62 protein-coding genes (2 of these 62 only partly in view) are annotated in these 53098 nt (G+C 64.6%); 40 read left to right on the plus strand and 22 right to left on the minus strand.

Features of this window, described 5'->3' with window-relative positions:
- Nucleotides 1–647: the 3' portion of a DMT family transporter gene (locus KUW17_RS17555; protein ID WP_222481488.1), read on the plus strand. 250 nt of this gene lie to the left of the window's left edge; the window shows 647 of its 897 coding nt (coding positions 251–897); its start codon lies beyond the left edge, outside the window; it ends in the stop codon at nt 645–647.
- 95 nt (nt 648–742) lie between these two features.
- A complete protein-coding gene (locus KUW17_RS17560) occupies nt 743–1153 on the plus strand; it encodes a universal stress protein (protein WP_222481490.1) in 411 nt (136 codons plus the stop codon).
- Nucleotides 1154–1163: 10 nt separating this feature from the next.
- Here KUW17_RS17560 and KUW17_RS17565 read toward each other — a convergent pair whose 3' ends face one another.
- Nucleotides 1164–1508 (minus strand): ArsR/SmtB family transcription factor, encoded by a 345-nt coding sequence (locus KUW17_RS17565; protein ID WP_222481492.1) that lies wholly within the window; start codon nt 1506–1508, stop codon nt 1164–1166.
- Nucleotides 1509–1598: 90 nt separating this feature from the next.
- Between KUW17_RS17565 and KUW17_RS17570 the strand changes: the two genes are divergently transcribed.
- From KUW17_RS17570 to KUW17_RS17595, 6 genes are all read left to right on the plus strand, one after another.
- On the plus strand, nt 1599–2495 hold the full coding sequence (locus tag KUW17_RS17570) for a DMT family transporter (RefSeq protein WP_222481494.1): 897 nt from the start codon (nt 1599–1601) through the stop codon (nt 2493–2495).
- 194 nt (nt 2496–2689) lie between these two features.
- Entirely contained in the window at nt 2690–3034 is a 345-nt protein-coding gene (locus KUW17_RS17575) for an AtpZ/AtpI family protein (RefSeq protein WP_222481496.1), read from the plus strand.
- A gap of 40 nt (nt 3035–3074) precedes the next feature.
- Complete coding sequence (locus tag KUW17_RS17580; protein WP_019296636.1) at nt 3075–3875, plus strand: F0F1 ATP synthase subunit A; 801 nt, start codon at nt 3075–3077, stop codon at nt 3873–3875.
- Between the two features lie 89 nt (nt 3876–3964).
- Nucleotides 3965–4201 carry a F0F1 ATP synthase subunit C gene (locus KUW17_RS17585; RefSeq protein WP_008553903.1) on the plus strand — a complete coding sequence of 79 codons (237 nt, stop codon included), beginning with the start codon at nt 3965–3967 and terminating at the stop codon, nt 4199–4201.
- An 83-nt stretch (nt 4202–4284) separates the two neighbouring features.
- Complete coding sequence (locus KUW17_RS17590) at nt 4285–4812, plus strand: F0F1 ATP synthase subunit B' (RefSeq protein WP_222481499.1); 528 nt, start codon at nt 4285–4287, stop codon at nt 4810–4812.
- Between the two features lie 4 nt (nt 4813–4816).
- Nucleotides 4817–5374 (plus strand): F0F1 ATP synthase subunit B, encoded by a 558-nt coding sequence (locus tag KUW17_RS17595; RefSeq protein WP_019296634.1) that lies wholly within the window; start codon nt 4817–4819, stop codon nt 5372–5374.
- A 128-nt stretch (nt 5375–5502) separates the two neighbouring features.
- On the opposite strand, the gene KUW17_RS17600 is transcribed toward KUW17_RS17595, so the two are convergent.
- Nucleotides 5503–5985 carry a GFA family protein gene (locus tag KUW17_RS17600; RefSeq protein WP_222481501.1) on the minus strand — a complete coding sequence of 161 codons (483 nt, stop codon included), beginning with the start codon at nt 5983–5985 and terminating at the stop codon, nt 5503–5505.
- Nucleotides 5986–6139: 154 nt separating this feature from the next.
- Nucleotides 6140–6910, minus strand: coding sequence for a FadR/GntR family transcriptional regulator (locus KUW17_RS17605; RefSeq protein ID WP_222481504.1), 771 nt, complete (start codon nt 6908–6910; stop codon nt 6140–6142).
- Nucleotides 6911–7085: 175 nt separating this feature from the next.
- Here KUW17_RS17605 and KUW17_RS17610 point away from each other — a divergent pair, with 175 nt between their 5' ends.
- From KUW17_RS17610 to KUW17_RS17625, 4 genes are all read left to right on the plus strand, one after another.
- Nucleotides 7086–8294, plus strand: a complete 1209-nt coding sequence (locus tag KUW17_RS17610) for a PLP-dependent aminotransferase family protein (protein WP_222481506.1) — start codon at nt 7086–7088, stop codon at nt 8292–8294.
- A gap of 165 nt (nt 8295–8459) precedes the next feature.
- Entirely contained in the window at nt 8460–11915 is a 3456-nt protein-coding gene (locus KUW17_RS17615) for a chromosome segregation SMC family protein (protein ID WP_222481508.1), read from the plus strand.
- Nucleotides 11916–11980: 65 nt separating this feature from the next.
- Complete coding sequence (locus KUW17_RS17620; protein WP_222481509.1) at nt 11981–12448, plus strand: YbjN domain-containing protein; 468 nt, start codon at nt 11981–11983, stop codon at nt 12446–12448.
- Between the two features lie 70 nt (nt 12449–12518).
- Nucleotides 12519–12863 carry a hypothetical protein gene (locus KUW17_RS17625; protein ID WP_315899406.1) on the plus strand — a complete coding sequence of 115 codons (345 nt, stop codon included), beginning with the start codon at nt 12519–12521 and terminating at the stop codon, nt 12861–12863.
- Here the strand turns inward: KUW17_RS17625 and KUW17_RS17630 are convergent.
- The 4 genes from KUW17_RS17630 to KUW17_RS17645 all read right to left on the minus strand — a co-directional run bounded on the left by KUW17_RS17630 (nt 12860) and on the right by KUW17_RS17645 (nt 17049).
- On the minus strand, nt 12860–14029 hold the full coding sequence (locus KUW17_RS17630) for a lytic murein transglycosylase (RefSeq protein ID WP_222481514.1): 1170 nt from the start codon (nt 14027–14029) through the stop codon (nt 12860–12862). The two genes, KUW17_RS17625 and KUW17_RS17630, sit on opposite strands and share 4 nt — an antisense overlap.
- Before the next feature lie 46 nt (nt 14030–14075).
- Nucleotides 14076–14987: an adenosylcobinamide-phosphate synthase CbiB gene (gene cbiB / locus KUW17_RS17635; RefSeq protein ID WP_222481516.1), complete on the minus strand. Its 912-nt coding sequence runs from the start codon at nt 14985–14987 to the stop codon at nt 14076–14078.
- Nucleotides 14984–15946: a threonine-phosphate decarboxylase gene (locus KUW17_RS17640; protein WP_222481639.1), complete on the minus strand. Its 963-nt coding sequence runs from the start codon at nt 15944–15946 to the stop codon at nt 14984–14986. The genes cbiB and KUW17_RS17640 overlap by 4 nt, the downstream gene beginning before the upstream one ends.
- A gap of 128 nt (nt 15947–16074) precedes the next feature.
- The gene (locus KUW17_RS17645) at nt 16075–17049 is read right to left on the minus strand and encodes a glutathione S-transferase family protein (RefSeq protein ID WP_222481518.1); all 975 of its coding nucleotides are present in this window, start codon (nt 17047–17049) and stop codon (nt 16075–16077) included.
- Nucleotides 17050–17264: 215 nt separating this feature from the next.
- Between KUW17_RS17645 and KUW17_RS17650 the strand changes: the two genes are divergently transcribed.
- The gene (locus tag KUW17_RS17650) at nt 17265–17633 is read left to right on the plus strand and encodes a hypothetical protein (protein ID WP_222481520.1); all 369 of its coding nucleotides are present in this window, start codon (nt 17265–17267) and stop codon (nt 17631–17633) included.
- 16 nt (nt 17634–17649) lie between these two features.
- Here the strand turns inward: KUW17_RS17650 and KUW17_RS17655 are convergent, their stop codons facing one another.
- Nucleotides 17650–18180 (minus strand): murein L,D-transpeptidase family protein, encoded by a 531-nt coding sequence (locus KUW17_RS17655; protein ID WP_222481522.1) that lies wholly within the window; start codon nt 18178–18180, stop codon nt 17650–17652.
- A gap of 2 nt (nt 18181–18182) precedes the next feature.
- Nucleotides 18183–19355, minus strand: a complete 1173-nt coding sequence (locus KUW17_RS17660) for a MalY/PatB family protein (RefSeq protein WP_222481524.1) — start codon at nt 19353–19355, stop codon at nt 18183–18185.
- Nucleotides 19356–19454: 99 nt separating this feature from the next.
- On the opposite strand from KUW17_RS17660, the gene def (KUW17_RS17665) reads away from it, so the two are divergent.
- The 5 genes from def (KUW17_RS17665) (at nt 19455) to KUW17_RS17685 (ending at nt 22927) form a co-directional block, all read left to right on the plus strand.
- A complete protein-coding gene (gene def / locus KUW17_RS17665; RefSeq protein ID WP_222481526.1) occupies nt 19455–19973 on the plus strand; it encodes a peptide deformylase in 519 nt (172 codons plus the stop codon).
- 13 nt (nt 19974–19986) lie between these two features.
- Complete coding sequence (def, locus tag KUW17_RS17670; RefSeq protein ID WP_222481528.1) at nt 19987–20484, plus strand: peptide deformylase; 498 nt, start codon at nt 19987–19989, stop codon at nt 20482–20484.
- Between the two features lie 165 nt (nt 20485–20649).
- Nucleotides 20650–21555, plus strand: coding sequence for a methionyl-tRNA formyltransferase (fmt, locus tag KUW17_RS17675; protein ID WP_222481530.1), 906 nt, complete (start codon nt 20650–20652; stop codon nt 21553–21555).
- A 12-nt stretch (nt 21556–21567) separates the two neighbouring features.
- Nucleotides 21568–21804 carry a GlsB/YeaQ/YmgE family stress response membrane protein gene (locus KUW17_RS17680; RefSeq protein ID WP_222481532.1) on the plus strand — a complete coding sequence of 79 codons (237 nt, stop codon included), beginning with the start codon at nt 21568–21570 and terminating at the stop codon, nt 21802–21804.
- 130 nt (nt 21805–21934) lie between these two features.
- Nucleotides 21935–22927 carry a glycosyltransferase family 2 protein gene (locus KUW17_RS17685; RefSeq protein ID WP_222481534.1) on the plus strand — a complete coding sequence of 331 codons (993 nt, stop codon included), beginning with the start codon at nt 21935–21937 and terminating at the stop codon, nt 22925–22927.
- A 21-nt stretch (nt 22928–22948) separates the two neighbouring features.
- Here the strand turns inward: KUW17_RS17685 and KUW17_RS17690 are convergent, their stop codons facing one another.
- The 5 genes from KUW17_RS17690 to ispH form a co-directional block, all read right to left on the minus strand.
- Nucleotides 22949–23572: a trimeric intracellular cation channel family protein gene (locus tag KUW17_RS17690; RefSeq protein ID WP_222481536.1), complete on the minus strand. Its 624-nt coding sequence runs from the start codon at nt 23570–23572 to the stop codon at nt 22949–22951.
- 16 nt (nt 23573–23588) lie between these two features.
- Nucleotides 23589–24050, minus strand: coding sequence for a ribonuclease HI (gene rnhA / locus KUW17_RS17695; protein ID WP_222481538.1), 462 nt, complete (start codon nt 24048–24050; stop codon nt 23589–23591).
- Entirely contained in the window at nt 24043–24642 is a 600-nt protein-coding gene (locus tag KUW17_RS17700) for a class I SAM-dependent DNA methyltransferase (protein WP_222481541.1), read from the minus strand. Before KUW17_RS17700 ends, rnhA begins: the two co-directional genes overlap by 8 nt.
- A 23-nt stretch (nt 24643–24665) precedes the next feature.
- Nucleotides 24666–25280, minus strand: coding sequence for a LysE family translocator (locus KUW17_RS17705; RefSeq protein ID WP_222481543.1), 615 nt, complete (start codon nt 25278–25280; stop codon nt 24666–24668).
- Nucleotides 25281–25381: 101 nt separating this feature from the next.
- Nucleotides 25382–26332, minus strand: coding sequence for a 4-hydroxy-3-methylbut-2-enyl diphosphate reductase (ispH, locus tag KUW17_RS17710; RefSeq protein ID WP_222481544.1), 951 nt, complete (start codon nt 26330–26332; stop codon nt 25382–25384).
- A gap of 140 nt (nt 26333–26472) precedes the next feature.
- On the opposite strand from ispH, the gene KUW17_RS17715 reads away from it, so the two are divergent.
- Nucleotides 26473–26931: a c-type cytochrome gene (locus tag KUW17_RS17715; protein ID WP_222481546.1), complete on the plus strand. Its 459-nt coding sequence runs from the start codon at nt 26473–26475 to the stop codon at nt 26929–26931.
- Between the two features lie 66 nt (nt 26932–26997).
- On the opposite strand, the gene KUW17_RS17720 is transcribed toward KUW17_RS17715, so the two are convergent.
- Nucleotides 26998–27567: an NYN domain-containing protein gene (locus KUW17_RS17720; RefSeq protein WP_222481548.1), complete on the minus strand. Its 570-nt coding sequence runs from the start codon at nt 27565–27567 to the stop codon at nt 26998–27000.
- A 138-nt stretch (nt 27568–27705) separates the two neighbouring features.
- Between KUW17_RS17720 and folK the strand changes: the two genes are divergently transcribed.
- The 5 genes from folK to KUW17_RS17745 all read left to right on the plus strand — a co-directional run bounded on the left by folK (nt 27706) and on the right by KUW17_RS17745 (nt 32428).
- Nucleotides 27706–28275 (plus strand): 2-amino-4-hydroxy-6-hydroxymethyldihydropteridine diphosphokinase, encoded by a 570-nt coding sequence (gene folK / locus KUW17_RS17725; RefSeq protein WP_222481550.1) that lies wholly within the window; start codon nt 27706–27708, stop codon nt 28273–28275.
- A 93-nt stretch (nt 28276–28368) separates the two neighbouring features.
- Nucleotides 28369–28722 carry a DNA-directed RNA polymerase subunit omega gene (rpoZ, locus tag KUW17_RS17730; protein ID WP_222481552.1) on the plus strand — a complete coding sequence of 118 codons (354 nt, stop codon included), beginning with the start codon at nt 28369–28371 and terminating at the stop codon, nt 28720–28722.
- A 36-nt stretch (nt 28723–28758) separates the two neighbouring features.
- Nucleotides 28759–30891 (plus strand): RelA/SpoT family protein, encoded by a 2133-nt coding sequence (locus KUW17_RS17735; protein ID WP_222481554.1) that lies wholly within the window; start codon nt 28759–28761, stop codon nt 30889–30891.
- Between the two features lie 43 nt (nt 30892–30934).
- Nucleotides 30935–31576: a DUF2062 domain-containing protein gene (locus KUW17_RS17740; RefSeq protein WP_222481556.1), complete on the plus strand. Its 642-nt coding sequence runs from the start codon at nt 30935–30937 to the stop codon at nt 31574–31576.
- A gap of 105 nt (nt 31577–31681) precedes the next feature.
- Nucleotides 31682–32428, plus strand: coding sequence for a pyridoxine 5'-phosphate synthase (locus tag KUW17_RS17745; RefSeq protein ID WP_222481558.1), 747 nt, complete (start codon nt 31682–31684; stop codon nt 32426–32428).
- Nucleotides 32429–32505: 77 nt separating this feature from the next.
- Here the strand turns inward: KUW17_RS17745 and KUW17_RS17750 are convergent, their stop codons facing one another.
- Entirely contained in the window at nt 32506–33246 is a 741-nt protein-coding gene (locus tag KUW17_RS17750) for a hypothetical protein (RefSeq protein ID WP_222481560.1), read from the minus strand.
- A gap of 90 nt (nt 33247–33336) precedes the next feature.
- Between KUW17_RS17750 and KUW17_RS17755 the strand changes: the two genes are divergently transcribed.
- The 5 genes from KUW17_RS17755 to rnc are packed head-to-tail and all read left to right on the plus strand — an operon-like array spanning nt 33337 to nt 36337.
- Nucleotides 33337–33918 carry a MarR family winged helix-turn-helix transcriptional regulator gene (locus KUW17_RS17755; protein WP_222481562.1) on the plus strand — a complete coding sequence of 194 codons (582 nt, stop codon included), beginning with the start codon at nt 33337–33339 and terminating at the stop codon, nt 33916–33918.
- A gap of 2 nt (nt 33919–33920) precedes the next feature.
- On the plus strand, nt 33921–34340 hold the full coding sequence (locus tag KUW17_RS17760; RefSeq protein WP_222481564.1) for an ABZJ_00895 family protein: 420 nt from the start codon (nt 33921–33923) through the stop codon (nt 34338–34340).
- Nucleotides 34337–34768, plus strand: a complete 432-nt coding sequence (gene acpS / locus KUW17_RS17765) for a holo-ACP synthase (RefSeq protein WP_222481566.1) — start codon at nt 34337–34339, stop codon at nt 34766–34768. The genes KUW17_RS17760 and acpS overlap by 4 nt, the downstream gene beginning before the upstream one ends.
- Before the next feature lie 58 nt (nt 34769–34826).
- Entirely contained in the window at nt 34827–35663 is an 837-nt protein-coding gene (lepB, locus tag KUW17_RS17770) for a signal peptidase I (RefSeq protein WP_222481568.1), read from the plus strand.
- Nucleotides 35660–36337: a ribonuclease III gene (gene rnc, locus KUW17_RS17775; RefSeq protein ID WP_222481570.1), complete on the plus strand. Its 678-nt coding sequence runs from the start codon at nt 35660–35662 to the stop codon at nt 36335–36337. The genes lepB and rnc overlap by 4 nt, the downstream gene beginning before the upstream one ends.
- 3 nt (nt 36338–36340) lie before the next feature.
- Here the strand turns inward: rnc and KUW17_RS17780 are convergent, their stop codons facing one another.
- Nucleotides 36341–37723 carry a multicopper oxidase family protein gene (locus KUW17_RS17780; RefSeq protein ID WP_222481572.1) on the minus strand — a complete coding sequence of 461 codons (1383 nt, stop codon included), beginning with the start codon at nt 37721–37723 and terminating at the stop codon, nt 36341–36343.
- Between the two features lie 203 nt (nt 37724–37926).
- Here KUW17_RS17780 and era point away from each other — a divergent pair, with 203 nt between their 5' ends.
- The 3 genes from era to recO all read left to right on the plus strand — a co-directional run bounded on the left by era (nt 37927) and on the right by recO (nt 40045).
- Nucleotides 37927–38832: a GTPase Era gene (gene era / locus KUW17_RS17785; protein WP_222481574.1), complete on the plus strand. Its 906-nt coding sequence runs from the start codon at nt 37927–37929 to the stop codon at nt 38830–38832.
- A gap of 88 nt (nt 38833–38920) precedes the next feature.
- Complete coding sequence (locus tag KUW17_RS17790; RefSeq protein ID WP_222481576.1) at nt 38921–39250, plus strand: DUF1491 family protein; 330 nt, start codon at nt 38921–38923, stop codon at nt 39248–39250.
- Between the two features lie 69 nt (nt 39251–39319).
- On the plus strand, nt 39320–40045 hold the full coding sequence (recO, locus tag KUW17_RS17795) for a DNA repair protein RecO (protein WP_222481578.1): 726 nt from the start codon (nt 39320–39322) through the stop codon (nt 40043–40045).
- Here recO and KUW17_RS17800 read toward each other — a convergent pair.
- The 3 genes from KUW17_RS17800 to KUW17_RS17810 form a co-directional block, all read right to left on the minus strand.
- Nucleotides 40029–40421, minus strand: coding sequence for an META domain-containing protein (locus KUW17_RS17800; protein ID WP_222481580.1), 393 nt, complete (start codon nt 40419–40421; stop codon nt 40029–40031). The genes recO and KUW17_RS17800 overlap by 17 nt on opposite strands.
- 88 nt (nt 40422–40509) lie before the next feature.
- Nucleotides 40510–41193, minus strand: coding sequence for an SGNH/GDSL hydrolase family protein (locus KUW17_RS17805; protein WP_222481582.1), 684 nt, complete (start codon nt 41191–41193; stop codon nt 40510–40512).
- 177 nt (nt 41194–41370) lie between these two features.
- On the minus strand, nt 41371–43056 hold the full coding sequence (locus KUW17_RS17810; RefSeq protein WP_222481584.1) for an acyl-CoA dehydrogenase family protein: 1686 nt from the start codon (nt 43054–43056) through the stop codon (nt 41371–41373).
- A gap of 145 nt (nt 43057–43201) precedes the next feature.
- Here KUW17_RS17810 and KUW17_RS17815 point away from each other — a divergent pair, with 145 nt between their 5' ends.
- From KUW17_RS17815 to dgt, 3 genes are all read left to right on the plus strand, one after another.
- Complete coding sequence (locus tag KUW17_RS17815; RefSeq protein WP_222481586.1) at nt 43202–43969, plus strand: sulfite exporter TauE/SafE family protein; 768 nt, start codon at nt 43202–43204, stop codon at nt 43967–43969.
- Between the two features lie 19 nt (nt 43970–43988).
- Nucleotides 43989–44885 carry a cation diffusion facilitator family transporter gene (locus tag KUW17_RS17820; RefSeq protein WP_222481588.1) on the plus strand — a complete coding sequence of 299 codons (897 nt, stop codon included), beginning with the start codon at nt 43989–43991 and terminating at the stop codon, nt 44883–44885.
- Nucleotides 44886–44948: 63 nt separating this feature from the next.
- The gene (gene dgt / locus KUW17_RS17825) at nt 44949–46310 is read left to right on the plus strand and encodes a dGTP triphosphohydrolase (RefSeq protein ID WP_222481590.1); all 1362 of its coding nucleotides are present in this window, start codon (nt 44949–44951) and stop codon (nt 46308–46310) included.
- On the opposite strand, the gene KUW17_RS17830 is transcribed toward dgt, so the two are convergent.
- Together KUW17_RS17830 and KUW17_RS17835 are read right to left on the minus strand one after the other, a co-directional pair.
- Entirely contained in the window at nt 46301–46984 is a 684-nt protein-coding gene (locus KUW17_RS17830) for a PAS domain-containing protein (protein ID WP_222481592.1), read from the minus strand. The genes dgt and KUW17_RS17830 overlap by 10 nt on opposite strands.
- A gap of 176 nt (nt 46985–47160) precedes the next feature.
- Nucleotides 47161–48759 carry a phosphoenolpyruvate carboxykinase gene (locus tag KUW17_RS17835; protein ID WP_222481594.1) on the minus strand — a complete coding sequence of 533 codons (1599 nt, stop codon included), beginning with the start codon at nt 48757–48759 and terminating at the stop codon, nt 47161–47163.
- A gap of 350 nt (nt 48760–49109) precedes the next feature.
- Between KUW17_RS17835 and KUW17_RS17840 the strand changes: the two genes are divergently transcribed.
- The 5 genes in view from KUW17_RS17840 to KUW17_RS17860 are tightly spaced (at most 50 nt apart) and all read left to right on the plus strand, a layout consistent with a single transcriptional unit that may run on beyond the window.
- On the plus strand, nt 49110–49814 hold the full coding sequence (locus KUW17_RS17840) for a response regulator transcription factor (RefSeq protein WP_222481596.1): 705 nt from the start codon (nt 49110–49112) through the stop codon (nt 49812–49814).
- Between the two features lie 50 nt (nt 49815–49864).
- Entirely contained in the window at nt 49865–51577 is a 1713-nt protein-coding gene (locus tag KUW17_RS17845; protein WP_222481598.1) for a sensor histidine kinase, read from the plus strand.
- Nucleotides 51578–51591: 14 nt separating this feature from the next.
- Complete coding sequence (locus KUW17_RS17850; protein WP_222481600.1) at nt 51592–52029, plus strand: HPr kinase/phosphorylase; 438 nt, start codon at nt 51592–51594, stop codon at nt 52027–52029.
- Nucleotides 52022–52900 carry an RNase adapter RapZ gene (gene rapZ / locus KUW17_RS17855; protein WP_222481601.1) on the plus strand — a complete coding sequence of 293 codons (879 nt, stop codon included), beginning with the start codon at nt 52022–52024 and terminating at the stop codon, nt 52898–52900. Before KUW17_RS17850 ends, rapZ begins: the two co-directional genes overlap by 8 nt.
- Before the next feature lie 9 nt (nt 52901–52909).
- Nucleotides 52910–53098 carry the start of a PTS sugar transporter subunit IIA gene (locus KUW17_RS17860; RefSeq protein WP_222481604.1) on the plus strand. The gene runs 219 nt beyond the window's last position, so 189 of the gene's 408 nt are visible here — the first part of the coding sequence; the start codon lies at nt 52910–52912; the stop codon falls past the right edge of the window.

A 53098-nucleotide genomic window follows, 5' to 3' on the forward strand; every position in this document is an offset into this window, starting at 1 on the left:
TGTTCTACGGGCTGCAGACGGCGGCGCCGGTCAGCGCGGCGGCGGTGTTCACGCTGGTGCCGGTGATGAGCGCGGGCTTCGGCTGGCTGCTGCTGCGGCAGGTGACCACCCGCTGGATGGCGCTGGCCCTGTCGATTGGCGCCGCCGGTGCGGTCTGGGTGATCGTGCGCGGCGACCTGGGCGCCTTGGCGGCGTTCCAGATCGGCCAGGGCGAGATCATCTATTTCTGGGGCTGCGTGCTGCACGCCATCTACACCCCGATGGTGCGCAAGCTGAACCGGGGCGAGCCGGCGGTGGTGTTCACTTTCGGCATGCTGCTGGCGGGCGGTGCGCTGCTGGCCGCGTTCGGCTGGCAGGATATTCTGGCCACCGATTGGATGCAGCTGCCGGGCATTGTCTGGATCGGCCTGGTCTATCTGGCGGTTTTTGCCAGCTCTGCCACCTTTGTGCTGTTGCAGTACGCCACCCTGAGGCTGCCCTCGGCCAAGGTGATGGCCTATACCTATCTGACCCCAAGCTGGGTGATCCTGTGGGAGATCGCGCTGGGCCGCGGCGCGCCGCCGGGCATGGTTCTGATCGGGGTGGTGATGTCAGTGGCCGCGCTGGTGATGCTGCTGGAAGGAGATGCCAAGCCGGTGCGCGCCTGAGCGCCGCCCCGTGGCGCGCTTGCGGCAAGTCAACATAAGCCCCTTGTTTTCCGCTATACTGGCCCTGAGGGACGCGTCAGGAGAAGGAGGGAAGAATGTTCAAGCATATCATGGTGCCCGTCGACCTGCACATGCCCCCGGCTGTCAAGAAGGCCATAAACGTTGCGGCGGATTTCGCCAAGAACCACGGGTCGCGCGTGACGCTGGTTCATGTGACGGATCAGCAGGTCAAGGGCGCGCATACCGTGGGCTCATCCGGCGATGAACTGGCTGAGCTTGCCAGCAAGGTTGCCGAGAGCAGCGGCGCAAGGGTCGAGGGGCTGCCGATCTATTCCGTAGATGTCGGGTCGGAGATCGACTCCATTTTGACCCGGACCGCGAAAGAGCTTGAAGTGGACCTGATCGTGGTTGCGACGCATATGCCCGGCATCCTGGACTATGTATTTTCGTCCCATGCCAGCCACCTGGTGCTGCATTCCGAAATTTCGGTGTTTGTCGTCCGCTAAGTTTCTGCCCCTAGGTTTCGGTAGGGGCGTCCTCTGACAGGTGCTCTGCCGCCAGGAAACGTTCGAAAGCATCCAGGTTCACCGGCTCGAACTGGCCAAAGCCCTGCATCCACACGGAAGCAGCCCGCATCGCGTCGGGCTGCAGCTTGCACCATTTGACACGGCCGCGCTTCTCCTGCGCGATCAGCCCGGCGCGGGTCAGGATCGTCAGGTGCTTGGAAATCGCCGCCAGCGACATCTCAAACGGCTCCGCCACGTCGGTCACTGCCATGTCGTCTTCCAACAGCATGGTCAGGATCGCCCGGCGGGTGGGGTCGGCCAGCGCCGCAAAGACGGTGTCGAGGGTGTCGCTCATGCGTGATACTCCTAAAGGTCAAGAACCGGGTCGACAATCCTGCAAAAGCTGCGATGGATCGGTGCAGGGCATCTTGAGGGGGCGGCAGATATGGCGTTGCGCTATTGGGCGGTGATTTTCATTCTCGGCATCGGCTGGGGTATGTCGTTCATGTTCAACGCCATCCTGCTGCGCGAACTGGGGCCGCTGTCGGTGTCCATGGGGCGGGTCGGGTTCGGAGCGCTGGGCTGCTGGATCTACGTGCTGGCCGCCCGCAAGAAGGTGCCTGCCGGGGCGGGGCGCTGGCTGGCGCTGTTCGGCTTCGGCGCGCTCAGCTATGCAGCGCCCTTTGCCTTCTATGCGCTGGGCCAGCAGCATATCGCCAGCGGCGTGGCGGGGATCGTCAACGCGACCACGCCTGCGCTGGCGGTTGTGGTGTCGCATTTCTGGCCCGGCAGCGAACGGGCGACGGTGCAGAAGTCGCTGGGGGTGCTCTGCGGTTTCCTGGGCATTGTGCTGCTGTCGCTGCCAATTCTGAAGGGCGGGCAGTCCTCAGAAGCCTGGGCCGTGCTGATTACCCTGTGCGCACCGCTGTGCTACGCCTTTTCCGTCAATATCGCGCGCAGCTTCCGGGATATGGAGCCGGTGGTGCTGGTGGCGATTGCGCTGACCGGCTCCACCGCGGCAATTGCGCCGCTGGCGCTTTGGAGCGAGGGGCTGCCGGTGATCACCCGGATGGAAACCTGGGCGTCGCTCTTGATGATCGGCTTTGTGCTGACCTCGGCCGCCTTCATCGCCTTTTACTGGGTGCTGCCCAAAGTGGGGCCGACCAACATCACGATGCCGACGCTGATTGCGCCGGTCTCGGCGCTGTTTCTGGGCACCTATATCCTGGGCGAGACGCTGCTGGCAGAACACCTGTGGGGCATGGCGGCAATCCTCTTGGGGCTGCTGCTGATCGATGGGCGGCTCGTGCGCTGGCGGCTGGCAAAACCGCCCCTCCGGTAAAATCAACCTTTCGGTTGAATATGGAATCCGGGGCAGTTTGGCGCTAACGGCGGCTGCGGCAGAGCGGCGTGGTGAGTGGCGGTCTGAAAATTATCGTTTGAAAACAGACGCCTGTGCGTATTTTGAATCTTCAATCCTTGTAATTGACTCCTAAGCCCCGTGGCCTTAGCAACCTCTCAGAAATTCGCGTGAGGATGGCGCCCGTGACCGATGACGACCAAAAGCAGCGCATGGCGCAGCTTGAGGAGAAATTGGCGGCGGCGCGTAAGGCCCAGGAGCCCAAGCCGCGCGCGGATGAGCATTATTCCCTGGCCAATCAGGCCTGGCGGATGGTGATCGAATTGGTGGCCGGTCTCGGGATCGGCTTTGGCATCGGATATGGGCTGGACCACCTGTTTGGAACCCTGCCCATCTTCATGGTGCTGTTTATAATGCTGGGCCTGGCGGCTGGGGTGAAGACGATGCTTCGCACCGCGCAAGAGATCCAGGAACAGAAACTGGCCGATGAGGCCGACAAAAATGCGCAAGACCGGGACTGATCCGACGGGATCGGCGACCGGCGACAGGAGAAGCGGACCGATGGGCAAAATTTTCTTTTTCGCAGCTCTGGCACTGGTAGTTGTGTCGGGTCTGATTTTCGCTCCGGCGGAAGCAAAGCTGGCGATCCACCCGATGGATCAGTTCCAGGTGAGCGCGCTGTTCGGCGATCACATCTCCTGGTACACCCCGACCAACGTGACCCTGTGGATGGCACTGGCCGTTGCTGCCGTGTTCGCGCTGCTGGTTCTGGGCTCTTCGCGCCGCGCTATCGTGCCGGGCCGCGCCCAGTCGGTTGCGGAACTGGCCTATGGCTTTATCTACAAGATGGTTGAGGACGTTGCCGGCAAGGACGGCGTCAAGTTCTTCCCCTACATCATGACCCTGTTCATGTTCATCGTGATGGCCAACTTCCTGGGCCTGATCCCCGGCTCCTTCACCACCACCTCGCATATCGCGGTGACCGCGGTTCTGGCTGCGCTGGTGTTCGTGACCGTGACCGTCGTTGGCTTCGTCAAGAACGGTGTTGGCTTCCTGGGCCTGTTCTGGGTGTCGAGCGCGCCGCTGGCGCTCCGCCCGGTCCTGGCCATCATCGAGCTGATTTCCTACTTCGTGCGCCCCGTCAGCCACTCCATCCGTCTTGCCGGTAACGTGATGGCGGGCCACGCGGTTCTGAAAGTGTTCGCAGGCTTTGCCGCAGCACTGGGCATGTTCAGCTTCCTGCCGATTTTTGCCATCACCGCGGTTTACGCACTCGAAGTTCTGGTGGCCTTCATCCAGGCCTACGTCTTCACCATCCTGACCTGCGTGTACCTGAAGGATGCACTGCACCCGAGCCACTAAGGCCAGGATCTGAAAAGCTAATCGGGCGGCGCCCTGACCGGCCCCGCCCACTCTAGAAATCACCACATTCCATCGTAAGGAGAGAAATCATGGAAGGCGATATCGCACAACTCGGTCAGTTCGTCGGCGCAGGCCTGGCAGCAATCGGTTCCGGCGCAGCCGCAATCGGTGTGGGCCACGTGGCTGGCAACTTCCTGGCAGGCGCTCTGCGTAACCCGTCGGCAGCTGCCGGCCAGACCGCAACCCTGTTCATCGGCATCGCGTTTGCAGAAGCACTGGGCATCTTCTCGTTCCTGGTCGCTCTGCTGCTGATGTTCGCCGTCTAAGACCTTAGGAACCTATTTCCTTACGGCCGGGCAGTGCAGATCCTGTGCTGCCCGGTGTAACGGCAAGTTCCTGGGAGGACGACATGGCATCAAATACGCAAGAGGCAGCACACGGCGGCGGTTCCGCAATGCCGCAGCTGGACTTCTCGACCTTCGGGAACCAGATCTTCTGGCTCGTGGTCGCCCTGGTCGTGATCTACCTCATTCTGTCGCGCGTCGCGCTGCCCCGCATCGCAGCGGTGCTGGCCGAGCGTCAGGGGACCATCACCAACGACCTCGCCGCGGCTGAAGACCTGAAAGCCAAGGCTGTCGAGGCCGAAAACGCATATAACAAAGCTTTGGCGGATGCCCGTGCGGAAGCGCAGCGCATCGCTGCCGAGACCCGCGCCGAGATCCAGGCCGGGCTGGATGAGGCCATCGCCAAAGCAGACGAGCAGATCGCTGCCAAGGCCGCCGAATCCGAAAAGGCTATCGCCGAAATCAAGGCTGGCGCGCTGGAAAGCGTGAAGGCCGTGGCCACCGATACCGCAGAAGCGCTGGTTTCTGCTCTGGGCGGTTCGGCAGACAAAGACGCAATTGCCGCGGCAGTTGCCGAGCGGACGAAAGGATAAGGACATGCGCAATATTCTCGCTCTTGCCCTGACCCTTGGCGCGGCTTCGCCCGCGTTTGCTGCCGGCGGCGGCATGGACCTGTCCAACACCAACCTGGTTGTTGCGCTGGCGTTCATCCTGTTCATCGGCATCCTGCTGTTTGCCAAGGTGCCGTCGCTGCTGGCTGGCCAGCTCGACAACCGCGCCGAAGGCATCCAGAAGGAACTGGACGAAGCCCGCGCCCTGCGTGAAGAGGCCCAGACCGTTCTGGCGTCTTATGAGCGCAAGCAGCAGGAAGTTCAGGCCCAGGCCGACCAGATCGTTGCTGCCGCCCGTGACGAAGCTGCCCGTGCAGCTGAGCAGGCCAAGGCCGATCTGCAAACCTCCATCGCCCGCCGTCTGGCGGCGGCCGAGGAGCAGATCGCTTCGGCCGAAGCTTCGGCTGTGAAGGAAGTGCGCGACCAAGCGATCTCCATCGCTGTTGCCGCTGCGGACCAGGTGATCTCCAAGCAGATGACCGCCGCCGAGGCCAACAAGCTGATCGACGCCGCCATCGCGGATGTGGACGCCAAGTTGCACTAAGCCTGTGCTGATACAGACAAGTTAAAAGAACCCGGTCCGAGTGGCCGGGTTTTTTGTTTGGGGAAGGGGCGTTTTGAGCCCAATACGGCCACGCGGAGGCGGACTATTTTGCGCTTGGCAGTGCGAATTCACTGAGCGCCAAAACGCCTCAAAATCGCCTCGCGTTCCTCGTGGTTTTCGTCCGACAGTATCTCGATGAAGCCATCTTCGTATTGCTCGCGCGGGAGGTTATCCCTCACGTCGAACCACGGAATTCTGCTCTCCACGCCATAATGGCGCTCCGGTGGAAGGCTTTCTGGGTGGTCAAGGCTCGAAATCGTAATGATGGTCCAATCCGACCATTCCTTTATAAGTGGCTGGTACAGCAAATATGTGCCGCAGTCTGCGCAGAAGCCTCGCTCCACGATGGGCGAGGACCCGTAGAACTTTGGTTCGCCGTGTGTGAACCGAAGCGCATCTCGTGACAGAAATGCGCCCGCAATGACTGGCGCTCCACTTGCCTTTTGACATGTCCGGCAGTGGCAGTAATGCGCATCGAAAAGTGGTCCTCTCACCTCGTAGCGCACTGTGTCACACAGGCATCCGCCTGTGAAAATTTCAGACTTCATCATAGAGAACACCTCCCGTGAGAAGTTGTTTCTCAGATTATACTGCGTAGCATGTTTGTCGAAAATGGTTTGGAAACTGTGCTGACCCACGCTCCCCTGTCCATGATGTCAAATTGAACGGCAGCAACGTCCCGCATTTCGGCCATTGGCCTTTCCTTCACCCCTTGCCCGTCTCATGCTCCAGCCGCTGCCGGGCCACCTCGGCGTTACGCTCAGCCCTCTGATGGTCGGTGAGGGCCTGTTTCACATAGTCCAGATGCGCCTCGACCGCGGTGCGGGCGGCTTGCGGGTCGCGGGCCTGCAGGGCGGCGTTGATGGCGCGGTGCTGTTCCAAGAGCGCCTCATAGGTGGTGTGCTGCTGGAACATGATCCGGCGGTTATAGAAGACGCCCTCACGCAACAGATCGAACATCGAGCGCATCATGTGCAGCATGATCACGTTGTGGCTGGCGTCCATGATGGCGGAGTGGAACTGGGCGTCGAGCTGAGCTGCTTCCTCGGACACGGCGGGATTTCCGGCCGCTTCCATCTTGTCAAAGATCGCCTGGATCACTTGCAGGTCATAATCTGACCCGAACCGGGCGGCGCGTTCCGCGGCGAGCCCCTCCATGTCGCGGCGGAAGGAGAGATAGTCGAACACTGCCTCGTCATGGGTGGCGAACAGCTGGATCAGGGCGGGGGAGAAGGCGGAGCCGAGAACATCGGCGACAAACACACCGGAGCCGGCCTTGGAGGCCAGCAGGCCGCGCGCCTGCAACTCGCTGATGGCATCGCGCAAGGAAGGTCGGGAGACGCCGAGCCGTTCCGCCAGTTCCCGTTCGGCTGGCAGCCGTTCGCCGGGCGACAGGATGCCGCGCAGGATCAGCTGCTCGATCTGCTTGACGACGGAGGCGGAGAGTTTTTCGGGCTGGACTTTCTGGAATGGCATCTGGTCGCTCTGGCGGATTGGTCAATTTATATGACCACGCGGGAGGTTCCGCCGCAAGGGCTGGCGGCATCACGAAGGCTGTAACAATAGGTCAGTATTATTGACTTTAATTTGCGCCCGCCTACCGTGACCCTAGATCACAAGCCAGACGAGCCAATGAGCCAGGAGCGCCGCGATGCAGTTGGACCAGATCTTTGCCACCCGCAACAGCCGGATGAAGGCGTCGGAAATCCGCGAGCTGCTGAAACTGCTGGACCAGCCGGACATTATTTCTTTTGCCGGCGGCATCCCGGACCCGGCGCTGTTTCCGGCTGATGAGTTTGCCGAAGCCTACAAGGCGGCGCTGAGACCGGAGCGGCAGGCGCAGGCGCTGCAGTATTCGGTGAGCGAGGGCTATCTGCCGCTGCGCCAGTGGATCGTGGCGGAGATGGCGAAGATCGGCATCCAATGCGACGCGGAGAACGTGCTGATCACCTCCGGCTCCCAGCAGGCGCTGGATTACCTGGGCAAGCTGTTCCTGTCGCCGGGCGACACCGCACTGGTCGGCTGGCCGACGTACCTGGGGGCGCTGGCGGCTTTCAACGCCTATGAACCGCGTTTTGACCGGCTGTCGCTGAACGGGAACCGCACCGCGGAAAGCTATGCCGAAGGCGCGGCAGAGGCAGGCAGTGCGGTGAAATTCGCCTATCTCTCGCCGGATTTTGCCAATCCGACCGGTGAGACGCTGGACCGGGCAGGGCGGCTGCGGCTGCTGGACCTCGCGGACGCGCTGGACTGCGCCATCATCGAAGACGCGGCCTATCAGTCGCTGCGCTATGACGGGGAGCCGGTGCCGCCGGTGCTGGCGCTGGAGTTGGAACAGAAGGGCACGATCGAGGACTGCCGGACGATCTATTGCGGCACATTCAGCAAGACGCTGGCGCCCGGGGTGCGGATCGGCTGGGCAGTGGCGGCCAAGCAGGTTATTTCGCAAATGGTGCTGCTGAAGCAGGCGGCGGATCTGCACACCTCTTCGATCAACCAGATGGCGGTGCATGGCGTAGCGGAGGCTTGTTTCGATGAACATGCCGGGCAATTGCGCGCGGTCTACCAGCGCCGCCGCGATGTGATGCTGGCGGCCATGGAGGAACATATGCCGGAGGGTGTGGAATGGACCCGGCCGGAGGGCGGCATGTTCATCTGGGTGACCCTGCCGGAAGGCATGGACGGCGCACAGCTGCTGGCCCGCTCGCTGGAGACGGAACGGGTGGCCTTTGTCCCCGGCCAGGCGTTTTTTGCCGATGGCAGCGGTCAGAACACGATCCGGCTGAGCTTCTCCAACTCCAACCACACGGCCATTGAGGAAGGGATAGCCAGGTTGGGGCGGGTGTTGCGGTCCGCCTGACGCCTAATCTCCCCAGGCTTGGCAAAAGACCGCCGTATCCTGTGGGTTATCCACAAGATATGGTGTGGATTGGACAGAATTTGCCCCGATTTGGGGGTGCGGAGCGTTGACTCAACGGGTAGGAACCGCTGAACTTTCTCGATACGGAATCACGAAGGGGCAGCTTTGCGGTTTTCCAAGCTCAGGCTGAACGGCTTCAAAAGCTTTGTTGATCCTACCGAACTGGTCATTGCCGATGGGCTGACAGGGGTAGTGGGTCCAAACGGTTGCGGCAAATCCAATCTTCTCGAGGCATTGCGCTGGGTGATGGGGGAAACCCGTGCCAAGGCGATGCGCGGCGGCGGCATGGAGGATGTGATCTTTGCCGGCACCTCCTCGCGGCCTGCGCGCAACTTTGCCGAGGTGAGCCTCAACATCGACAACTCCGAACGGCTGGCGCCGTCGGGGTTCAATGATGCCGACGGGCTGGAGATCGTGCGCCGCATCACCCGTGATGTGGGCAGCGCCTATAAATCCAACGGCAAGGACGTGCGGGCGCGCGACGTGCAGATGTTGTTTGCCGATGCCTCCACCGGTGCGCATTCGCCGGCGCTGGTGCGGCAGGGGCAGATTGCCGAGCTGATCAACGCCAAGCCCAAGGCGCGGCGGCGCATTCTGGAAGAGGCGGCGGGTATCTCCGGCCTCTATCAGCGGCGTCACGAGGCGGAGCTGAAGCTGAAGAACACCGAGGCCAACCTGCTGCGCGTCGATGACGTGATCGAGCAGCTGGCGGCACAGCTGGCGCAGCTCGCCAAACAGGCGCGGCAGGCGCAGCGCTACCGCGAGATCGGCGAGAAACTGCGGCTGTCCGAAGGGATGCTGCTGTACCGCCGCTGGCGCGAGGCGGATGAGGCGCGGCTGGCCTCAGAGGATGAGCTGCGGGTGCGGGTCGAGCAGGCCGCCAAGGCGGAGGCGCTGGTGCGCGCCGCGGCTGCGCAGCGCGGCACGTTCGAGGAAAAACTGCCGCCGCTGCGCGAGGAAGAGGCCATCGCGGCTGCCGTCCTGCAGCGGCTGGTGGTGCAGCGCGACTCGCTGGGCGATCAGGAGGCGCAGGCGCGCCAGACCATCGAGCGGCTCAGCAGCCGGATCGTGCAGCTGGGCAACGATATCGAGCGCGAGGCGGGCCTGAACAAGGACGCAGGCGAAACCATCGAACGGCTGGAATGGGAGCAGCGCGAGCTGTCCAAGGCCGGCGACGGCCATGACGGCAAGCTGGCAGAGGCCGCGGAACTGGCGCGCGATGCGGGGTCGATCCTGCAGGCGCGCGAGGATCACCTGGCGCAGGTGACCGAGGATGTGGCCCGTCTGGCGGCCCGCCACCAGTCGGCGCGGCGGGCGGTCGAGGATTGCCAGCGTGCGCTTGGCCGCTCCGAGGGTGAAGCGGAGAAAGCCCGCGCCGCACAGGGCGAGGCGCAGGAGGCGCTGGAGCTGGCGGCAGAGAAGTTCGAGGCAGCGGTGGCTGCCGAGGAGGAGGCCCGCGAAGCTTCTGAAATGGCGGAAGAGGCGCTGGCGGCAGCTGACGAGGCGCGCACCGAAACCCAGAGCCGCGAGGCCGAAGCGCGCTCGCAGCGCTCCGAGGCCGAGGGTGAACTGGGGGCGCTGCGCGCCGAGGTGACCGCGCTGGCCAAGCTGGTGGAACGCGACACTGCCGAGGGCGGCCAGGTTCTGGACGAGCTGACCGTTTCGCCGGGCTATGAAAAGGCGCTGGGTGCAGCGCTGGCGGATGATCTGCGCGCGCCCTTGGCGGAAGCGGACGGGCCGACCGGCTGGGTTGCCCTGCCGGGTTATGATCACGATGCGGCGCTGCCGAACGGTGTTGAGCCGCTGGCATTGTTTGTCTCCGGCCCCGATGCGCTGTCGCGCCGGGTAGCGCAGATCGGCCTGGTGGACGGCGATGCGGCGGCCGGCCTTCAGGCGCAGCTGTTGCCGGGTCAGCGGCTGGTCACGGTAGAGGGCGATCTGTGGCGCTGGGACGGCTACCGCGCCTGGGCCGAGGATGCGCCAAGTGCTGCGGCGCTGCGGCTGGAGCAGCTGAACAAGCTGGAAGCGCTGAAGCAGGAGATGGAGCGCGTCAGTGCCACAGCCGACGGCGCCCGCGCCGCGCATGAGATGCTGTTGCGCAAGCTGGAAGAAGTGACGCTGGCCGACCAGAACGCCCGTCAGGAGCGGCGGGTGGCGGATCAGCGGGTGGCTGATGCGGCCCGCGCCCTCAGCCGGGCCGAGGCCGACCGCAACCTGGCCGAAGGCAAGCTGGAAACCTTAGGCATTGCGGTCTCCCGTCACGAAGAGGACGCGCTGAGCGCCGGCCTGCAGCTGAAAGAGGCGGAAAAGGCGCTGGGGGATCTGGGCGATCTGGATCAGGCCCGCAGCGCGGTCGAGGACATCAAGCAGTCGGTCGAGGCGGCGCGGATCACCATGCTGACCCACCGCTCCAGCCATGACGAGCTGCGCCGCGAGGGCGAGGCCCGCACCAAGCGCGCGCAGGAGGTGACCAAGGAGCTGTCCGGCTGGCGCCACCGCCTCGAAAGCGCCGAGGCGCGGATCGAGGAGCTGGCCGAGCGCCGCGAAGCCTCGCAGGAGGAGTTGGAAGAGGCCAATGCGGTTCCGGCAGAGATTGCCGAAAAGCGTGAAGAGCTGAACGAGGCAATCTCTGAGGCCGAAGCGCGTAAATCCGCAGCCACCGAAGCGCTGATCGCGGCGGAGGCCGAGCTGCGCGAGGCGGTGCACAAGGAACGCGAATGCGAGCGGCTGGCCTCGGAAGCGCGCGAAGCGCGGGCACGGTCCGAGGCGCGCAGCGATGCCGCCAAGGAGGCGGTCACGCAGGCCGCGGGCCGGATCATCGAGGCGCAGCAGATCACCCCGCAGGCCTTGCTGGAGAAGCTGGGCGTGTCGCCGGATGGAATGCCGCCGTCGGACCAGCTGGAAGCCGAGGTTGACCGCTGCAAGCGGCAGCGCGACGCCTTGGGTGCGGTGAACCTGCGCGCCGAGGAAGACGCCCGCGGGGTGCAGAACGAGCATGACACGCTGGTTGCCGAGAAGCTGGACCTGGAAGGCGCGGTGAAGACCCTGCGCGACGGCATTTCCAGCCTCAACCGCGAGGGCCGGGAGCGGCTGCTGACCGCGTTCGAGCAGGTGAACAACAGCTTTGCCATGCTGTTCACCCACCTGTTCGGCGGCGGCGAAGCCAATCTGGTGATGGTCGAAAGCGATGACCCGCTGGATGCCGGCCTTGAGATCATGTGCCAGCCGCCGGGCAAGAAGCTGTCGACCCTGTCGCTGCTGTCGGGCGGCGAGCAGACGCTGACCGCGATGGCGCTGATCTTTGCGGTGTTCCTGTCGAACCCGGCGCCGATCTGTGTGCTGGACGAGGTCGACGCGCCGCTGGATGACGCCAATGTCACCCGTTTCTGCGACCTGCTGGACGAGATGTGCCGCCAGACCGACACACGCTTCCTGATCATCACCCACCATGCGGTGACGATGGCGCGGATGGACCGGCTTTTTGGCGTCACCATGCAGGAAAAAGGTGTCAGCCAGCTGGTTTCGGTTGACCTCAAGAAGGCAGAGGCGATGGTGGCCTGAGGCCCGGTGCAGGGGGGATCTGCGCCGGCCTGCGTTTGCAACGGCGAAGTTTTGTGGAGTGATAGATGAACATGCTGAAAGCAATTGCCGCGTCCGCGGTGCTGATGGCGCCGGCCGCCGCGATGGCTGAAAATGTAGTGGCCAAGACCGGTGACAGCGTCGCCAATTTCTTCAAGGACGAAGGCGCCAAGGTTGAAGTGACCACCGACAGCGTCGGCGATCCGAACCTGAAGGTCGAGTATTACGGCAACGATTTCTCGGTCTACTATTACGGCTGCGACAACAACACGGACTGTGATGCGATCCAGTTTTTCTCTGGCTATCAGACCGACGGCAGCGTGCGCCTGTCCAAGGTCAACGCGTGGAACACTGAAAACCGTTTCGCCCGTGCCTATGTCTCCGAGGAGGGGTCTGCGCGGATCGAGATGGACGTTCTGCTGGGTGACAAGGGCATGAGCCCGGACGACTTTGCCAATGCCGTGGGAATTTGGAACCGCGCCATGCAGGATTTCGAGGAATTCATCGACTGGTAATTCTGCCTGTCACCGGATCGTGACAGCAGGCTGCAGGTTCAACCGCTAGGGTGGGGGCATGAGATGGATCATGCCCCTTTTCTTTTGCCTGATGGCAGGCGGAGCCCCGGCCGGCGAGTGGCGCCTGCACGCAGGCGACATACCTTTTGCGCAGGAGGAACTGGAGGCGTTGCCGGGCCAATCCTTCCGTTTCTTTGACGGCGGTGAATCGCAATACGGCAGTGGAGGCGCCTATGCCTACACCTACTCCGCGGAGAACGGCGGCGGTACCGCCTGGGGCACTTACCGGATCGCCGGGGACGGCAGCATCTGTGTGGACTTCACCAACGGCTTCGGGCGCTGCGATCTCTATGTCCACAACGGCAGCCGGGTCATCCTGATCACCGAAAAGGGTGAGCGGTTCCCGGTGCGTTAAAGCTTTTTCAGCAGCGACGGTGTCGGCCAGGCGTCGGCGGGCAGGCCAAGGCGGGCTTGCTCTTTCTGCACAGCCACACGGGTGCGGGCGCCGAGGATGCCGTCGATCTCACCCACATTATGGCCGCGCGCCTGCAGTTTCTGCTGCAGCTGTTTCATCTGGGCGCCAGTCAGCCCGTTGTCGGGCGATCCGGCATCATAGATTTCCGCCCCTTGCAGCCGGTTGGCGAAATAGGCGGCCGTCAGGACATAGGTGAAGCTCTGGTTCCATTCGAAAAAGACATCGAAATTCGGGTAGGCGAGGAAGGCCGGCCCCTTGTGGCCTTGCGGCAGCAGCAGCGAGGCGCGCATTGAAGGCTCAGGCAGGTTGCCGTCCCGCGCGGCGACGCCCAGCTTGCGCCATTGGGCCACGGATTTCTTATGCGCGGTGCCGCTGAGCGACAGATCGAGGTCTTCGGGGATGGTGACTTCCTGCAGCCATGGCTGGCCCGGCTGCCAGCCCATGTGCGACAGCATCCGCGCGCCGGACATCAGCGCATCGGGGGCGGAGGTCTTCAGGCTGACCTTGCCGTCGCCATCGGCATCAACGCCATGCTGCAGGATATCGCCCGGCAGCATCTGCACCATGCCGATCTCACCCGCCCAGGCGCCGGTGGTGCGTTTCGGGTCGAAGTTGCCCTGCTTGAACAGCTCCAGCGCCGCAAAGACCTGCGGGCGGAACAGCTCCGGGCGGCGGCAGTCATGCGCCAGGGTGACCAGCGCGTCGCGGGTGTTGAAGTCGCCCTGATAGCCGCCGTAGTCGGTCTCAAACGCCCAGAAAGCCAGCAGCACGCCGCGGTCGATGCCATAGGTGCTTTCGATCCGCTGGAAGGTGGCGTCGTGCTTCTGCGCCATCTGGCGTCCGCGCTGGAGCCTGTTTTGCGAAATCAGGCGGCGGGAGAAGTCGATGAAGGGTTTCTGGAACACGCCCTGGCCGCGGTCGGCCTTGAGCACGCGGGAATCCTTGCGGCTGCCGGCAAAGAAGGCATTGACTGTGGCGTTGTCATAGCCCGCCTGAACGGCCTCGTCCTTCATCAGCTTCACGAAGTTCTGAAAGCCGCCGCCGCACTGGGCTGATGCCGCAACTGGCAGCAGGGCCGCTGCGAGGACAAAGGGTATCAGGCGCATGATTCTGGCGCTCCTTGGTCTTACCGCTCCCACAGGGTCTTATGTGCTAGAAAACCGCGGCGATGGCAACCGTCAGGGCCAGCGCAAGCGCCCAGGCCTGCCAAAGGAGCGCAACGGAACGGGTGATGGTTTCGGCGCTGGCGCTTTTGGCGCCTGTTCCGTGAACCCAGGGAAAGTCGCGCATCTGCCCGTCATAGGAGCGCGGCCCGGCCAGCGAGGTGTTCAGGGCCCGCGCCATGGCCGCCTCGGGCCAGCCGGCGTTGGGGGAGCGGTGCTTGCGCGCATCCTCTGCGATGGCGCGCCAATGGCGCAACTGGCCGCCGGCCGCAGCGATCAGCAGCCCGGTCAGCCGCGCCGGGATCAGGTTCAGCAGGTCATCCAGCCGGGCAGAGGCCCAGCCGAAGTCCTGATAGCGTTCGTTGCGGTAGCCGATCATGCTGTCGGCGGTGTTGACCATCTTGTAGATGATCAGCCCCGGCAGCCCGGCGACCAGGAACCAGAAAGCCGGGGCAATGACGCCGTCCGACATGTTCTCGGCGCCGCTTTCGATGGCGGAGCGCGCAGCCTGCGGCGCGGTCATGCTGGCGGTGTCGCGGCTGACGATCATTGCCACCGCCGCGCGGCCCTCCTCCAGGCTGCTGCGCAGGCCGCTGGCAACCGCGGCGACATGCTCTGTCAGCGACCGCTGGGCGATCAGTACGGCGGCCACAAGGATTTCCACCAGCGTGCCGGGCAGGGCCAGCAGCTTGCCGGCGATGAAGCCTGCCAGAACCAGGGCCGCGGCTGCCAGAACGCCTTTGGCGCGGCGGTTGTGACCGCTGTTGAGCTTGCGGTCGAGGACACTGACCAGCTTGCCCATCAGCACCGCGGGGTGGGTCAGGCGCGACCACAGCCACTTCGGCTCGCCCAGGGCGGCATCCAGCAGCAGCGCAACAGCGAGCATCCCGGCGGTGGTCATAGCGCCGCCTCCAGCCGGGCCCAGCCGTCCGCGGGAGGCAGGCCAAGCCGCAGGAAAGTTTTCGAATAGGGGAAGATGCGGCTCCAGATATGGGCGCGGGCCAGTTTTTCCTGCCAGGCGGCGGCATCATCCACATTGTAGAGCCGGAACAGATCGGTGCCGCCCGCCAGGCTGGCGCCCTTGGCAAGCACCAGTTCGTCCAGCCGGGCGGCGTCCTGATGCAGCCGGGTGCGCGCGGCCTCCGCCCAGGCGTGATCCTGCAAGGCCAGTGCGCCGGTGCGCAGCGCGGGGCCGGACACCGCCCAGGGGCCTTGCCAGGTTGCCAGCTGCGCAATCAGCCGGGGATCGCCGATGGCAAAACCCAGCCGCAGGCCGGCCAGCCCCCAGAACTTGCCAAAGCTTTTCAGCACCACCACGCCGGGGCGGGCGGCCATTCGGATCAGGCTCTGGTCAGGGCAGACGTCGCAGAAGCTTTCGTCGATGACGGTCAGCGGCGCGGAAAGTTCATCCTCGCGCCACATGCGGCCATCCGGGTTGTTGGGATGCACAGCCACCTTGGCTTCGGCCGGTCCATGCACCCGGACAATCCAGCCGCGGGCCTCGAAGGCGGCGGCGTGTTCGTTGTAGGTCGGCTTGGTGATCTGCACCCAGCGCGGATCAGCCAGCGCCGGCAGGGCGGCAATCAGCGCAGACGCGCCGGGAGCGGCAAGAACAGCGGCCTCCTCCGGGATGTTCCAGAATGCGCGGGCAGCCTGTTCCAGATCCGCCAGCGCATCCGCATCCGGCAGCGCGCCCCAGTCAGCCGCAGTGAACTCCGGCAGCGGGTAGGGGTGCGGATTGATGCCGGTGGACAGATCCATCCAGCCGCCGCGGCTGCCGCCGAATTCGGCGATGGCAGCGCTCAGGTTGCCGCCGTGGTCGCGGGGCTGGGTTGCAGGGTCGTGAGAGAGGTCATGCATCGCGGTCGCCACCGGTGAGAGTTCGCTCCGGCCTGGGCCGGCTGCCATGTGCGGCTCTGCGCGTATTAACCTAAGCCGCGCAGTGCGTGAACTCCCTATTTACGGCGGGGCAGCGGAACAGCCCGGTGTCAGCCGCGCCCGTGCGGCTCTTGCCAGTTGATCTCTGGGTTGATCGGGATGATGCGGTGCGGATTGATGGTGTCGTGGCTGTAGTGGTAGTGGCGCACGATGTGCTCCATTCCCACCGTCCCGGCCACCCCCGGCCACTGGTACAGCTCGCGGGTGTAGGCCCAGAGGTTCGGGTAATCCATCAGCCGCTTGCGGTTGCATTTGAAATGGGTGTGATAGACCGGATCGAAGCGCAGCAGGGTGGTGAACAGCCGCCAGTCGGCTTCGGTGATGCGCTCGCCCAGCAGGTAGCGGTGCTGGGACAGCAGGTCTTCCAGCCAGTCAAGGCTTTCGAACAGCGGCACGACGGATTCGTCGTAGGCTTCCTGCGATGTGGCAAAGCCGCATTTGTAGACGCCGTTGTTGATGGTGCTGTAAACACGGGCGTTCACCGCCTCGATCGGCTCCCGCAGCTCCTCCGGCCAGTAGTCGTCGCTGTTGCCGGTGATGCCGTCAAAAGCCGAGTTGAACATGCGGATGATCTCGGAGCTTTCGTTGGAGACGATGGTGGAATTTGCCTTGTCCCACAGCACCGGCACCGTCACCCGGCCGGTGTATTCCGCGTCGGCGCGGGTGTAGACCTGATGCAGATGCGAGCTGCCGAACAAGCTGTCGCCGGTGGCGCCGTGCTGGTCCGTCTCGAAGGTCCAGCCTTCGCCCAGCATGTCAGGATGCACGGCAGAAACGGAGATGTGGTCCTCCAGCCCTTTCAGATTGCGGAAGATCAGCGTGCGGTGGGCCCAGGGGCAGGCCAGCGAGACATAGAGGTGGTAGCGGCCGCTTTCGGCCTTGAAGCCGCTTTCGCCCGAAGGGCCTGCGCTGCCGTCGGCGGTGATCCAGTTGCGGAACTGCGATTCGCTACGCTTGAAGGCGCCGCCGGTGGATTTGGTGTCATACCACTTGTCGTGCCATTTCCCGTCGATCAAAAGGCCCATCGCGTCTGCTCCTGCTGCTGTGCAGGATATACATAGGCCTGCCGCTGGCCTGCGCCTACGCAAGCCCGCGCGCAACCGCTCTGCGCCACTGCACAGGAGCAACAAAATTGCGCAGCCGTCAAATTTTCGAAAATGTTCACTTGATTTTATATATTTGTGACGCACCGTTGAAAGAAAGGACCGGTGTAAACCCAAGCATTTGGAAGGCTGCTGCTATGAATACCTACGTACCCAAAGCCGTGCAGGAAGCGCTGGACACCGCCCGCCTGCAGGGGATGCGGCGCAAGAGCCGTTTGCGGGTGATGGCTGACAATGAGCTGTATCCGGTGCTGCGGCTGTGGAAGACCGGATTCTCGGTCGAGGCGGAGACCGCGCCGATGCTGCGCGGGCTGGTCGATATCTACGACGGCGCCCGGCACGTGTCGCAGTGCCTGATCGTGGCCGGCGAGGAAGAGGGCGGCGAGATGCGCTATGAGTTCAAGCGCTCGACCCCTGCCGCGGACAAGGCGCCCCTGGATTTCTACAAGTCGCCGGACGGGCCTGCCGGGCTGATCCCCTTCGATCAGTCACAGGGCAAGATCTGAGGCATAGGTTCCTCGTTCAGGGGCGGATTTCCACTTCGGTCCCGATTTCTGCCAGGCGCCACAGCGTTTCCATCTGCTGATTGCTGACGGCAATGCAGCCGGCGGTCCAGTCGCCGGGCAGGGTGACCAGATTGCCCACCGCGTTCGGCTGCCCGTGGATGAAGATATCGCCGCCCGGGCTGACACCCGCGGCCTGCGCGCGGGCGCGGTCCTCGGGCTGCGGATAGTTGATTCCCAGCGACAGGTGATAGGCGCTGTTGGGATTGCGGCGGTCGATGAGGAAAACACCCTCGGGCGTCTTGCCGTCGCCTTCCTGCTGTTTGTCGCCTGCGGGCGCAAAGCCAAGCGCAATGGGAAACTCCAGCACCGTTTCGCCATCCCGGCTGGCGGTCAGGCGGCGGGCGGATTTCTCGATCAGGATACGGTCGACCCGGTCCACCGCCGCAGATTGCGGCGGCGGCGCGGGACGCGGGGCAAAGGCCTGCCAGGCCATCCAGGCGGCGCCGGTCAGGACAACCAGCGCCAGCAGGCGCAGCAGGCGCTTCATGATTACTGCAGGTCCGAGAAGGCTTTGGTCAGGCGGCGGCACGCCTCTTCCACCCGCGACCGCTGAGTGGCGAGGTTGAACCGCTCCATGAATTCGCCGCCGGTGCCGAAGCCGTCGCCGGGCGAGGTGGCGATCTTGGCGTCTTCGCGCAGCCGCTTGATGAATTCCTCGCGGCTCATGCCCGTCCCGGAGAAATCAACCCAGGCCAGATAGGTCGACTGCAGCGGCAGCGACTTCAGCCCCGGCAGCGCGTTCACAGTCTCGTCGAACAGTTTCCGGTTGCCTTCCAGATGCGCAATCTGGGCATCGACCCATTCGGCGCCTGCGGGCGAATAGGCGGCGGTGATCATCGCCACGCCAAGGGCGCTGGGGTCATAATCCAGCGTGTTCAGACGGTGCCGCATCGCGGCCCGCAGATCCGGGTCCGGGATGATCATGTTGCCGGTGCGCTGGCCTGCGATGTTGAAGGTCTTGGAAGCCGCGGTCAGGGTTACGGTCCAGGGACGCGCCTCGGGCGCGGCCACGTCCATCGGCACAAAAGTGCTGCCCGGGTAGACCAGATCGTGGTGGATCTCATCCGAGACCAGGATCAGCCCGTTCCGCTTGGCGAATTCGGCCACCGCGCGCAGCTCCTCCGGGGTCCACACCCGGCCCGAAGGGTTCTGCGGCGAGCACCACAGCAGCAGCTTTTCTGTCCCGTTCAGGCGCGCCTGCGCATCGTCGAGATCCAGATCGTAGGTGCCGCCGTCGCGCGCCAGCGGGCATTCGGTCACCTTGCGGCCCGCCTTGTTCACCTTGTGGGCAAATTCATGGTAAACGGGCGAGAAAATCACAACGCCGTCGCCCGGCTGGCTCCAGACATCGAGGCAAAGCGCAATGGCGTTGCCGAGGCCTTGGGATGTCAGGATCCAATCGGTTTCAATGTCCCAGCTGTGGCGGTTCTTCATCCACCACTGCACCGCCTGAAGATATTCCGGGTGCTGCCAGGAGTAGCCGAACACGCCGTGCTCCGCAGCCTGTCTGACCGCCTCTATCACGCAAGGCGCAGTTTCATAGTCGGAGTCTGCCGTCCACATCGCCAGACCATCCTCGGGGGAGACGCCGAACAGCTGCTCCATCTTGTCCCATTTCGAGCTGTGGGTGCCGCGGCGGTCGGCGATCTTGTCAAAATTCATGTGGTGAACTCCCGTGTCGTTGGCAGCGAAGCTAATCGCTGCAGCGGCGCGCGCAAGGGGGGCGTTGCGATGGGGCCGCTGATCGCATACATGAAGCACATGAAAAGACCGATCCTGATCCATCCCGATCCCCGCCTGAAAAAGGTCTGCGTGCCCGTGCCGGACCTGAGCGATGATTTGCGCGCGCTGGCGGACGACATGCTGGAAACCATGTATGCCGCACCCGGCATTGGCCTGGCAGCGCCGCAGATCGGCATCCTGCAGCGGCTGATCGTGCTGGACTGCGTCAAGGAAGAGGACGGCGAGCCGCGCCCGCTGGTGATGTTCAATCCTGAAATCATCTCCGCCTCGGACGAAACCAATGTCTATGAGGAAGGCTGCCTGTCGATCCCGGATCAATACGCCGAAGTGACCCGCCCCAAGGTGGTGGAAGTCGAATGGATGGACCGCGACGGCAATGCGCAGCGCGAGACCTTCGACGGGCTGTGGGCGACCTGCGTGCAGCATGAGATCGACCACCTGAACGGCAAGCTGTTCATCGATTACCTGAAGCCGCTGAAGCGCCAGATGATCACCCGCAAGATGCAGAAGCTGAAGCGCGAACGCGCCCGCGCCTGAGGGAATACCAGACATGACCGTCCGCACCTGCCTGCCCTGGCCTGACAAGCGCCTGCGCACCAAGGCTGATGAGGTGACAGAGATCACCGACGAGATTCGCGGCATCTGGAACGACATGGTCGACACCATGGAGGCGATGCCGGGTGTGGGCCTGGCCGCCAATCAGATCGGCGTGATGCTGCGGCTGGCGGTGGTGGACGGCTCCACCGAGCGCGGCCGCGCGGTGAAGCTGGCCAACCCGGAGATCCTGCATTCCTCGGTCGAGCTGCGCGAGCATGACGAGGCCAGCCCCAACCTGCCCGGCGTTTCCGCCAAGATCAAACGCCCGCGCGCCGTCACTGTCCGCTTCATCAACGAGCAGGGCATGGTGGACCGCAGGGATTTCGTCGGCATCGAGGCAACCTCGGTGCAGCACCAGATCGACCACCTGAACGGCAGGATGTATTTCGACCATCTGAGCAAGGTGAAGCGCGACATGCTGATCCGCAAGGCGAAGAAGCTGAACGGCTGAGGCCGGAGATTGAACTCCCGGGCCGCCTGCGGCCCGGTTCGCGCCCGGCCCCGCCCCCAGGGCAAGCGCGAAACGCCCACCCCGGAACCGGGCGAGACCCTGCGTTGACGCAGGCCGGTCCCGCCGGATGTGCGGCATGGCAGCGGGGCAGGGACGGGGACGCCGATGCGCATCATCTTCATGGGAACGCCTGATTTTTCGGTGCCGGTGCTGGACGCGCTGGTGAAGGCCGGGCACGACATTGCCGCCGTCTACTGCCAGCCGCCACGGCCTGCGGGCCGCGGCAAGAAGGACCGTCCAACCCCGGTCCACGCCCGCGCCGCGGCCCTGGGGCTGGAGGTGCGTCACCCGGTCTCGCTGAAAGGCGCAGAGGAGCAGGCGGCTTTTGCGGCATTGAAAGCGGACGTGGCGGTGGTCGTGGCCTATGGCCTGATCCTGCCGCAGGCCATTCTGGATGCGCCCCGGCACGGCTGCCTCAACATCCACGCCAGCCTGTTGCCGCGCTGGCGCGGCGCGGCGCCGATTCACCGGGCGATCATGGCGGGCGACACCGAGACCGGCATCTGCATCATGCAGATGGAGGCGGGGCTGGACACCGGTCCGGTGCTCCTGCGCGAAGCGACCGCAATTGGCATGGAAGAAACCACCGCGCAGCTGCACGACAGGTTGTCGGGGATGGGCGCGGCGCTGATCGTCGAAGCCTTGAGCCGCCTGCCGGAGCTGACACCGGAAGTGCAGCCCGAAGAGGGCGTCACCTATGCCGAGAAGATCGACAAGGCAGAGGCGCAGGTGGACTGGTCGCGCCCGGCAGAGGAAGTGGACCGCAAGATCCGCGGATTGTCACCGTTCCCTGGCGCCTGGTGCGAAGTAGAAGGCCAGCGGGTCAAGCTGCTGGCCTCACGGCTTGCGGACGGGCAGGGCGCGCCCGGAGAGATGCTGGACGACAGCCTGACCGTGGCCTGCGGCGAAGGGGCAGTGCAGCTCTTGCGCTTGCAACGGGCAGGCAAAAGCGCGCAGGATCCCGATGTATTCCTGCGCGGCTTCCCGGTTCCCAAGGGCAGCCGACTGTAACCGGAGAGTCTGATGCCCATCATAGCCCTGATCATTATCGGCGCCGCGGCAGGCTTTCTGGCGACCCGGCTGATGAAACTGGAAACCGATATCATCACCACGGTCTGCATCGGCATGGCCGGGGCGCTGGTCGGCGGTCTGGTGCTGCGAGGGCTGCTGGCGGTCATGGGGTTCATGGCCGGTTTCGTCGGGGCGGTTCTGGGGGCGCTGGTGCTGATCTGGCTCTGGCAGCGGTATACCGGCAAATAATCCCTGTTGCGGCGCCAGCGCCACAGCCTGCGGCAGAGTGCGCAAATTCTGCTGCGCTGGCGTATGGGATGGTTAAGGTGGGTTAACCACGCCAAAAACGGCGGATAACCGAGGCAGAGAGCATTTGCAGATGACCCAGGACAGCGGCCGGGCCGGCACGCCGACAGTGGTGGTTGTGACCACCATGAAGGATGAAGGCGCCTATATCCTCGATTGGATCAGCCACTACAAATCAATCGGGGTCAGCGATTTTGTCATCTTCACCAATGATTGCTCTGATCCCACGGATCACATCCTGCGCTGCCTGCACCGGATGGGGGTGGTCGAGCACCGTTTCAGCCGGGTGATGCGGCGCGGACCGCACAAGAGCGCGCTGATGTGGGCAGAATACGAGCCCAAGGTGGCGCAGGCCGATTGGGTTCTGGTGGTCGATGTCGACGAATTCCTGCAGATCAACTCCGGGGACGGCACTCTGCCGGGCCTGCTGGCGGCGCGGCCGGATGCCGATGCTGTCTCCTTTGTCTGGCGCATTTTCGGCAATGCCGGGGTGGAGCTTGTGGATCATCCCCCGGTGCCGCAGGCTTTTGTCAGGGCGGAACCGGAGGACGGGCGCCCGGACGAGCACCGCTTTTTCAAGACCGCCTTCCGCAACAACGGCAAATTTGACCGCATGGGCGTGCACAGGCCGTTCCTGGCGGTGCCGCCGGCGGAGGTGAACTGGCAGCTGGCCGATGGCACTTTGCTGCCTGAGCAGGAACTGGAAGGCGCCCTGCATGTGCGCGGCAGCTACGGTTACTCCGCGGCGCAGCTCAACCACTATGCCCTGCGTTCGCGCGACGGCTTCCTGAACAAGAAGGCCCGCGGCCGGGCGAACCACTTCACCTCTTCGATCGAGCCGGACTACTGGCTGAAATTCGACAAGAACCAGGAGGAGGACCGGCGCCTGGCGGACAGCTTCTCGGCGGCGCTGCAGATCAAGGAGGAGCTGCTGCAGGACGGCAAGCTGCGGGAGTACCACGAATTGGCTTTGGTCTGGCACCGGCGCAAGGGCCGCAAGGCCCGGATCAGCGCCGAGGGGCAGGCCTTTCTCAGGAACCTGGAAGGCAGCCGCAGCACCGCCTAGGCGCTGCTGCGAAGGCACGCCCTAGCTGCGCGGCGGGCGGCTTTTGTAGACCGGCAGATGCCAGCCGAACAGGATGGAGCCCGCCCGCAGCACCCAGCAGACCCCGGCGCAGGCCAGCAATGCGAACTTCAGCTCAAACCCCAGCCAGATGGCAGCAACGGCGGTGATGGCGCCTGCCATGGCGCAGGTGATATACAGCTCGCCCTGCGTCAGCACCAGCGGCACCTCATTGCAGACCACGTCCCGCATCAGGCCGCCCATGGTGCCGGTGGCCATGCCCATCAGCACAACGATCACCGGCGGGCTGTCCAGCGAGATCGCGGCGCCGGTTCCTGCGGACACGGCAACCGCCAGGGCAAAGCTGTCCAGCCAGACCACCCAGCGCAGGCGGCTTTCCAGCAGATGCGCAGTGAAGAACACCGCCACCGCAGCAAGCGCGGCCAGCAGGATGTAATTGGGGTTGCCGATCCAGAACACCGGATTGCGGTCCAACAGAAGGTCGCGCAGCGTGCCGCCGCCAAGCGCTGTCAGGCAGGCAACAAAGGCAAAGCCGACAATATCCAGCTGCGCCCGGCTGGCGACCAGCGCGCCAGAGAGGGCAAAGACCAGCACCGAGGCATAGTCCAGCAGTGCCAGAAAGGTCATGCGCGGCCCTCGCGCATCATGCCTTTTTCTTCTTGAAGGGAGCCATGCCCGCCCGCGCCAGTTCGTCCGCGCGTTCGTTCTCGGGGTGGCCTGCATGGCCCTTGACCCATTCCCATGTCACCTTGTGACGGCGCTGGGCCTCATCCAGCCGCTGCCACAGCTCGACGTTTTTCACCGGCTTCTTGCTGGACGTCTTCCAGCCGTTCTTCTTCCAGCCGAAGATCCAGCTGGTGACGCCGTTCTTCACGTAGGCCGAGTCGGTGACCACGGTGATCGTGGAGGGCCGTGCCAGGCTTTCCAGCGCATTGATCGCAGCCAGGAGTTCCATCCGGTTGTTGGTGGTCTCCGCTTCGCCGCCGCTCAGTTCTTTTTCTTTGACGATGGTGTCACCGTCCATGGCGCGCAGCAGAACGCCCCAGCCGCCGGGGCCGGGATTTCCAGAGCAGGCGCCGTCGGTATAAGCAAATAATTCAGGCATGGGCGGTCAGTACTACGAACTCCTGGGCAGTGCCAGCCAGTCCTTTGCCCTCGCCGCGGCGGGCACCGAGCAGGTTGAAGCCGGCGGTTTCGAGTTTTTCGCGCAGCTCGTCCTCGCTGTAGTACGCATAGAATCTGCCCAGCTCATCGCGGCCTTCGCTCTCGCCCAATTTCATTGCCAGGCATAGCGTGCCGCCTTCGGTCAGCGCCCGGCGGACGGCGGACAGGTGGACGGACAGTTCCTCCCGCGGCACATGCAGCAGGCTGAAATAGGCCCAGATACCGTCAAACACCGCCTCTGCATCCAGGGCGTGAAACCCTGCGGTGATGACTTCTATTCCATAGGCGGCGCGGGCGGCTTCCGCCATTTCCGGCGATGCATCAAGTGCGGCCACCCGAAAGCCAGCATCCCGGAACCGCGCTGCCCAATGGCCGGGGCCGCAGCCAAGGTCCAGCACCGTGCCGCCCTCCGGCAAGCGAGCGGTGAAAGCCTGGAAATCGGCCTCCTCCCCGGCATCAGTTCTGGCGGCAAACAGTGCGGCGTATTCCGCTGCGCGGTCATTATAGACGCTGATGGTTCTGTCATCGCTCATTTGGGTTTCTCCAGGATAAGCCGTCAGGCCCGTTCTACCGCCAGCCGTGCGGCAAGGCCTGCGAAAACGGCGGCAAAGCCGCGGCTCATCCACTTCAGCACCCTCTCACTGTTCAGAAGGTATGCGCGGGCCTGGGCGGCAAACAGGCCGTAGAGCACAAAAATGGCAAAGGTCATCGCCATGAACACCAGCCCCAGAACCGACATCTCCAGCGTGGCGCTGGCAGGATTGCCGCTCAGGAACGGCGGCAGCAGCGCCAGGAAGAACACCGACAGCTTGGGGTTCAGGATATTGATCAGCGCCCCGCGCCAGGCGATCTTCCAGCCGGGCTGGCTGGTACGGTTTGATGTCACCGCCAGCACGCCGCCGCTGCGCAGCGCCTGCCAGGCCAGGTACAGGAGATAGGCAACGCCCGCCGCCTTGACGATCTGGAACAGCAGGGCGGAGCTGTGCAGCACCGCCGCCAGCCCCAGCGTGGCGGCGGCCAGATGCGGGACGATGCCGAAGGTGCAGCCGATTGCGGCCCAGATGGAAGCGCGCCAGCCTTGGCCGAGGCCCAGGGCGAGCGTGTAGATGACACCCGTGCCGGGTGCGAGGACGACAACAAAGGCGGTGATCAGAAAGTGCAGCGTGATCATAAAAGCGGCTCCAGAAATAATGCCCGGGACCTCATGCGTAGCACGGTTGGCCCGGAGCGGGTGCAATTTCTGTCACTTGGTTCGCACGCTGGTCTGTGCGTTCACGCAGGCTGCCGCAAGACGCGGGGCACCTTGAATTCCACTGTTTCCACCGCGGTCTCAACCACCTCGACCGTCACGTCATAGCGGGCGCGGAAGGCGTCGATCACCTCGTTGACCAGCAGTTCCGGAGCCGAAGCGCCGGCGGTGATGGCAACCGAGCGGATGCCCTCCAGCGCCCGCCAGTCGATGTTTTCGGCGCGCTGCACCAGCTGGGCGTAGTCGCAGCCGTTCTTGGCGCCGACCTCAACCAGGCGGCGGGAGTTCGAGGAATTCGGCGCGCCGACCACCAAAAGCGCATCCGCCTTGGGGGCCACCGATTTCACCGCTTCCTGGCGGTTGGTGGTGGCATAGCAGATGTCTTCCTTGTGCGGGCCGATGATGTTGGGGAAGCGTTCCACAAGCGCCGCGACGATGCCCTTGGTATCATCCACCGACAGGGTGGTCTGAGTGACATAGGCCAGCCGGTCCGGGTCGCGCACCTCAACCGTTGCCACGTCCGCCGCGGTTTCCACCAGCAGCACCTCGCCCTCGGGCAGCTGGCCCATGGTGCCGATGGTTTCCGGGTGGCCCTTGTGGCCGATCATGATCATCTGCAGCCCGGCCTCGGCGTGGCGCTGGGCTTCGATATGCACTTTGGACACCAGCGGGCAGGTCGCATCGACATAAATCATCTCGCGCGCTTCGGCCGCGGCGGGCACCGATTTCGGCACCCCGTGGGCGGAGAAGATCACCGGCCGGTCATCGGGGCATTCATCCAGTTCCTCGACAAAAACCGCGCCCTTTTCGCGCAGCGAGTCGACCACGAATTTGTTGTGCACGATCTCATGGCGCACATAGACCGGCGCCCCCCATTTGCCGATTGCCATTTCAACGATCTTGATGGCACGGTCGACGCCGGCGCAAAAACCGCGCGGCGCGGCGAGATAGAGGGTCAGGGCTGGCTTGGTCATGGGCGTCTCCTTGCGCGCCAGAGGTAAGCGGTTCGGGCGGCAAGGTCCAGTGCCGCAGGCCTCACGCGGATGTGATTGGAGCCTCCAGCGGCGGAAGGCGGCAGAGGGATGTTCCGGATGGCATCAGGAGCGAGGACAAAATGAAGCGGATGATTGCCGCCGTTGCCGCTGGGCTGGCGGGCGCGGGGTATCTTTGGCTGGCGGGCGCGGATACGCGGACAGCCGGTATTTTGCCCTACCAGGATCCGCAGGCAGTTGCCGCCGGGCAGCGGATCTATCAGGACCATTGCGCCAGCTGCCACGGCGCCGGCCTGCAGGGCGAGCCGGACTGGCAGAGGCGGGACAGCGAGGGCTACATGCCAGCGCCGCCGCAAGATGCGAGCGGCCATACCTGGCACCATCCGGACGCGCAGCTGCTGGAAATCACCCGGCACGGCATGGCACAGCTGGTCGGGAACGGCTACCGCAGCCGGATGCAAGGCTATGCCGGGGTGCTGAGCGAGCAGGAGATGCTGGAAGTGCTGGCCTATATCAAAAGCCGCTGGCCTGCGGACATCATCGCCCGCCACAACCAAATCAACAGTCAGGACGGCGAATGATCGCAGCCGGAACAGGCGCCGCCCCATCTGGAGCCTGTTCCGGTCCGATATTCCTCGCGGCCGGGGTCAGCCGTGGGCGGCTGTGGCGGAACGCGGTTCGTTCTGCTCGCGCGGGGGACGGCCGATCACGTCCCGCAGCTCTTCCAGCTCGATGAAATTGTCGGCCTGGCGGCGCAGGTCGTCAGAGATCATCGGCGGCTGGCTGCGGATGGTCGACACCACCGAAACCCGCACGCCCTGGCGCTGCAGGCTGGCAATCAGCGGGCGGAAGTCCCCATCGCCCGAGAACAGCACGATATGGTCCACCCGCGGCGCCAGCTCCATGGCATCAACGGTAAGCTCGATGTCCATGTTGCCTTTGACTTTGCGGCGGCCCATGCTGTCGGTGTATTCCTTGGCCGGTTTGGTGACCATGGTGAACCCGTTGTAGTGCAGCCAGTCAACCAGCGGCCGGATCGGTGAATACTCGTCATTCTCGAGCAGGGCAGTGTAATAAAAGGCCCGCAGGAGCTTGCCGCGGCGCATGAATTCCTGCCGCAGAAGCTTGTAGTCGATGTCGAACCCGAGCGCCTTGGCCGCGGCGTACAGGTTTGACCCGTCTATGAACAGCGCGAGCCGTTCGTCCTTGTAAAACATCAAAATTTTCCTTCCGGTATAACCGTTTCGGCCGGGGGGTCCGTGAGTGAGTTTTTGAAAACGGCGAAACGGGTAGACTTAATGTAAGTTATTTGTCATTTGCCGCAAGTATACTGTCCTGCTGAAATAGGGTTAAAAATGGCCGCAAACCGGAAAATGGCGCTGATTGCGCTTGGCGGAAACTTGCCGGCCGGCACGGATGCGCCCCAGGTGACGCTGGCAAAAGCGATCGGCGCGCTGCAGACGGATGAGGTCGCGCTGCGCAGCGTGTCCCGCTTCTTTCAAACCCCCTGTTTTCCGGCTGGCGCGGGGCCGGACTATGTGAATGCGGCCGTGGCGGTGGAAACCGCCCTGTCAGCCGAAGATCTGCTGGCGCGGCTGCATGCGGTCGAGGCGCAGTTCGCCCGGGTGCGGGAGCAGCGCTGGGGGATGCGGACACTGGATCTGGACCTGGTGGACTATGACGGGGCTGTGCTGCCGGACGCGGCGGCATATGCGCGCTGGCAGGGGCTGCCGCTGGAAAAGCAGATGCAGGATGCGCCGGGGCGGCTGATTTTGCCGCACCCGCGCATTCAGGACCGCGCCTTTGTGCTGGTGCCGCTGGCCGATATCGCGCCGCGCTGGCGCCACCCGGTGCTGCAGAAAACCGCGGCAGAGATGCTGGCGGAACTGCAGCCTCGGGATGTGGCTGAGGTGACGCCTCTCTGAGCGGCGCAATGCTTTGTTTTCCGCCCTTGTCAAGAGAAAGATTTGGGCGTAAATGTCTGCCTTCTGGACACGGAATGAATTGGAGAGTCGCTGATGGCCCGCGTGACGGTTGAAGATTGCGTAGATAAGGTGCCCAACCGCTTTGAGCTGGTGATGCTGGCAGCGCATCGTGCCCGCGAAATCTCGGCCGGTGCCCCGATCACCGTCGATCGCGACAACGACAAGAACCCGGTCGTTTCCCTGCGCGAAATCGCTGACGAGACCCAGAGCGCCGATGAACTGCGCGAGCGCCTGATCGAGAGCAACCAGACCCAGATCGAAGTCGACGAGCCGGAAGAGGATTCCATGGCTCTGCTGATGGGTGCGGACAACGACAAGCCGGCCGACGACGATATGTCGGAGGAGAAACTGCTGCGCGCTCTGATGGAGGCCCAGGGCCAGGGCTGAGGCGCGCATCTGGACTATTGAGGCTGCGGACCGGACATGATTTCCCCTGACGACCTGATTGCTCTGGTCCGCAACTACAACCCCAAGACAAACGCGGACAGGATCGCCGAAGCCTATGCCTTTGGCGAGCAGATGCATGACGGGCAGTTCCGCCACTCGGGCGAGCCCTATTTCACGCATCCGGTGGCGGTGGCCGCCATCCTGACCGAACAGCGCCTGGATGATGCGACCATCATCACCGCGCTGCTGCACGACACTATCGAAGACACCAAGGCCAACTACGAGGAAGTCGCCCGCCGCTTCGGCAATGAGGTGGCGATGCTGGTCGATGGCGTCACCAAGCTGACCAACCTGCAGCTCAGCAGCCGCGAGACCAAGCAGGCGGAGAACTTCCGCAAGCTGTTCATGGCGATGTCCAAGGACCTGCGGGTGATCCTGGTGAAGCTCGCGGACCGCCTGCACAACATGCGCACGATCAAGGCGATGCGCCCGGAGAAGCAGGCCCAGAAGGCGCGCGAGACGATGGATATCTATGCGCCTCTGGCGGGCCGCATGGGGATGCAGTGGATGCGCGAGGAGCTGGAGGATCTGGCCTTCCGCGTGCTCAATCCCGAAGGCCGCCAGTCGATCATCCGCCGCTTCGTGACCCTGCAGCGCGAAACCGGCGACGTGATCCACCGGATCACCGGCGACATGCGGCTGGAGCTGGAAAAGGCCGGGATCGAGGCGGAGGTCTTTGGCCGCGCCAAGAAACCCTATTCGATCTGGCGCAAGATGCAGGCCAAGGACCAGGGCTTTTCGCGGCTTTCCGACATTTACGGCTTCCGGGTGATTACCGGGTCGGAAGAGGACGCCTACCGCGCGCTGGGCGCCATCCACCAGCGCTGGCGGGCGGTGCCGGGCCGGTTCAAGGATTACATCAGCCAGCCGAAGTCCAACGGCTACCGTTCCATCCACACCACGGTGTCCGGCCGCGACGGCAAGCGGGTGGAGGTGCAGATCCGCACCCGCCAGATGCACGACGTGGCAGAAACCGGGGTTGCGGCGCATTGGTCTTACCGGGACGGTGTGCGCACCGAGAACCCCTTTGCCGTCGATCCGGCCAAGTGGATCGCCTCGCTGACCGAGCAGTTCGACGCCGAGGACGACCACGATGAATTCCTCGAGGCGGTGAAGCTCGAGATGTATTCGGACCAGGTGTTCTGCTTCACCCCCAAGGGCGACGTGATCAAGCTGCCCAAGGGCGCCACGCCGATCGACTTTGCCTATGCCATTCACACCCGCATCGGCCATGCCTGCGTCGGCGCCAAGGTGGACGGCATCCGGGTGCCGCTGTGGACCCGGCTGCGGAACGGCCAGTCGGTGGATGTGATCACCGCCGAGGGCCAGACCCCGCAGGTGAGCTGGCTGGAGATCGCCACCACCGGCAAGGCGCGCACCGCCATCCGCCGCGCTCTGCGCGAGGCGGACCGGGCGCGCTTTGTCAAGCTGGGCCACGAGCTGGCGCGCTCCGCGTTTGAGCACGTCGGCAAGAAGGCCACCGACAAGGCGTTGGAAACCGCTGCCCGTGCGCTGCGTGCAAGCGGGGTGAATGAGCTGCTGGCGCGGCTGGGCGCGGCCGAAATCACCGCCCACGATGTGGTGCAATCAGTCTATCCGGAACTGACAACCGGCGATGGCGACGAAATCTCGCCGCGCAGGGCGGTGATCGGCCTGGAGCCGGGGCAGAGCTTTGAGCGCGCGCCCTGCTGCCAGCCGCTGCCGGGGGAGCGCATCATCGGCATCACCTACCGCGGCCGCGGGGTGGTGGTGCATTCCGCTGATTGCGACAAGCTGGGCGAGTTCGAGGATCAGCCGGAGCGCTGGATGGATGTGCAATGGCACAGCGGCACCCACCCGGCTGTCTATGGCACCACGCTGGAGCTGACCATCGGCAACGACGCCGGCGTGCTGGGGCGCATTTGCACATTGATCGGCGAGAAAAAGGCCAATATCTCGGATCTGGAATTTGTAGACAGGAAACCAGACTTTTACCGGCTTATGATCAATGTGGAGCTGCGGGATGTGGAGCAGCTGCACTCGCTGATGCTGACGCTCGAGGCGGAAAGCGATGTTGCCGCGGTGGCGCGGTTCCGGAACAAACCGGAAGAGCGCCACTATACGGGATAAGCCGCCGAAACTCTGAGCCGGGAACTGGGAAGGACGGACAGCTTTGGTATTCAGGCGCCGGGACAGACGTCCGCCCCTCCGGGCGCTGGCTGACTTCCTCTGGCCGCGCGGCGGCTGGGGCCGTGCGTTCCTGTATGTGAAGCACCGGGTGCGGCGGCTGCCCGATTCCCCCGAACGCATCGCCCGCGGCATCTGGGCCGGGGTATTCACCACCTTCACACCGTTCTACGGCCTGCATTTCTTCATCGCCGCTTTCATCGCGCGGATGATGAACGGCAACATTCTGGCCTCGCTCAGCGCCACCTTCTTCGGCAACCCGCTGACCTATGTGCCGATTGGCGTCGCGTCCTTGCAGACGGGGCACTGGATCTTGGGAACCGAATTCGATCAGGAGGTCGACAAATCCCTGGTGGGCAAGTTCCTGGCCGCCGGGGGCGACCTCAAGGACAACCTGATCGCGCTGTTCATGGACCGGCCCGCCGACTGGCAGGGCCTGCACCTGTTCTATAACGAGGTGTTCTATCCCTACATGATCGGCGGCATCATTCCCGGCGTCATCTCGGCGACGGTCTGTTATATGCTCAGCCTGCCGGTGATCCGGGTCTACCAGCAGCGCCGCAGGGCCAAGATCAAGGCCAAGTTCGACGCGATCAAGAAGCGCGCCGAAGTCGACAGCGGCGCCTGAACCGCCCGCCGGATTGTACCATTATTGCCTGCAGGCTTGCTCTTGCCTGCCGTCTGTCTAGTCTTTCTGGCAAGGCTTGGACTTCAGACGGATGAGATATCTCTCATGGCAAAAAATCAGCTGCGCCTGGGCGTGAACATCGATCATGTGGCCACCGTGCGCAACGCCCGCGGCGGCGCATATCCGGACCCGGTTCGCGCCGCAAAACTGGCGGAAGAGGCAGGCGCCGACGGTATCACCGCGCATCTGCGCGAAGACCGCCGCCACATCACAGATGCCGACATCGATGCGCTGATGGCGGCGCTGAGCGTGCCGCTGAACTTCGAGATGGCGGCGACGGAGGAAATGCAGAGGATCGCCCTGCGCCACAGGCCGCACGCGGTTTGCATCGTGCCGGAAAAGCGCGAGGAGCGCACCACCGAGGGCGGGCTGGACGTGGCTCGGGAGGAAAACCGCCTGGCCCATTTCATCGCGCCGCTGCGCGATGCGGGCTGCCGGGTGTCGATTTTCATTGCTGCCGACCGCAGGCAGATCGACGCCGCCCACCGCATCGGCGCCGAGGTCATCGAGCTGCACACCGGCGCCTATTGCGACTACCACGCCGAAGGCCGGTTTGAAGACCGCGACCGCGAGCTGGAGGCGCTGCTCGAAATGTCCGCCTATGCGCATGCATTGGGACTGGAGGTGCACGCGGGCCATGGCCTTACCTTTGACACCGTGCAGCCGGTTGCGGCCTTCCCGGAGGTGAAAGAGCTGAACATCGGCCACTTCCTGATCGGCGAGGCCATCTTTTGCGGCCTCACGCCGGCGGTGCAGGAAATGCGCCGCCTGATGGACGCCGCGCGCGGCTGAGAGCTGCCGGTCAAAACATGAAGCCGGGGCAGGCAATTGCCGCTGCCCCGGGCCAGTTCTTTTCCTCGCGGGGGTGGTCACTCCAGCTTGCCGGGCAGGCTCAGGTCGCCTGATGCGATATCGAACACATCGGTCACGCACAGCAGCGGGGCGTGGATGTTTTCATTGACCTGCAGTCCTGCCGTTACCCCGTCAAAGGCCAGCGCCTCAGCCGCCAGCGGCACCGTCAGGCTGACCTCCTTGCCGTTCAGGACCGGGGAATACCCGGGGCTGTCGATATAAAGCGGCAGACCCGGCCACGTCGCGGGCAGCGCAGGCGCCGCACCTTCGGGGATGTCCTTGACCGACAGCATCCCTTCGCCGCAGCCATCGTTGGGGGTCAGCACGACCCAATGGCTGTGCCAGCCGGCACCATCGTTGGCCAGATCGCCATCGCCGTTCTCGTCAAACAGCGGCGTGTCGTCAAAATCCGGATGCGCGGTGGCAACCAGCGCCAGCGTGCCGCTGCCAGCCTCAAAGCCCGCGGCTGACGGATCCAGCGACAGCGGCCAGACATAGGCCTGCACCCCGGCACCGCCCAGCGAGCCTGCGGCGGCCGGCACGGTGCTGCCGGCCTCACCGCCGGTTGCCATCCGGAAGGTGACATGCCCGCCGCTGCGGCTGGCATGAACGCTGCGGATGTCGGTGTCCGGCGCAATCCCTTCCTTGGCTTCCGACAGCAGCGGCTCTGCATGGGCAGCGGCGTGGCTGCCGCCCGCCTGTGCTGTTTGCCCGGCTGCCAAGGCGGCAAGCGCCGCCGCAAAATACGCGAGTTTCATTTCGACCTCCTTGGTTTCGACTCGATGTCACTTCGATAGTAGCGAGTCGATAATATTGCAATGGTAATTTTGACTCGCTATCAAGCTTGCATGACAGCGGCACATGAAATCGCCAGCCTCCTTGACCGGCTCTCGCGCCTGCATGGCACCGGGCGCCGGGCCGCCGGGCTCAACCCCGCGCAGGCGTCGGCGCTGGACTACCTCGCGCGCGCCAACCGGTTTTCCCGGACGCCGTCGGCGGTGGCCGATTACCTGTCAGCCACCCGCGGCACGATTTCCCAGACGCTGAAGTCGCTGGCCGCCAAGGGGCTGGCCGAGGAAGGGCCGGGCGGCAGCGACCGGCGTTCGCGGCGCTATGACCTGACACCGCAAGGCCGGGCCGTGGCCGATGCGCTGGACGCCAAGCCGCCCGTGGACCTGCCGGACCGCAAGATGGAGGACGTCCGGGATGCGCTGCGGCAGCTGGTCAGGGGCATGATCAAAGCCCGCGGCGGGCGCAGCTTCGGCCTGTGCCGCAGCTGCCGCCATCACCGGACGTCTGCTCAGGGCGCCCATTGCGCGCTGCTGGACGTGCCGCTGCAAGACGAGGAAACAACGCAGATCTGCCAGGAGCATGAGCCGGGCAGCGCGGAAAATACGCAGGCCGATGGCTGCGATGCGGGGGGAGGGTGAATATGCAGGTCAATCTGATCCGTTACGGTCTTTGGTGGATGGGGGCCTCTGTCGCGATGCTGCTGGCAGGCCTCCTGCTGGGGCAATTCGGGATCGCCATGCCCGCAGGGCTGGCGACCGTGCTGCCGCCGATGATCGCCTCTGTTGTGGAAGGCATGCGCATTGCCCGGGCCACCCGCGCACCCCTGCCGGGCAGGGATGCCTGGATCTGCGCCGCGGCAATGACCGGGGTGGTGGCGGTGCTGACCATCATCCAACTGCCGCTCTACTGGAACAGCCCGATGGTTACAGAGGCGCGGCAGACAATTCCCTTTGTCTACCTCGCGGGCATTTTCCTGCTCCTGCTGGCCGTCATCCTGATGGTCAACCGCCTGTTCCTGGGCCATGGCATCAAACTGGGTCTGAAGCGGCTGGAAGAATGATTCTGGGCATCGGAACCGACCTCGCCAATATCGAGCGCATCCAGCGCACCCTGGACCGGTTCGGCGACCGCTTCCGCAACCGGGTGTTCACCGAGACCGAGCAGCGCAAGGCGGAGCGCCGCCGCGACGTGGCCGGCACCTACGCCAAGCGCTGGGCCGCCAAGGAGGCCTGTTCCAAGGCGCTGGGGACCGGCCTGCGCATGGGCATCGCCTGGAAGGACATGGCGGTCTCCAACCTGCGCACCGGGCAGCCGGTGATGCATGTGACCGGCTGGGCCGCGGAGCGGCTGCGCGAGATGACCCCGCCCGGCCACGAGGCAGTGATTCACGTGACATTGACCGATGACCACCCCTGGGCGCAGGCCTTTGTGCTGATCGAAGCCCGTCCCATTGCCGTGAACCCGGCGGAATTGCCCTCCGGAACTTGACTTGCCCCCTTCAGGCCCGCATGTAGCCCCGGACCCTGTTTCCAAACCGGAGAGCCTGATGACGGCCAAAGCAAAGACCGGCAGTTCGATCCTCGAGACGGTGAAGACCATCGTCTACGCGCTGCTGATCGCCGGTGTCTTCCGCACCCTGTTCTTCCAGCCCTTCTGGATTCCGTCCGGTTCGATGAAGGAAACCCTGCTGATCGGGGATTTCCTGTTCGTGAACAAGATGGCCTATGGCTATTCCTATGCCTCCTGCCCCAGCATCCGTTTCCCGGCGGTTGGCCTGAACATCGACGCCAAGAACATCTGCGGCTTCCTGGACGGCGACAACACCCGCCTGATCGGCGGCGAGCCGGAGCGCGGCGATGTGGTGGTATTCCGCCATCCGGTGAACGGCAACGACTTCATCAAGCGGCTGATCGGCCTTCCGGGCGACAAGATCCAGATGAAGAACGGGGTGCTGTTCATCAACGGTGAAGCGGTGAAGCTGCAGGATGCCGGCGAGTTCGAGGAAGTGATGGAGCGCCAGGGGCCGCAGGGCTCGATGCCGCGCTGCGAAAACGCGCCGGTGGGCCAGGGCGCCATCTGCAAGAAGTCGCGCCAGGTCGAAACCCTGCCCGGCGGCAACGAGCATGTGATCCTGAACATCACCAACCAGGGCATGGACCACACCAGCGTCTACCAGGTGCCCGAAGGGCATTACTTCTTCATGGGCGACAACCGCGACAACTCCTCGGACAGCCGCCTGCCGCAGTCCGCGGGCGGTGTGGGTTTCGTGCCGTTTGAAAACCTGATCGGCCGCGCCGACCGGATCATGTTCTCCTCTGCCGGGCGTTCGATGCTCTATTTCTGGACCTGGCGGAGCGACCGTTTCTTCAAGGGGATCCAGTGAAGCTGTCCAAGGAACTGCGCGCGTTCGAGGAGCGGATCGGGCACAAGTTTGCCCGCCCCGACCTGCTGCAGCGCGCCGTGACCCATGCCTCCGTCTCCTCCTCCACCCGCAAGGACAACCAGCGGCTGGAGTTTCTGGGCGACCGGGTGCTGGGGCTGGTGATGGCCGCCGCGCTCCTGGAGCACGACAAGACCGCCAGCGAGGGCCAGCTGGCGCCGCGTTTCAACGCGCTGGTGCGCAAGGAGGCCTGCGCCGATGTCGCCAAGGAAATCGACCTTGGCGCGGTGCTGAAGCTGGGCCGCTCCGAGATGATGTCCGGCGGGCGGCGCAAGCAGGCGCTGCTGGGCGATGCGATGGAGGCGGTGATTGCCGCAGTCTACAAGGACGCGGGTTTTGACGCAGCGGCGGAGATGATCCTGCGCCTGTGGGGCAATCGCATCCATCAGGTCGAAAGCGATGCGCGCGATGCCAAGACCTCGCTTCAGGAATGGGCGCAGGCGCGCGGGCAGAAGCCGCCGGCCTATGTTGAGGTTTCCCGCAGCGGCCCGGACCACGCGCCGGTCTTCACCATCGCGGCGCGCCTTCAGGACGGCACCGAGGCGCAGGCCACCGCAGGCTCCAAGCGTCAGGCCGAACAGGCTGCCGCCAAGGCGCTGCTGGAACAGCTGGGATAGGTCTCAGACCACGCGGATATAGCCCGCAAGCCCGGTTTTCTGGTGCTCGATCACATGGCAATGGAACGCCCAGTCGCCGGGATTGTCCGCGACCAAGGCAATCTCGGCCACCTCGTCCTTCAGCAGCAGCATTGTGTCGGTCACCAGCGGCGGCAGTGTCCGCAGGTTGGAGCGGATCGGCACAAATGCCAGCCCGTGCAGATGGATCGGGTGCAGGTTCGGCGATTCGTTCCTGAGCCGCAGCACATAGCTTTTGCCGCGGTCCAGCACCGCCAGCGGCTCGGTGCCCTTGGCCGCATCGCCGGCCCAGGGGGTGCGGTTGATCGACCAGAAGCTGTAGCCCATCGAGCCGCAGTAGCCGTCATTCGGCGGCCCGCCCTCCGGCGTCCAGCCAAAGACGAAGTCATGCATCTCAGCCTGCGTCAGGTCCGGCCTGGAAACCGGGTTGGCAGGCAGCGGCTTCAGCTCCCGCAAATCCCGCACCAGGTCCGCGCCAACGGACCTCAGCCGCGCCATGGTGCGCGTGGGCTGGCCTGGAAGCTCTGCCAGTAGCTCCGCCGACTGCCCCTCGTCTGCGGGCATCCGCACTGCAAAATCCACCCGCTGTCCGGGGCCAACCAGCAACGGCGCCTTGGCCGAGGGCAGGGGCAGCTCAATCGCTACCGGATGCCCGTCCCAGGCAATGATCCGCGCCTGATCGGTGCTGAGGTGCAGTTTGTAGATCCGGGTGGTGTCGGAGTTCACCACCCTGAGCCGCACCAAACCGCCGGCCGGATGATCATAGACCGGCGCTTGCAGCCAGTTCGCGGTCAGCACATTGCCATGTGTCCCGCCGCGTGCGGCCCCGCGCGCGGTGTAATAGGGCAGGAAGGCGCCGTCCTCATCCAGCCAGAAATCCCGCAGATTGATTACCTGATCGGCGTCGAACCCGGGATCTTCCGCTTCCCGGATCACCATCACCCCGGTCAGCCCATGCGCCATCTGCGCCATGGTCATGCAGTGCGGGTGATACCAATAGGTGCCGGCATCCGGCGGGGTGAATTCATACTCGAACACCTCGCCGCCCGCGATGGGCATCTGGGTCAGGTACGGCACCCCGTCCATCGCGTTGGCAATCCGCAGCCCGTGCCAATGCATCGCGGTGTAATCTTCGGTGCCATTGGCCACCCGCAGCCGCATGGGCTTGCCCTGGGTGCCATACAGAACCGGCGGCGGCGCATCTGGCGACAGGCTCACCAGCCCCTGGGTCGGCGTCTCACGGAAAGTAAAGCTGGCAGGCTGGATGGTCAGATGCTGCGCTGCTGGCGTGCCCGCGAGGCTCCATCCCCCCGCGCCAAGCGCCCCGGCAGATGCAGCAGTCCCAAGCAGAAAGTCCCGGCGGTTCATCAGGCAGGCCCCCTTGTGTGCTCTCGAAGAAAGGCCTGGCTGTCAGATTGGCTTGGCGCTGCGGTTTTCACACGGGATCTGCCACAGGTCTTTGACATAGGGCAAGCCTGTGAGATTGTGCCTGAAACCCGGTTTCAAAACGCCTCTGGCCCCTGTGGGTAAAATCCTGTAGGGGATCGGCTCTGCAAACAGGATGTGTATTGATGACCACACGCGCCGGATTCGTTGCCCTGATCGGAGAGCCCAACGCGGGCAAATCCACCCTTCTGAACCGCATGGTCGGGGCCAAGGTCTCGATCGTGACCCACAAGGTGCAGACCACCCGTGCCCGCATCCGCGGCGTGGCGATGGAGGGCGACGCGCAGCTGGTGTTCGTTGACACCCCCGGCCTGTTCAAGCCCCGCCGCCGCCTGGACCGCGCGATGGTGGCCGCCGCCTGGGGCGGTGCCGCGGACGCTGACGTTGTGGTGCTGATGGTGGAGGCCCACCGCGGCATTACCGAAGGCGTTGAAACCATCCTCGAAGGCCTTGCTGAAATCGGCGAGGGCCGCACCGTGGCCTTGGCAATCAACAAGATCGACAAGGTGCCGGCCGAAAAATTGCTGGGTCTCGCCCAGGATCTGAACAGCCGCTACACATTTGCCGAAACCTTCATGATCTCGGCAGAGCGCGGCCATGGCGTCGACGACCTGCGCCAGTGGCTGGCGGGCAAGCTGCCGGAAAGCCCCTGGCTCTACCCCGAGGACCAGATCGCCGACCTGCCGATGCGGATGATCGCGGCGGAAATGACCCGCGAGAAGCTGACCCTCCGCCTGCACCAGGAGCTGCCCTACCAGCTGACCGTCGAGACCGAGAAATGGGAAGAGCGCAAGGACGGCTCGGCCCGGGTCGACCAGATCATCTATGTGGTCCGCGACGGGCATAAGGGCATCGTGCTGGGCAAGCGCGGCGAGACCATCAAGTCCGTCTCTCAGGCCGCCCGTGCCGAGCTGGAGGAATTCCTGGGCCGCAAGGTGCATCTGTTCCTGCAGGTGAAGGTGCGCCCGAACTGGCTGGAAGAGGCCGAGCGCTATTCCGAAATGGGCCTCGACTTCAAGGACGGCAATTGACGCCGCCCATGTATTTCACCTTTGCAAAAATACTCCCGCCGGAGGCTCCCGCACTCGCCTTGCGCGCGGGCGCTGGCGAAGGTGCGGCATGACCCGCCTCACCGCCCGGTTCTGGGTTGACGCCTACCTGGCCCGCCTGCGGTTTCAGGACATCCCGGCCTTCATCACCTCTCATGGCGACGACACCGCCGGCGCGGTGCTGGTCAAGCTCAACACGCTGGACGGCCAGGCCCGCGCCTTTCACCGCACCTATGACCTGATGAGCGGCAACCGCAAATGGGATGAGCTGGCCGCCGGGGGCGAGGCGGAGGTCGACGACTCCATCCGCCGCCAGCGCCAATTCGACCCCGACCTCTGGGTGATTGAGGTCGAGGACCGGCAGGGCCGCCACCTGCTGGACGAACCCGGTCTGGAATGATCCTGCCGCTTGCAGCCCGCCCGGCAATGCGCTCTGGTGGGGCGGACCGCAGGACAGGGAGGCCCGGTGTTGGAGTGGCGTGATCACGGCATATTGCTTTCGGTGCGCCGCCACGGCGAAAGCTCGGCCATCATCGACGTTTTCACTGAGGAACACGGGCGTCACGCGGGCATGGTCCGCGGCGGCGCCAGCCGCAAAATGGCGCCCATCCTGCAGCCCGGTGCGCAGCTGGACGTGACCTGGCGGGCGCGGCTGGAGGATCACCTCGGCAGCTACCACGCCGAACCGCTGCGCAGCCGGGCGGCGGCGGCGCTGTCCGGGCGGCTGGCGCTGGCAGGACTCAACACGGTCACCGCGCTTCTGTCCTTCTGCTTGCCGGAGCGCGAGCCGCATCCGGATCTTTATACCCGCAGCGAACGGCTGCTGGATCTTCTGGGAAATGAGGCGCTCTGGCCGCTCGCCTACCTGCGCTGGGAGATGGCGCTCTTGGAGGAGATGGGCTTTGGACTGGACTTGTCGGCCTGCGCCGTGACCGGCAGCCGCTTCGGGCTGGCCTATGTCTCGCCGAAAACGGGGCGGGCTGTTTCACGTGAAGGCGCCGGCGGCTGGGCGGACCGGCTGCTGCCGCTGCCGCCGGTGACGCTGGGCCAGGGCGATGCAGAAGATGCCGAAATCGTGCTGGCCCTGCGCACCACTGGCTATTTCCTGGAGGCGCATCTGGCACCGTCGCTGGGCAACCACCCGCCGCCGGAGGCGCGCCGGCGGCTGCTGGATCTGCTCAGCCGCCGGCTTTGAACAGCATCTCGCGCCCTGCCTCATTGCTGAGGATCAGCACATCGCCGGACACTTCCGCCAGCGTCATTTCCTCCAGCGCCTTAAGAAAAGCCGCCTCCTCTGCCAGCTGCGGGCAGGCTGCGCGGGTCACGGCCAGCGGCCCGGTCTCGAACCAGGGATAGGGCGCGGTCTGGCTGCCGTGAAAGCTGTTGCAGGGTGCGCGGCCGGCAACCTTGCCGGGTTCAGGGAAGGACAGGGTGGCGGCGGCGGCAAACGGGGCGCCGTCAATGCTGTGCAGCTGCCACGTCTTGCCCGCGGCGCCATAGGCCGACAAGGTTTCGTCGCCGGTGCAGGCACTGGCCAGCAGCATGGAACAGATCAAGGCGGTTCGCCGCATCAGGGCCTCCAGCAACCATGGATAGGCGCAGTCTGAAAGGCAGCAGCAGGTAACACAAGACCGCAGCCGGGAAAGTGGCCAAACGGCCTCAGTTCGCGCGAATGATTTCAGCGACCTTGCGGCCGATCTCACTGCTGGCCTTGACCGACGGGTGGATCATGTCCAGCGCGTGATAGGAACGGTCGCCATAGGGCACCATGTCCTTGTTCGACAGGAAGTAGATGCCCTCATCCTGTTCCGCCATCCTGCCAATGCGGGCTTCCAGCTCGTTGCCCTCGTCGCGGCAGTGCTCGATCATCGACCCCACCCCGGGGCTGCGCAGGTAGCCGACATAGATCACCCTGGCGCCGGTTGCGCGCAGCTCCGACAGCATCGCGGGAATGGCCCCGTCGCGCCCGTCAGCCGAGATCAGCTTGTCCATCTTGCGGTCGCAGGCAAAGCAGCCGCAGCCGAGCCACAGGTCGTTGCCGCCGCCGTTCACGATTACCCAGTCCCATTCCCCGGGGGTGTACTGCTTGCCGATGTTCATCCCGGCGGCCCCCGATATGGGCAGCTTGTAAAGGATCCGCGCGGCTGAAACCGAACGGTCCACCACTGGTTCCTGCAATTCCCGCGACACCGTGTCCGAGATGGATTTGCCCGCCAGGCTGTGCCAGGCCAGAAGGGAATCCCCCATCGCCAGAATGCGGGGGGACTGGTCCGGCGGCACCGCACCGCCGCAGGCGGACAGCAGAAGCAGAAACGGCAGAAGGAGGCGGCGCAAGAGTGTCATGCCCCCTTGTTAAACAGGTTTCCCCTGGGTGCGAACAGCCCGAAACGGAAACAGATTTATTTTGCGCTGCGGTTGCAGGCCGGACGCATGCCGCGCAGTTCCGGACAGCGCAAAAAAGCCCGGCGCGAACGCCGGGCAAGAAGGGGATTGCTCCCCTGCGGTAGTAACTGGCGGCGCTCAGCCCAGCAGGCGGCGGGCAATGACCTGCGCCTGGATCTCGGCAGCGCCCTCGAAAATGTTGAGGATGCGGGCGTCGCACAGCACGCGGGAGATCTTGTATTCCATCGCAAAACCGTTGCCGCCGTGGATCTGCAGCCCGTTGTCGGCGGCCGCCCAGGCAACCCGCGCGCCCAGGAGCTTGGCCATGCCGGCCTCCAGGTCGCAGCGGTGGCCGTGGTCCTTTTCCCAGGCCGAGAAATAGGTCAGCTGCCGGGCGATCATGATCTCCACCGCCATCATCGCCAGCTTGCCGGATACCCGCGGGAAGTTGATCAGCGACTTGCCGAACTGCTTGCGCTCCTGCGCGTATTGCATGGCAATATCCAGCGCCGACTGCGCCACGCCGATGGCACGGGCCGCGGTCTGGATGCGGGCCGATTCAAAGGTCTCCATCAGCTGCTTGAAGCCCTTGTTCTCCTCGCCGCCCAGCAGGTTTTCCTGCTTCACGTGGAAATTGTCGAAGCCGAGCTCGTATTCCTTCATGCCGCGGTAGCCCAGCACCTCGATCTCGCCGCCGGTCATGCCCGGGGTGGGGAAGGGCGCCTCGTCGGTGCCCGGGGTCTTTTCCGCCAGGAACATCGACAATCCGCGGTGGTCGGTGGTGTTCGGATCGGTGCGTGCCAGCAGCGTCATCACATGGGTGCGGGCGGCGTGGGTGATCCAGGTCTTGTTGCCGGTGATCTTGTAATCACCGTTCTCGTCCTTCACCGCGCGGGTGCGCAGGGAGCCGAGGTCGGAGCCGGTGTTCGGCTCTGTGAAGACGGCGGTCGGCAGGATCTCGGCGCTGGCCAGTTTCGGCAGCCAGTTGGCCTTCTGCTCGTCGGTGCCGCCGCACAGGATCAGCTCCGCCGCGATTTCAGAGCGGGTGCCCAGCGAGCCAACACCGATATAGCCGCGCGACAGCTCCTCGGAAACCACCACCATCGAGGCCTTCGACAGGCCGAACCCGCCGTATTCCTCCGGGATGGTCAGGCCGAAGACGCCCATCTCGGCCAGTTCCTCGATCACTTCCATCGGGATCAGCTCATCCTTCAGGTGCCACTCGTGGGCATTCGGCTCGACCTTCTCCACCGCATAGCGGCGGAACTGGTCGCGGATCATCTCCAGCTCTTCCTCCAGGCCGGAGTTGCCGAACATGGTGGAACCGGCCTGTTCCTCCATCAGCTCCACCAGCCGGGTGCGGGCGGCCTGGCTGTTGCCTTGGGCGCAGAGCGTTTCCACCGCAGGCACATTCAGGCCGCTGAGGGACTCCTGGCCGACGCCCAGATCCTGCAGGCGGATGATCTCGCCCTGGTTCATCTGGATGCCGCCGCTCACCTGCAGCAGGTACTCGCCGAAACCGATCTGGTGGATCAGCTGCTCCATCTCGCCGAATTTGCCCTCGGCCTGCAGCTTCTCTGCCCATTTCTGCATCTGCCGCAGGCAGTAGACGTAGGTGGCAAGCCACGACAGCCCGTGCGCCGCCACCTGGTTTTCCTCGATCAGGCGGCCGGATACCCGGCCCTCCTCGCTCACCATGTCCCGGACCGAGGCGCGCGCGGCCTCAAACAGCTGGTCCAGCGGTTCCAGCGATGCGGCGGTCAGCGCCAGCAGGTCGGGAATGAGAGTCGGTTTCATATGCAAGTCCTGTCCGTCGTGGGCCATGAATCAGATCCTTCTTCGGTCGCCCGGTGGTAAATCATTTTGCAGGTGCAGCGCAACAAAAATACTCACTGGTGCGTCATTTGGATCAAATCTTGCGTGCTGATTTTGCCGGTGCAGCACGCGGAAGATGTGATAGAGCGGAGGCATGACTGCATTGTTTTCGCTTCTTTCCCCGGCAGAGCTGGCAGCGGGTTTTGGCATTGCGCTGCTGGCCGGCACGGTCAAGGGGCTGGTTGGCTTTGCCATGCCGATGATCCTGATCTCGGGTCTCAGCATGTTTCTGGCACCGGATCTGGCGCTGGCAGGGCTGATCCTGCCCACCTTGATCACCAACGGGATGCAGGCGCTGCGGCAGGGGCCGGGCGCGGCGGTGGCCTCGATCCGCAAGTTCCGGGTGTTTCTGCTGATCGGCCTTGTCTGCCTGCTGCTGAGCGCCCAGACGGTGCGGCTGCTGCCGCAGCAGGCGCTGCTCCTGGTGATTGGCCTGCCGGTCACGGTCTTTGCCTGTATCCAACTGATGGGAATGACATTCTCCATTTCCAACCCCTCCCGCCGCAGCGAGGCCGTGGTGGGCGGTATCGCGGGTCTGATTGGCGGTGTTTCCGGCGTCTGGGGACCGCCGACGGTTGCATACCTTACGGCCCTGAATACTGAAAAGACAGAGCAGATCCGGGTTCAGGGGGTGATCTACGGTCTCGGCGCGGTGGCGCTGCTGGTGGCCCACATCGGGTCGGGCGTGATGCGGGCGGAAACCGCGCCTTTCTCGCTGGCGCTGATTGTTCCGGCCGTGGCGGGCATGTGGATCGGCGGGCAGATGCACGACCGGATCGACCAGGCGCTGTTCCGGCGGGTGACGCTGGTGGTGCTGTTGATCGCCGGTCTGAACCTGCTGCGCCGCGGCTTGCTGATGTAGCGGGAAGGGCAGGGGCGCCATGCATCAACGGCTCAGCGCAGAACAGCTGGCAACCGGTTCCATCCTGATCGCGCTTTCGGTCATGGCGCTGAAGGTTGCTGCCTGGATGATGACCGGCTCCGTGGCGCTCTTGTCGGACGCGCTGGAATCGCTGGTGAACATCGGCGGCGCGGTGATGGCCTGGTTCGCGGTGCGCTATGCCCAGCGGCCTCCCGATGCAGGCCACCCCTACGGCCACCACAAGGCCGAATACTTCTCGGCGGTGATCGAGGGCATCCTGATCGTGATTGCCGCGCTGGTGATCCTGCATGAGGCCATCAGCGCGCTGACCCGCGCAAGTGACGCCGACTGGGGCGCGGCGGGCATGGGGGTGAACGCGCTGGCGATGCTGGTGAACCTGGCCTGGGCGCGGGTGCTGCTGCGCGCGGGCGGGCGGCTGAAATCCCCGGCCCTGTCAGCCGGCGGCCGCCACCTGATGAGCGACGTCTGGACCTCCGCCGGGGTGCTGGCGGGGCTGGGGCTGGCGCTTGCCACCGGCTGGGCGGTGCTCGATCCGCTGCTGGCGCTGCTGGTCGGCGTCAACATCCTGCGCGAAGGCTGGCTGGTAATCGCCGCATCCGTGAACGGCCTGATGGACACCGCCGCCCCCGAAGGCGAGCGCGCCCGGATCGAGGAGATCATCCACCGCACCGCCAATGGCGCGATGCAGGTGCACGGGCTGAAAACCCGCCGCGCCGGCCGCGCGTTGTTTGTCGAGTTCCACATGGTGGTCGACGGTGCCATGACGGTGCGCGCCGCCCATGACATCTGCGACCGCCTAGAGGCCGCCCTGCGCGCTGCCATCCCGGGCATGCAGGTGGTGATTCACGTGGAGCCGGAGCACAAGCTGGAGCCCGCCGGGATCGCGCCGCGCTGAAGCGTTTGCATTTCCTTGCCGCCTCCCGTTTAAGCGCTCTCAAACAGGCAAAGGAGCAGGCACATGGCAATGGAGTGGAACAGGCTGCTGAACCCGGGGCGGCTGTGCCGCCCGGAGTATCCCGAAGCCCCGGGGCGCGAGGCCTATCTGCAGGACTATGACCGCATCCTGTTCTCCGAGCCGTTCCGCCGGCTGGCGCAGAAAACCCAGGTGCACCCGCTTTACAGCCACGACCATGTTCACCACCGGATGATTCACAGCATGGAGACCTGCAGCGTCGGCCGCTCACTGGGTTCCGGTGTCGGCCAGGCGCTGCTGGCAGCAGACCGCATCACCCCCGATCAGGTGCTGCGCATAGCGGGCCACGTTCAGGCCGCCTGCCTGCTGCATGACATCGGCAACCCGCCCTTCGGCCATTCCGGCGAGGACAGCATCGGCGGCTGGTTCGCGATGCAGTTCCGCGCAGACAAGGGCTTGGCCTCTCAGGTGCCGGCAGCCGAGCAGGCCGAGTTTGCCCATTTTGAGGGCAACGCCCAGGGCCTGCGCATCGCCGGGCGGCTGGAAATGGCCCGGCGCGAGGGCGGCATGCGGCTCAGCTACGCGACGCTGGGCGCCTTCCTGAAATACCCCTGCACCCGCCAGGTGCGCGATGCCGTTTGCGGCCATGGCCCGGCGCCCTACGCGGGCCTCAAGAAATTCGGCGTCTTTGCCTCCGACACCGCGCTGCTGGATGAAATCTGCACCGCCACCGGCATGATCCGCGAAGGCGCCGGCTGGTACCGCCGCCACCCGCTCGCCTTCCTGGTCGAGGCCGCGGACGACATCTGCTACCGTATCATGGATATCGAGGACGCAGGCGCGGTGGGCGACCTGGACCGCGCAGACGTGGCCGCGGTGCTGGAAGACATCACCGGCAAGCGCAACCGCGAGGAAGACGCCGCAATGCCGCTGGGCGAGCGTGTCGCCTTGTTGCGTGCACTGGCCATCGGCGCCGCCACCAGCGCCGCCGTGCAGGCCTTCCTGGACAATTACGACGCCATCATGAGCGGCGAATTCGACGGTGACCTGATCGGCGCATCCGCCAAGGCGGACGCCTTTGCCGAGCTGCAGCGCCTGTCGGTGGAGCGGATCTTTGCCGCCCGCCGCAAGACAGAGCTTGAGGTCGCGGGCCGCCAGGTCCTGCACCGCATCCTCGGCCACTTCCACGGGCTGTACACTGACCTTGCCGCCTGCGGCTGGGATCCGGCCAGGCTCGGCAAGGAGCATCCCCACTGGGCACAGCTGATCCGCGCCGTGGACCTGGACCTGCGCGGGGTAGAGGACCCATATACCGCCATGCATTCGCTGGCGGATTTCGTCTCCGGCATGACCGACCGCTACGCGGTCAAGGTCCGGGACATGGTTTCCGGGTCCCTTCAGGCCTGATCGGCTTCCCTGGCGCGCATGATCTTTTCCCGGGCCGCGCTGTCGCGGCCCGCCATCTGGTCGGTGATCCGGTTTGCCCAGGTGTTGTTCTCGTCCGCCAGCGCCTTGATCTCACGCGCCAGAAAGGCAAAACCCTGGCCGGCTTTCCCGGCCCGGGCAGCCTCGATTCCCGCGTTGATGGCCAGAATGGACAGTTTCTGTACCGACCGCAGGATGTTCTCTGCCAATTTCAGGATTTCGGCATTGTCCGCTTCGGTCTTCTGCAGGGTGACTTCCAGCTGCTTGCGCAGGCTGACTTCGGCCGAGGCATCCACCACCAGCCCTTCGAGGAAAACCATCTCTCCGCTGTCGTCGTAGACTGCGTTGCCGCGCTCGCGGACCCAGGCGGCTGAGCCGTCGGCCCGGTGCAGCCGGTAGGCAACGTCCCAGTTCTCCCCGGCTTCTATGGCAGCGTCCACGTCGGCAAAAACGCGGTCAATGTCGTCGGCATGGGTCAAGCCGACGTATGACACCTTCGAATTTCCAATAATGTCTGATTTCGGGCAGCCGCACAGCTTCTCGACCTGCCCGGCCATGAACTGCATCGTGAAATTCTCGTCATTGGCGCAGCGGTACACAAAGGCGCTGCCGGAGCTGAAAATGCTGTTGAAAACTGTCAAAGCCTCTTTGTCCATTCTGGCCCCTCCCTGGGTGCGGCGCAAATCTGAAAGAAACAGCCGCAAAGCTGTGCTTGCGGAAAATTTGCGGAGGAAAGGGTTAAGAAATGGTTTCCGTGAAATTTTATTTCCTGAAATGAAAAACCCCGGCGAAAAGGCCGGGGTTTTCTTTACTCAGAGGAATTTGCGAAGCGTCAGCCGATGGCTGCGGCCTTCACGTCCTCGTCGATGAACGGCAGGTACTGCTCGAAGTTGTCGGAGAACATCTGCACCAGCTTGGCCGCCTGGGTGTCGTAGGCGTCCTTGTCGTCCCAGGTGCGGCGCGGATCCAGCAGCAGTTCCGGCACGCCCGGCACGTTGACCGGCACGTCAAAGCCGAAGTTCGCGTCCTTGCGGAATTCCGCGTCCGCCAGCGAGCCGTCCAGTGCAGCAGTCAGCAGAGCGCGGGTTGCCTTGATCGGCATCCGGCTGCCGGTGCCATAGGCGCCGCCGGTCCAGCCGGTGTTCACCAGCCAGCAGGTGGCGCCGTGCTGGGCGATCTTCTCGCGCAGCAGGTTGCCGTAGACCTCCGGGCGGCGCGGCATGAAGGGCGCGCCGAAGCAGGTGGAGAAGGTCGGCTCCGGCTCGGTCACGCCGCGCTCGGTGCCGGCCACCTTGGAGGTGAAGCCGGACAGGAAGTGGTACATCGCCTGCGCCGGGGTCAGCCGCGCGATCGGAGGCAGCACGCCGAAGGCATCGCAGGTCAGCATGATGATGTTCTTCGGGTGGCCGCCGCGGGCGCTGGACGATGCATTGGAGATGTAATGCAGCGGGTAGGCGCAGCGCATGTTGGCGGTCAGGCTGTCGTCGTTGAAATCCAGTTCCTTGGTCTCCGGGTCGAACACCATGTTCTCGATCACGGTGCCGAACTTGGAGGTGGTGGCGTAGATTTCCGGCTCTGCCTCGGGGTTCAGGTTGATGGTCTTGGCATAGCAGCCGCCCTCGAAATTGAAGGTGCCGTTATTGGCCCAGCCGTGCTCGTCATCGCCGATCAGCACCCGGTCCGGGTCGGCCGACAGGGTGGTCTTGCCGGTTCCGGAGAGGCCGAAGAACACGGCGGTATCGACCGGGTTGCCCTTGGCGTGGTTGGCGGAGCAGTGCATCGGCATGATGCCTTTTTCAGGCAGCAGGTAGTTCAGCAGGGTGAACACCGATTTCTTGTTTTCGCCCGCGTATTCGGTGCCGCCGATCAGGATCATCTTCTTGTCGAAGTTCATCGCGATGACCGTCTCGCTGCGGCAGTCGTGCCGCTTGGGGTCGGCCTGGAAGCTGGGGCAGTTGATGACGGTGAAATCGGCGATGAAATCATCCAGGTCTTCGCGGTCCGGACGGCGCAGCATGGTGCGGATGAACAGGTTGTGCCAGGCCAGCTCGGTCACCATGCGGACGTTGATCGCATGCGCCGGGTCGGCACCGCCCACCAAGTCCTGGACGTAGTAGTCCTTGCCCTTCATGTGCTCCAGCATGTCGGCATAGAGCGCGTCAAAGCCCTCGGCGCTCATCGCCGCGTTGTTGTCCCACCAGATGGTGTCGCGCACGCTGTCGGTCTTGACGACATGCTTGTCCTTGGGCGAGCGGCCGGTGAATTTGCCGGTGGTGACCAGGAAGGCGCCGCCATTGCCCAGCGTGCCTTCGCCGCGCTGCAGCGCGGCTTCGATCAGCGCCGGCTCCATGAAGTTGTAATAGACATTGCCCAGACCCTCGATGCCCTGATCTTCGAGGCGGAATTGCGGGTTAACCCGTCCAGATGTCATGCGTTTTTTCTCCTGTGGCGGCGCGGGCGGCACGCAGGCTGCGCGGCTGCGCCAATGGGGCAATAGAAACGGCATCGCTGCCGGTGCGAAGGTCTTAACATGGCGTTTTAGGCGGTGAACAGGCCGGTTTCATCTAGTTAGCGCCACCAAGCCAATGTTTAGCGCAACCATTGATTTCGCCGCAGGCAGCTGCCTGAATGTTTGGCTCTGTTCAGCTGGCGCTAAGGTATTTTTGCCCTAATCGGGCCCAAAGATTGCCCCGATTCTTCAAATGGGATTGATTCGGCGCACTATAACGGCGATGAAAGTGGTAAAAACAAACAGAACAGAGCAGATTAGGGGCAATTCCGATGTCGAAGATTGCTTTGGTTGACGATGACAGGAATATCCTGACATCGGTTTCCATGACGCTTGAGGCCGAGGGCTTCGAGGTCGAAACGTATAACGACGGCCAGGCCGCGCTGGATGCATTCAACAAGAAGCTTCCGGATATGGCCGTGCTGGACATCAAGATGCCGCGCATGGACGGCATGGACCTGTTGCAGCGGCTGCGCCAGAAAACCCAGATGCCGGTGATCTTCCTCACCTCCAAGGACGATGAGATCGACGAGGTGCTGGGCCTGCGCATGGGCGCGGACGATTACGTCAAGAAACCTTTTTCGCAGCGGCTGCTGGTGGAACGGATCCGGGCGCTCTTGCGCCGCCAGGAGGCGATCAGCAGCGATGCCGCCGGCAGCGCCTCGCCCGAGGCCAAGGTGATGGAGCGCGGCAACCTGCGGATGGACCCGCTGCGCCACGCGGTCAGCTGGAAGGGCAAGGACGTGTCGCTGACGGTGACCGAGTTCCTGCTGCTGCAGGCGCTCGCCCAGCGGCCCGGCTTTGTCAAAAGCCGCGACCAGCTGATGGACGTGGCCTATGATGACCAGGTCTATGTGGACGACCGCACCATCGACAGCCATATCAAGCGCCTGCGCAAGAAGATGCGCAGCGCGGATTCGGATTTTGCGGCGATCGAAACCCTTTATGGTATCGGTTACCGTTATAATGAAGAATAAGCGGCACATCTAAGCGGGGCCCAGTGCCCCCGGCCAGGGGAGCGGCGCGGATGCGCGATACCAGTGTTATGCAACGCCAGCAGGACGGCGATGTGGTTCTGGGGGAGGACTGGGTCACCCCCGATCAGTCGGTCACGCGGGAAATGCAGGTCAAGCGCGCCCGCCGGGGGCTGTTGTCGCTCAAGGGCTCGCCGCTGACCCGCAAGATCATCACCTTCAACCTGATTGCGCTGATCATCCTGGTCGCGGGCATCCTCTACCTGAACTCGTCGCGGCAAAGCCTGGTGCAGCAGCGCGCCGGCGCGCTGGTGTCGGAGGCGATGCTGGCCGCAGATGTGTTCGAGGCGGAGATGCCGGCCGCGGGGGCCGTCAGCTTTGCCGCCGGCGACGGCATCCAGGTGGAGGACACGCTGGCCGGCCTCAGCCTGCGCGGCGGGGTCGAGGCCTTTGTGTTCGACACCACCGGCAACCTGATTTCCAGCATCAAGGGCGTGGACCGCAGCGATGCCCTGAACGTGCTCAATGACAGCGGCAAGCGCCCGACGCTGATCAGCGATGCGCTGTCGCGCCTGTGGGGGATTGCCGACGGCGGCGCGCCGGACGCCGGCCCTGCCGCCGGCGGCCTGTCGCTGGAGACCCGCCTCAGCGGGCTGGTCGACCGGGCGATGAACGGCGGCACCGGGGTTGAAACCGTGGTAGACACCGGCGGCAGCCGGGTGATTTCCGCGGCCACCCCGATTATGCACAACGGCACCGCCGTCGGGGTGATTGCCCTGACCTCGCCCACCGGCGAGGTGGACGCGCTGGTGCGCGGCGAGCAGGAGCGGGTGCTGCAGATGTTCGTGGTGGCCCTGCTGGTATCTGTCGGCCTCAGCCTGGTGCTGGCCTCCACCATTGCCAACCCGCTCGCCGATCTGGCAGAGGCGGCTGAGCTCGGCCGCGAGCGCGGCAGCCGCAAATCCAACCCGGGCCGGATCCGGATCCCGGACCTGTCGGCCCGCCCCGACGAAATCGGCCGCCTCAGCCGCGCCCTGCGCGGCATGGTCAAGGCGCTGTATTCCCGGATCGACAGCAACGAGCAGTTTGCGGCCGACGTCGCGCATGAGATCAAGAACCCGCTGGCAAGCCTGCAATCTGCGGTCGGCACCCTGCGCATGGTCCGCCGCGACGATCAGCGCGAAAAGCTGATGGATGTGATCGAGCACGACGTGCGCCGCCTCGACCGGCTGGTCAGCGACATCTCCAACGCCTCGCGGCTCGACGCCGAGCTGGTGAAGGAGGAGGAAGAGGATTTCGACCTGCTGGCGATGCTGGGCAACCTGAACCAGTACCTGGGCGAAGACGCCCGCGCCAAGGGGATCGACTACATCACCGATCTGCCCGCCCAGCCGATCCTGCTGCAGGGGCTGGAGGCGCGGCTGGCGCAGGTCTTTGTCAACCTGATCACCAACGCCATTTCCTTCTGCGAGGAAGGCGACGCCATCCGCGTCTGGGCGCGCCGCCGCGCCAACCGGGTTCTGGTGGTGGTCGAGGACACCGGCCCCGGCATCCCGGACCAGGCGCTGTCGAAGATCTTCAAACGCTTCTACTCGCAGCGCCCGGTGGAGCATTTCGGCAATAACTCGGGCCTCGGCCTGGCGATCTCCAAGCAGATCGTCGAGGCGCATGGCGGCGTGATCTGGGCCGAAAACATCCGTCCCACCGAGGCTGACGTCACTTCTGAGCCGCTTGGCGCGCGTTTTGTGGTAGGCTTGCCTGTCTGAAGCCGGTTTAGCCCATGCCTGAAACACAAAGCCTCATTCTGCATGCCTCCTGCGTCGCGCTGGAGGGGCGGGGGCTTTTGATCACCGGCACCTCCGGCCAGGGCAAGTCGGCCCTGGCGCTGCAGCTGATGGCCTATGGCGCCCAGCTGGTGGCGGACGACCGGGTGCTGCTGCGGCAGATGGACGGGCAGGTGGTTGCCAGCGCCCCGGAACCGATCCGCGGCCTGGTCGAGGCCCGCTTCATGGGCTTGCTGCACGCGCAGATCCGGAGCCCAGTGCCGGTGGCCCTGCTGGCTGATCTGGACGAGGCCGAGACCGAACGCCTGCCGGTGCGCCATACCACCCGGCTGCTGGGGCAGGAGGTCGCCCGGGTCAAACGGGTGGACGGCGCGCATTTCGCCCCCGCCCTGATGCAATTCCTCAGATGCGGAGCACTGGATCCGGATGCCTGAACAGAAGAACAAGGCCGTTCCGGCGGTTCTGGTCACCGGCCCCTCCGGGGCCGGCCGGACTACCGCGATCAACGTGCTCGAGGATCTCGGGTTTGAGGCGATCGACAACCTGCCGCTGCGGCTGCTGCCAGGCCTGTTCGACGCCGCCGCCGCGCCGCGGCCGATGGCGCTGGGGCTGGACAGCCGCAACCGGGATTTCTCGCCGCGCGCGCTGTTGGATGTGATCGACATGCTGTCCGGCCGCCGCGAGCTGGAGCTGACCGTGCTCTACCTCGATTCGCACCCCGACGTGCTGCTGCGCCGCTACTCCGAGACCCGCCGCCGCCACCCGCTGGCGCCCGCCGAATCCCCGGCAGAGGGGGTGCGCCGCGAGCTGGACCTGATGGCGCTGATCCGCGACCGCGCCGACATCCTGCTGGACACCTCCGACATGAACGTCCACCAGCTGAAAGCGGAGATCGAACGCTGGTTCGCCCCCGGCGGGCGCACCCTGGCGCTGTCGGTGCAAAGCTTCTCCTACAAGCGCGGCATGCCGCATGGCATCGACATGGTGTTCGACTGCCGGTTCCTGGCCAATCCGTACTGGAAGCCGGAGCTGCGCCAGCGCAACGGAACCGACGCGGCGGTGCAGGCCTACGTTAAGGCGGATGACCGCTTCGCCCCGTTCTTCGACCGGGTGCTGGATCTGACCCGTCTGCTGCTGCCGGCCTACCGCGAGGAAGGAAAGTCGCATTTTTCCATCGCCTTCGGCTGTACCGGCGGCCAGCACAGATCGGTCACAATGGCGGAAACCCTGGCCAAGGCCCTTGCGGAAGACGGCCTGCAAGTGTCAATTAGACACCGCGAGCTGCAAGGCCAGCAAAAGAAGTGAGAGGCCGGGTTGATCGGGATTGTGATTGTAGCGCATGGCGGACTGGCTAGGGAGTACCTCGCCGCGGTGGAACACGTCGTGGGTCCGCAGCCCAGCCTAGTGGCCATCGCCATCGGCCCGGACGACGACCGGGCCGCCAAGCAGGACGAGATTTGCGCGGCAGCCAACAAGGTCGACAGCGGCGGCGGTGTTGTGGTG

It is taken from the genome of Leisingera aquaemixtae, from assembly GCF_019801145.1.
GTDB lineage: Bacteria > Pseudomonadota > Alphaproteobacteria > Rhodobacterales > Rhodobacteraceae > Leisingera > Leisingera aquaemixtae_A.

Bases quoted from the DNA above. Each gene is read 5' to 3' on its own strand.
- KUW17_RS17575 (WP_222481496.1), top strand. From the start codon at position 2,690: ATGGCGCCCGTGACCGATGACGACCAAAAGCAGCGCATGGCGCAGCTT.
- KUW17_RS17585 (WP_008553903.1), top strand. From the start codon at position 3,965: ATGGAAGGCGATATCGCACAACTCGGTCAGTTCGTCGGCGCAGGCCTG.
- KUW17_RS17850 (WP_222481600.1), top strand. From the start codon at position 51,592: ATGCCTGAAACACAAAGCCTCATTCTGCATGCCTCCTGCGTCGCGCTG.
- KUW17_RS17705 (WP_222481543.1), bottom strand. From the start codon at position 25,280: ATGATCACGCTGCACTTTCTGATCACCGCCTTTGTTGTCGTCCTCGCA.
- rnhA (WP_222481538.1), bottom strand. From the start codon at position 24,050: ATGCCTGAATTATTTGCTTATACCGACGGCGCCTGCTCTGGAAATCCC.
- KUW17_RS17625 (WP_315899406.1), top strand. From the start codon at position 12,519: ATGCCCCTTTTCTTTTGCCTGATGGCAGGCGGAGCCCCGGCCGGCGAG.
- KUW17_RS17760 (WP_222481564.1), top strand. From the start codon at position 33,921: ATGCAGGTCAATCTGATCCGTTACGGTCTTTGGTGGATGGGGGCCTCT.
- rapZ (WP_222481601.1), top strand. From the start codon at position 52,022: ATGCCTGAACAGAAGAACAAGGCCGTTCCGGCGGTTCTGGTCACCGGC.
- KUW17_RS17720 (WP_222481548.1), bottom strand. From the start codon at position 27,567: ATGTTTTACAAGGACGAACGGCTCGCGCTGTTCATAGACGGGTCAAAC.
- KUW17_RS17620 (WP_222481509.1), top strand. From the start codon at position 11,981: ATGAACATGCTGAAAGCAATTGCCGCGTCCGCGGTGCTGATGGCGCCG.
- KUW17_RS17560 (WP_222481490.1), top strand. From the start codon at position 743: ATGTTCAAGCATATCATGGTGCCCGTCGACCTGCACATGCCCCCGGCT.
- def (WP_222481526.1), top strand. From the start codon at position 19,455: ATGAAAAGACCGATCCTGATCCATCCCGATCCCCGCCTGAAAAAGGTC.
- KUW17_RS17815 (WP_222481586.1), top strand. From the start codon at position 43,202: ATGACTGCATTGTTTTCGCTTCTTTCCCCGGCAGAGCTGGCAGCGGGT.
- KUW17_RS17835 (WP_222481594.1), bottom strand. From the start codon at position 48,759: ATGACATCTGGACGGGTTAACCCGCAATTCCGCCTCGAAGATCAGGGC.
- folK (WP_222481550.1), top strand. From the start codon at position 27,706: ATGGCCGCAAACCGGAAAATGGCGCTGATTGCGCTTGGCGGAAACTTG.
- KUW17_RS17820 (WP_222481588.1), top strand. From the start codon at position 43,989: ATGCATCAACGGCTCAGCGCAGAACAGCTGGCAACCGGTTCCATCCTG.
- KUW17_RS17745 (WP_222481558.1), top strand. From the start codon at position 31,682: ATGGCAAAAAATCAGCTGCGCCTGGGCGTGAACATCGATCATGTGGCC.
- acpS (WP_222481566.1), top strand. From the start codon at position 34,337: ATGATTCTGGGCATCGGAACCGACCTCGCCAATATCGAGCGCATCCAG.
- cbiB (WP_222481516.1), bottom strand. From the start codon at position 14,987: ATGACCACCGCCGGGATGCTCGCTGTTGCGCTGCTGCTGGATGCCGCC.
- KUW17_RS17680 (WP_222481532.1), top strand. From the start codon at position 21,568: ATGCCCATCATAGCCCTGATCATTATCGGCGCCGCGGCAGGCTTTCTG.
- KUW17_RS17685 (WP_222481534.1), top strand. From the start codon at position 21,935: ATGACCCAGGACAGCGGCCGGGCCGGCACGCCGACAGTGGTGGTTGTG.
- KUW17_RS17690 (WP_222481536.1), bottom strand. From the start codon at position 23,572: ATGACCTTTCTGGCACTGCTGGACTATGCCTCGGTGCTGGTCTTTGCC.
- fmt (WP_222481530.1), top strand. From the start codon at position 20,650: ATGCGCATCATCTTCATGGGAACGCCTGATTTTTCGGTGCCGGTGCTG.
- KUW17_RS17840 (WP_222481596.1), top strand. From the start codon at position 49,110: ATGTCGAAGATTGCTTTGGTTGACGATGACAGGAATATCCTGACATCG.
- lepB (WP_222481568.1), top strand. From the start codon at position 34,827: ATGACGGCCAAAGCAAAGACCGGCAGTTCGATCCTCGAGACGGTGAAG.
- KUW17_RS17700 (WP_222481541.1), bottom strand. From the start codon at position 24,642: ATGAGCGATGACAGAACCATCAGCGTCTATAATGACCGCGCAGCGGAA.
- KUW17_RS17655 (WP_222481522.1), bottom strand. From the start codon at position 18,180: ATGAAGCGCCTGCTGCGCCTGCTGGCGCTGGTTGTCCTGACCGGCGCC.
- def (WP_222481528.1), top strand. From the start codon at position 19,987: ATGACCGTCCGCACCTGCCTGCCCTGGCCTGACAAGCGCCTGCGCACC.
- KUW17_RS17830 (WP_222481592.1), bottom strand. From the start codon at position 46,984: ATGGACAAAGAGGCTTTGACAGTTTTCAACAGCATTTTCAGCTCCGGC.
- KUW17_RS17735 (WP_222481554.1), top strand. From the start codon at position 28,759: ATGATTTCCCCTGACGACCTGATTGCTCTGGTCCGCAACTACAACCCC.
- era (WP_222481574.1), top strand. From the start codon at position 37,927: ATGACCACACGCGCCGGATTCGTTGCCCTGATCGGAGAGCCCAACGCG.
- KUW17_RS17600 (WP_222481501.1), bottom strand. From the start codon at position 5,985: ATGATGAAGTCTGAAATTTTCACAGGCGGATGCCTGTGTGACACAGTG.
- KUW17_RS17580 (WP_019296636.1), top strand. From the start codon at position 3,075: ATGGGCAAAATTTTCTTTTTCGCAGCTCTGGCACTGGTAGTTGTGTCG.
- KUW17_RS17790 (WP_222481576.1), top strand. From the start codon at position 38,921: ATGACCCGCCTCACCGCCCGGTTCTGGGTTGACGCCTACCTGGCCCGC.
- dgt (WP_222481590.1), top strand. From the start codon at position 44,949: ATGGCAATGGAGTGGAACAGGCTGCTGAACCCGGGGCGGCTGTGCCGC.
- KUW17_RS17630 (WP_222481514.1), bottom strand. From the start codon at position 14,029: ATGCGCCTGATACCCTTTGTCCTCGCAGCGGCCCTGCTGCCAGTTGCG.
- KUW17_RS17780 (WP_222481572.1), bottom strand. From the start codon at position 37,723: ATGAACCGCCGGGACTTTCTGCTTGGGACTGCTGCATCTGCCGGGGCG.
- KUW17_RS17650 (WP_222481520.1), top strand. From the start codon at position 17,265: ATGAATACCTACGTACCCAAAGCCGTGCAGGAAGCGCTGGACACCGCC.
- KUW17_RS17755 (WP_222481562.1), top strand. From the start codon at position 33,337: ATGACAGCGGCACATGAAATCGCCAGCCTCCTTGACCGGCTCTCGCGC.
- KUW17_RS17715 (WP_222481546.1), top strand. From the start codon at position 26,473: ATGAAGCGGATGATTGCCGCCGTTGCCGCTGGGCTGGCGGGCGCGGGG.
- KUW17_RS17810 (WP_222481584.1), bottom strand. From the start codon at position 43,056: ATGGCCCACGACGGACAGGACTTGCATATGAAACCGACTCTCATTCCC.
- rpoZ (WP_222481552.1), top strand. From the start codon at position 28,369: ATGGCCCGCGTGACGGTTGAAGATTGCGTAGATAAGGTGCCCAACCGC.
- KUW17_RS17800 (WP_222481580.1), bottom strand. From the start codon at position 40,421: ATGCGGCGAACCGCCTTGATCTGTTCCATGCTGCTGGCCAGTGCCTGC.
- KUW17_RS17805 (WP_222481582.1), bottom strand. From the start codon at position 41,193: ATGACACTCTTGCGCCGCCTCCTTCTGCCGTTTCTGCTTCTGCTGTCC.
- KUW17_RS17590 (WP_222481499.1), top strand. From the start codon at position 4,285: ATGGCATCAAATACGCAAGAGGCAGCACACGGCGGCGGTTCCGCAATG.
- KUW17_RS17645 (WP_222481518.1), bottom strand. From the start codon at position 17,049: ATGGGCCTTTTGATCGACGGGAAATGGCACGACAAGTGGTATGACACC.
- KUW17_RS17565 (WP_222481492.1), bottom strand. From the start codon at position 1,508: ATGAGCGACACCCTCGACACCGTCTTTGCGGCGCTGGCCGACCCCACC.
- KUW17_RS17570 (WP_222481494.1), top strand. From the start codon at position 1,599: ATGGCGTTGCGCTATTGGGCGGTGATTTTCATTCTCGGCATCGGCTGG.
- KUW17_RS17640 (WP_222481639.1), bottom strand. From the start codon at position 15,946: ATGCATGACCTCTCTCACGACCCTGCAACCCAGCCCCGCGACCACGGC.
- KUW17_RS17660 (WP_222481524.1), bottom strand. From the start codon at position 19,355: ATGAATTTTGACAAGATCGCCGACCGCCGCGGCACCCACAGCTCGAAA.
- KUW17_RS17595 (WP_019296634.1), top strand. From the start codon at position 4,817: ATGCGCAATATTCTCGCTCTTGCCCTGACCCTTGGCGCGGCTTCGCCC.
- KUW17_RS17750 (WP_222481560.1), bottom strand. From the start codon at position 33,246: ATGAAACTCGCGTATTTTGCGGCGGCGCTTGCCGCCTTGGCAGCCGGG.
- KUW17_RS17610 (WP_222481506.1), top strand. From the start codon at position 7,086: ATGCAGTTGGACCAGATCTTTGCCACCCGCAACAGCCGGATGAAGGCG.
- ispH (WP_222481544.1), bottom strand. From the start codon at position 26,332: ATGACCAAGCCAGCCCTGACCCTCTATCTCGCCGCGCCGCGCGGTTTT.
- KUW17_RS17605 (WP_222481504.1), bottom strand. From the start codon at position 6,910: ATGCCATTCCAGAAAGTCCAGCCCGAAAAACTCTCCGCCTCCGTCGTC.
- KUW17_RS17845 (WP_222481598.1), top strand. From the start codon at position 49,865: ATGCGCGATACCAGTGTTATGCAACGCCAGCAGGACGGCGATGTGGTT.